Origin of the sequence: Limosilactobacillus galli, assembly GCF_947381495.1 — a bacterium.
GTDB classification, from domain to species: domain Bacteria; phylum Bacillota; class Bacilli; order Lactobacillales; family Lactobacillaceae; genus Limosilactobacillus; species Limosilactobacillus galli.
Window position 1 is genome coordinate 1 of record NZ_CANCWK010000005.1, and the last position, 55,906, is coordinate 55,906.

Sequence of the window (55,906 nt, forward strand, 5' to 3'; positions counted from 1 at the left end):
CAATTAGTATAAAAAATTGTAGGAAAACCGACAATTTCAAATCGGTGTTTTCCTACATTTTAGAACCGGTGTTAACAATATGGGTGAATACGAGGTAGCTGATAGTGATGATTAAAGAATATCGGAAAAAGACGACTATCAAGGCGGAGCAGTTCGACGGATCCGTGGAGATGGCGAAAAAGTATGACATTGAACGCGGTGACACTGGTGGTGGCTATGAGTATTACCTGCCAATTAATGAAGGAGACATGGCCTTTGATGAAGGCGATTGGATCGAAACTGGCATTGATGGAGAGCACTGGGCCATTGATAGTGACATCTTCCGGCGGACGTATGAGGAGGTTAAGGGCAATGATTAAATTACCGCCACTTAGCCCTGAGGTCAGTTTAACTGTCACATCGGAGCCTAATTGCTATAGCTTTAATAAGAATTTTCGCGCTTTATTACTCGGATATAGGCGTATTAAGCCAATTAAGCGAACCAGAAAACGTCAGATTGAGCGGGCCGAGTTAATGGACCACACAGGCTATGAATGGTCGCAATGGTGGCATAAGACAGTAAAAAAACCGAAGAGGTGGATGTAGTGCTAAGTTATGAAGACTCACATTGTAAGAGATGCGGCAAAGTGGATAGCCTTGCTTGGATGCAGCGGGGTTTGTGCAGTGATTGCTGGAAAAAAGAAAGACTAGAAGAGGTTCGTGCAAGCCTTAATGGGGATGAACCAGACACTTTTAGTGACGAATATATCGTATGCCCTTATTGTGGTGCTGTGCTTATTGATTCAGAAGATGTATTTGAATTTCCAGAGCTATATGACGATGGGGAACATCAAGAAATTTGCGAAGAGTGTGGTAAAAAGTTCAAGGTTGAAACGATGGTTAGTTATAGCTGGGAGACACATAAGATGGAGGAATAGCGATGGAACTCAAGAAATTAGAAAAGCCATATAAAGCTGAGACAAACCTCGAACGCTTTGCCAAAGCTCAAGATTTAATTACTTCAGCCATTTTTAGTGGCTGGAAAATTGATTTTGAAACTGAGCCTAACGAAGATTACGAGGCAAGCGATGATGAGGAATACCCATCATTAATCAAGACTTATGTTTGGGCACCTGAGCGCTGGGACGAGGACTACATTCAAGAGCTATATTTTCTAAATTGGTTTTACCCTCAGGCTGCAATCGAGTTAGCATCCGCTCTGAAAAAAGTTATCAAAAATTACAATTGCCCGTACTGCTCAATGCTAAATGGTACTGGTAAAACGTGGAGATATGGTCAGCTTGAGGATAAGGAATGCATTGCTTTTGACAAGGTAGAAAATAGCTACATTCTTACGGATTACGATGACTTCACTGCTTGCAATCAGACCGGGTTCATAAAAATATCTAGCTGTCCATTTTGTGGGAGGAGCCTTAACTAATGAAATTAAGTAAGAAGCAGAGAGAGTGCCCGTATTGTCATGTCATTCACGGTAAGCCAACTTTACCAATTTTTGATGGTAATCTTGTTAATGATAAAGACGGGAGAAAAACAGAAGTTACCATTATCAAAGATCCAGATTTATCGGCTTTTGTTGCTATCTTAGAAAATACCAATTACTCAACGGAATACGATAGAACAACGCCTAGAGCTAGTTTTTGCCCAATGTGTGGGCGCCCGTTGAACGAGGAGTCAGAGTGATGAAATACAAAGATGCAATTAAGGCTGCAAAGGATGGTGCATTGATCACTGACGGTGAGCATGTCTACAAAATCATTGGTCCTAAGACCTTTTCTGATAATCTGCCAGGTTTCATCATTCAGCGACAAACACGAGGCGTACCGTTTGATGAGATTGATGTTGATCCAATAACAGTCACAAATATAGGGAGGTTGAAGAAATGAAATCAAAGAAGAAATCTAATCGAACTAAACGCCGGCGCAAACTTAACCGGCGAAAGGAACACAAGAAGCTTAAAAATTCATTGGAGGGCATCAAATGAGTAACACCAAGAAACGTATTTTAGTTGTGACTTCTGTAATTGTTGTGATTTTAGCATTACTTGGGGGATGCTCCCACTGGTACTTTAATAAGACAGCAAGTGGAGGAAGAATTAGTAAGGATTTCAAGTCAGAAATGAATAATGGTATTCCTCGTGAGATTAAAGTTTATAACGCAGACGGTAAGGTCATCATGGAGGAAAAGGGCAAGTTTGACATCAAGCATTCAAGCCGCTCGTTGCAATATGTTGATCAGAATAATCGTAAGCACAATATCTATTTCGGGGATAATTCTACGGTAACAGTAGATGAACTGAAGTAAATAAAAAAGCCACACCGGTTGGTGCAGCTCCTAAATATCAAACAAAATAATTATATCACAATAAGGGAGCGTACTGAAGATGGCTTTATTTCAGGAATTAGACGTAGATGGAACCTATCATGCCGTGCAGTGGTTTTTCTATGATCGCTACCCGGTCATTAAGCGCAGGTCGGGAGCATGGGACGATTATAGTTCACCTTCACTGGACGGAATGCCCAAAGCTCCCTCTGCAGGTAATACGTCCGAGCAATCAATGATTCAGCATAGCGAATATGCCAGCGCTTATTATGCAGTGCATTACGCGGTCGGGGGATGCAGTCGAGATAGTCAAATCATCATCAAAGGTAAATACCTCGGTAACTTGTCCGATGCTGAAGTCCGTGAACGACTGCTTATCAATGGCAATGGTGCATTTCGACGCCGTGTGAAAAAGGCATGTTGTGAGTTTGCCGACTGCATTGATCCAGCGTGTGAAAAATTCCATGTCAAGCGGGGAAAGAATGATCTCATCCCCAAACTACGTCGGTATATTTCAACACATGCGTGAGATATACGATTTCGGGTCATTCTTGGGTCATTGATTGGTCATCGATGGGTCAATTTTGGGTTGAAAATGGGTCAAAATTGGGTTCATCATGGGTCATTCTTATGTAGCATAATGGTATTGTCGCAAAGATAGCGGCGAGCCATCAAAGTACATTTCCTTTGTGCTTAGGCAAGCCTTTAACTACCTGAATAATATGGACTTAAGAGGAGAGACGTCCTGCGTAGCTCATTACTCAGGATCTCGAATTAAGCGGCGGAAAGTCAGAAGACACTTGATTGTGCAAGCTGCCAAATGGGAGCAAAGCCCATTATTCCGCATTGAGACTATCAACCATTAACACCGGTTTTTACAGGTATCGAATGATTCTCATTTGGCATTATATGCCTCCCTTGTTGGATAAAAGCGTAAATGTTTCACAACTAACTGCCGCTCTGATAGTCTCAGGCGTCCATGCAATGAGCAGAAGAGTACGTAGCCTAACTCAACGGCTAGAGGGCTACACCATAGAGTACCAGCACCGTTACAGGCGTTCGCGGAAAAGTTCGACCGGGTGCGGAGGCTTGCGTGCTCTATATATGCTGATGTAGCTCAGCTGGTAGAGCAGTGGAGTGAAGTTCCACGTTGCGGCGGTTCGATCCCGTCCATCAGCATTGCTCGCTTGGTGGGCCTGAGCGAGTGGCCAACGTCCTACGGTTAGGGCATGGTTATGCTTTTCCCATGCATGAAGCTGGTTCGACTCCGGCTCTTGGCTTTCAAGGCAAATTATGAGAAAGAAGGAACACCTACTTTACGTTCCATGCCTTGAGCGTCCGCAACGACGGTAAACTACGATCATTTTATTTTTTACCTCAGCCTGGTTATTATGACCGGGCTTTTGTATTATATGGATGAGGTGAAAATAAGATGTTAGAAATGTTAAAAAACGCGAATTGGAATATTGTTATTTCTGTGTTGATTTTATTTGGCTTATGGGCCGTAAATGCTAACCTAAAGGAATTACCTAAAATGATTCGAGATATGTTAAAGCAGAATCGTGAGTATAAGAGTAATCACGACTTACAGATCGAATCATATTTTAGGCAGGCAAGTAATGAGGATTTACAAGCGATACTTAATAGATGGACTTCTTTCATTACCAACATGGAAAAGGCTGCTCAGGAAATGAGTTCTGAAGATGGTACTGATGAATATGTAAAGTTAGAACATAAAACAATAATGTATGGATCTCCACGAACAGTACATGCAGTGGCTGCAATGCAACATTTTGAATATTGCGAAGACAAAAACAAGCCCGATCCCTATAAATTGATGATGTATATGGCCACAATTGCTTGCAGCTTAAAACGTGATTTTACTGGATACGAAGTCAATCCAATATCTTTGCTGGAAATAAAGATAAGCGATTTCGATGAATATGCTGACAAGTTTGCTAAATATAACAAAGAAATTCAAAAGGAACTTGATCAAGCAGAAAAAGTTGGTTATGTAAAATGATATTTTCTATTTTATTAGGATTACTAATCTGTATAGTTATATTTATCATTGTTTATCTAATTGTACTGAATTATTTGAAAAATCATTAAAGGTCAGCTTAATGGCTGGCTTTTTTGTTTGGAGGAATGATCATGACACAAGTTCAGGTTAATACTTCTCAAGCAATAGTGAAGTTGTGTAAAGCATGGGTACAAGGAATGAGGAGACAAGAAAAGATAAATAGATTAGCTAAATTGAAGGCGGAACGTAATGAATTAGCTTGTAAGATTAAACGGTTGAAGGAGTTCATGAATACCGACACCTTTAAGCAGTTAGACAAGGATGACCAAATGATTATGAAGGAGCAAAAGGATGCTATGAAGATGTATAAGCGAGCACTTGATCTTCGATTGTATTGGGAGATTTACTAATGTTTCACACTAAAACATGGGGAACAGTCAGCGGCAATGCTGAATTGTATATGCTCAATCACGCTGAGCATACCCGTAAACGAAAGATGAAGAAAAAGCCGACAGGTCAACGCTTGCCGGCTTTTAATGTAAGTAAAAATAAGTAGATTTTACCTTGTTCTTTTAAGGTATAATGTTAGATGTAGTCAGGAAGGGAATTAGCTACTCCTGAAATGACTACAGCGTTCCGGAAGTGATTCCCTGAATCCGGAAAGGGGATGATACTGATGGAAACAAAAGTACTCCGGAAAGAGAGGACGCCTTGTTATCGCACTGACAATCTTCGTATTGTCGGTAGCCGCGATTAACTTCGCTAAGGCTTACGCGATAATAAAAAAAGCTAATCGCAAATAGCGACTAGCTGGCAAATCAATTTCCGGAACGCAAAGGGACGAGAGCCGATACCTCTTGTCCTTTTGCATATTCAGTATAACATATTAGTATTAGAAGATCGATGTTAGTGTTCGATGAGATTCAGGCGATAGCAATAGGCTACCGTCTTTTATTTTGCCGTCAATAAGCATCCCCTTAAAACTATTTGGGGTCGGCAGGCAACAGAAAACGGGAATCACCTCCCAGAAAATTGTGAGGAGGTGATTCCCGTTGAATAACTTAAACTTAACATTACTAATCTTATTACTCATTTTAATTGAGGTCAAGAAGTAAGCCGACCCCAAGGAGGCGCTTGCCTCTTGCGAGCCAAGCGCCTCCACTGCTACAGAGATCATTAACTAAAAGGAGAGAATGATATTGCGTACTCATGAATGCTATCAACGGGGATGTCATGTGCTTTGCAAACCTGATCATGATTGGTGCAGTAAGCATGAGCAGTTACAAAAACAAAAACAGCTTAAGCGCCTTGCCAAGTACCATCAGACAGATCAATACAAGCAATACCATAAGCAATGGCAACGGGAGTACAACCATAACGAACGTGATCCCATTGCTAACAAGTTCTATCACTCAATACAATGGACCAAGGTTCGTGATTACGTTAAGCGTCGTGATCTGATGATTGATGGATCGACTGGCCGTACTCTTAACGATCATGACTACATTGTTGATCATATTGTTCCTCGTCGTTACTGTCATGATCCATACGATGCCGATAACCTTTGGCTTCTTAGCAGACGTCAACACAACCGCAAGACGTTAATTGAGCAAGCTATCGAAGCTAAACCCAACGGTGTTAATAAGTTAAAGCATATCAGCAAAGAAACTTGGAAGCGTTGGTTAAATGAAAAGAAACCAAGCTGAAAATTAGCAAACATCCCCCGCCCCCTAGGAACCAAAATGAGCGCATCACATAGAACAATGCACTTGCTTGAAAATCCGAGATATTTCATCTTTTGGGGTAGGGGGGGTATCAAGCGGCAGAAAAGTTCACCATTCTGCTGCTGAGGTCAGGAATGGTCACGAGCAAGCACACTCTTAGGAAAGGAGGAATAATATGGCGCGGAAAAACAAGATTACTGATGATCCGACTGATGAAAAGTATCAACGTGAGCGGACCAAGAAACTGAAGGAAAGTACCGATACTTGGGAGTCCTTGCAGAAGGATCCGCCCTGGTATCTTTCAAGAATTGCCAAGAATGCTTACCGAGCGATTTTGCCCGCTCTGCTTAAATCTGAGATTGTTAAGCAGCCAGATTTAACGGTCGTTGCTTCCTTATGCGTTCAGGTTGATATTTTTCGCCAAGCCTACAGGGAGATTCGGAAGCACGGTATTCAGTCAGCAATCTACAAGCCAATTATTTCTCCCAACGGTGACATAATTGATCCACATTGCTTTGTTGGATATAAGAAAAACCCAGCGGTTACAACGTTGAGTGATTCCACGGCTAAGATTAAGCAATTGAGTGCAGAACTAGGATTAACGCCTCAATCGCGTGTTACCTTGCTCAACCTTGGGGATGACGACGATAGCGGCGACGTGATGGCTGACATTGCTAAGGTAATCAACGGGGATGATGAGTAACGTGAAAGAATATGATTTTAATGGCTCCGAAGATGTCGTTAAAGATCTTCTGAGTGCTTACCAAGCAGAAAAGAAGGCTGGCCACTATCAGAAAATCAAAGAAAAGTATCCGGATCCTGGGACCAGGTATTGCTTTGACGTCTTGGAGGGCAAGTTCCAAACATCAACCATGCTGAAGCTTGCTGCATTTCGACAACTTCAAGACTTGCGGCGAATTGATGAGGATAGTTCCTTCAAGTATGTTTACGACTTAAAACACGTCAAAATTATACTGAACTTTGCCAAAATTGTTCCTGATGTTGATACTGGCAAGCCGGTTCCGTTAATGCTGTGGCAAAAGGCCATCCTAGCCTTAATGTTTGGCTGGCGGGACAATCTGGATAACAAACGGTATGACCGAGTAATTGTCTCTGTTGCGCGGACCAATGGTAAAACATATCTTTCAGCAATTATTCTGACCTATTCTTTTATCATCGAGTCAGCCGGTAAGACTAACCAGGATATGGCGTATATCGCGCCGGTAACCAGTCAATCAAAGAAGGGGTTCTCATACCTCAAAACTACAATGGACCACCTCTCTACGATACCGGCATTCCATAAGCTTTTTAAGCAGCTGGATACTCATGTTCAGAATGACCAGATTATCAGCAAGATACCGCAGAATGTAATTCTTCGACTTAGCCATGAGTCAGGCCGTTTCGATAGCCGTCACTTTGTCATGGCAGTTCTGGACGAATCAGGTTCAGACGGTGCCAAGGGAAGTCCAGCGGCAATTGCTCAGATTGCTCGGAATGTCGGTCAGGTCTCTTCGGGGATGATGCAGACCGGTGGTTCGATGTTTCAAATCTCAACTGCTTATCCTAACCCGACTTCTTACTTCTACAAGGATGAGCGAATGCTTGAGCGTGTCATGAGGGATGATACTAGCCGCTCATTGGATAATTATCTCTGCATGGTTTGGGAGCAGGACTCAGTTAAAGAGACTGAGCAACCGGATACCTGGGAGAAGTCGAACCCTCTGATTACATTGAGCAAGGAGAAAAAGGAACAGATGATTCGTTCATTGATTAATGAGCGGAATACCCACATGGCAGCCGGTAATATTCAGGAATTTCAGAATAAGAATATGAATATCTGGCTTAAAACGAAGTCCAACACGTATCTGACCCTTAATGATATTGAGAAGTCGGTTGTTGAGCAGGCGCCATTTAACATTGATGGCCACGAGGTAACAATTGGCTTCGATAAGTCGCAATATGCCGATGATACGGCGGTAAGCTTCACCTTTCCTTATATGGAAAATGGAGTTGGTAAGTGGTATATCCTGCAGCATAGTTTTATCCCATTAGCGTTTGCCCAGGGCTCAATTGACCTGAAGGAGAAGCAGGATGGCATCAATTACCGTAACGCAGAGCGGCTAGGCTTCTGTGATATTACCCAGGATGCCTATGGATTTATCGATGATGGGGTTGTCTTTACTTACATTCTTGACTTTGTTGAACAGCATCATCTATCCGTTAAGGCGTTCTGCTTCGATGCTTGGCATGCTGATGAACCAGTTACCATGTGGATCGATCAGAAGACCGATTGGCTGACTATTCCAGTCCGCCAGGGGTCACTAACGTTGAACAAGCCAACACTGGCTTTCCGGCGTGCTATTGCTTCAGATCAGATTCGCTGGCTTGATGATCCTCTTCTGAAGTACAGTTTCAGCAATGCTGTGCTACTAAACGATAACAATGGGGTAAAGGTCGACAAGGATAGCCGCACGGCTAAAATTGATATTGTCGATGCGACAATTGATGCCTTCTTCCGTGCTCAGTATGACTTTGATGATGTCAATCTCGACAAGAATCAAAAAGATCCGTTCGCTAACATGACACCGCGCGAACGGAAAGAGTATTGGAATAATTTCACATTTTAGGAGTGATTCACGTGATGAAGAAAATTGGAACGATCTGCGCTGCAGTAATGGTATTTGTGATTGCGGCACTTGGGTATATTGCACTCGGTGTTGCGGTCTACGGCTGTTGGCTCCTGGCCAAGTGGTTTGGCCTAATTGTTGGCGGTGTGGTTGTTTACTATGTTTGCAACGATGCCTTGAAGGAAATGGCTGGTGATAAGTGATGATTAACCCATTGAGAATACTGCGACAGCGGACCTTACCGAATGGGGCAAGCCCGCTGTTGGTGTTTAACGGGAACAAAATAGTGACTAGTCAGGTCATTGATGCTGACAAGGCGTTTAAGAACAGTGACGTTTTCGCTATTGTATTTCGGATCAGCTCTGACATCGCAAGCTGTTCGTTTAACGGGCAACAGTATCAAACCCTGTTAAATAACCCGTTTAAGCTGATGAACCCATATGCGGGCTGGCAAGGGGTGATGATTCAGCTTCTACTTCATGGAAATGCCTATGTCATCATTCATCGTGACAATAACAATAAAGCCTCCTGGCTAGAACGAATACCAACCGATGATGTGGAATTAACGTTGCTTGATAATGCGGAAGATATTACGTACACGGTTCATTTTCAGGACGAGCGTGAAGATAAGACGTACCCGAGTGCGGATATCCTGCACTTCAAGCTGGTTGCGCCAGGAAGCGATGCAGAACAATATACCGGTGTTAGTCCGTTGATTTCATTGGCCCAGGAACTAGGGATCCAAAACAATTCCAAGAAGTTAACACTTGCTAGCCTGATCCATGCTCTTGCCCCGACAAACGTCTATGAGACTCCTAACGCCATCACCGATCCGGAAGATAAGGAGAAGATACGCCAAGCCTTCGAGAAGGCAAACACGGGTGCCAATGCTGGTCGCTTGATGGTAATGGATGCCGGGGCCAAGTTATCCACTTTGGATGTTTCGCCGAATGTGGCCAAACTGTTAGACGATACGACTTTTGCTCAGACGCAGATTGCTAAAGCATTTGGGATTCCAGATAGCTACCTCAACGGGCAGGGCGATCAGCAATCATCAATTGAAATGATCCGATCACTCTACCAGAACGCTTTGACGATGTATATCCGGCCGATTGAGTCAGAGCTGACGTATAAGTTGGGAGCACCAGTAAAGCTGGATGTAACCAGTGCAATTGATGTTGATCACCAGAATGAATTGAACAATATCAATAATCTGGCCAAGTCGGGGATGCTTACTCCTCGGCAGGCATTCGGCTTAATGCTGGCTAATGATATTTTGCCAGGGTTAACAGTTACCGATGAAGATATTGAGTTGCTTAACAAGCGATCCAGTACAGCGATGAAAGGAGGTGGAACAGAAGATGAAAACAACGGACGTCCGGACAATTCAGGCAATCAATCTAACAGTCAAACGTGATCTAGGTAATGGAACACGGCAGCTATCAGGTTATGCGGTGACATTTAATCAGCCATCTAACCCGTTGCCGTTTATTGAATATATTCGACCAGGTGCATTTAATAATGTTGATATGTCACAGGTTCGGTTACTATATGCACATGATTACAACAATATTCTTGCCCGCGTGGACTCAGGGACCTTATCACTAAAAGTTGATGATAAAGGTCTCTTTTTTGTTGCCAATATTCCGGACACAACCTTGGGTAATGATGTCTATGCAAATGTTCAGAATGGTAACATCAAGGGCTTATCTTTCAATGCGGTGATTGATCCAAATGGTGGAGACACCTGGGGCCAAGATGATCATGGCAATGTAATTCACACCATTACTCAATTCAAACAACTGAACGAAATTAGTTTGACCCCGATCCCGGCTTATACGGAGACGAGTGTTCAGGTTAAACGCGATTATAAGGAGGCTTTGAAAAGCATGAATAAAAATGATAGTACAGCACCAACTTCAGCTAGTTCTGCTACCTCTACAGCGACTAGTGCGGCCAGTTCCGCTTCTAGTTCTGCATCGGCAAGCAATGATGATATTTTAGCGGCACTGAAGCAGCTGACTGATGTGGTTAAAGCAGCGGCGCCAACTTCGAGCGCTAAGCGGGATGATGATCCAGACAGCGATACAACGCCAGATAGTGATGACGTTGATCGTTCCACCACGCCGGCTAATCCGGGGGATCCAACAAGCTCTGCGGCTAAGAGCGCCGCTGGAACTAGTAGTAACCCTGGTGATCCGAAGAGTAGTGCATCATCCAGTTCTAGTACAACTCGTGAAGCACAACCGGCTTCTGGTGACGATGTAACTCGGGATGCAGTGCCGGCCGCAAATGATAATCAAGAAAATGGAGATGAAAAACCAATGTCTATTAAGTTGAATGACAACAAGAACCAAGTTATCCGTGACTTCGGTGAATATCTGAAGACTGGGGTAGTAGCAGATAGTATTCGTCGTGATGACAATAATGTTAAGCTGAATGATGGTTCAGTGCTGATCCCTGACACGATTCTTACTCCTGAACATGAACAACACCAATTCCCACGTCTGGGCAATATGGTGCGGACAATCTCAGTAAAGACGACTACTGGGAAGCTACCAGTATTCCAAACTAGTGATGACACACTTAGCGCACACAACGAATTTGAACCAACTCAACGGCACAAGGTTCCAGAGATCACACCAATTAATTGGGACCTGAAGACTTACACTGCTAATTACGCTGTATCACAAGACCTGTTGAGTGATTCTACATACCCATGGATTTCAGAACTGCAAAGTCGCCTTCAAGAACTTGAAGATAACACTGACGATCAGCAAATTATTACTCAGCTGACTAATGGGGTAACGGCTACGAGTGCGACTGACTTGATTTCAGATATCAAGACGGCCTTGAACGTTAACCTTAAGCCACGCGATTCTCAAGCAGCTTCTATTGTGCTTAGTCAGACCGCCTTCAATGAATTGGACCAAATGACTGATAAGATGGGCCGGCCACTGGTACAGCCAGATGTTACTAAGGCAACCGGTTCAATGATTGCTGGTAAGTCGGTAGTGGTTGTGGATGATACCTTATTCCCAGCTGCTAAGAATGGGGATGCCAACATTATTGTTGCACCACTTCAAAAGGCAATCATTAACTTCAAGAACAATGAAATCACTGGTAAGCTGATCGATACTTACGACATTTGGTACCAACTGTTAGGTATTTACCTGCGTCAAGACGTTGTTCAGGCTCGCAAGGATTTGATCACACTCATTACTAGTACCAAGGCAACTGCAAAGGCTGCAGGTGAAGATACCACCGGTAAGTAGTTTAAGGGGGATGAGTAGTCTATGACTAACGAAGAATTTGCACAGCGCTTGATGGATGAACTGAATCTGGACGATGTTGACAGCACTAAGGCAACGCTGGTCAACCTCATTAAGCAGGCACAAGCGATTCTGATTAATGCTATCAATAAGAAAATTAGTCTTGATAAGTACATGGGGGATGACCTCTTCCTGGGAGCGTTGGACGCGTTGACTACTCAGCTTTTCTATGATCGAACCTTAGAGAATAACTTCTCGCTAGGTGTCCAGATGATGCTTGTCCAACTGCAAGCTAAGTATATTGATGCTGAGGAAGGTGAAGACAATGGCAATGCCCAAGACAGTTAAGTATTCGCCTTACTTGTTTAATGAGATTGCTGACTTTGGCGTTACGAAGACGACCACTAACCCGTATAGTGGGGTTAATGAGCCGACGTTTGTTAAGTCATTTAGTCTGCATGTCTTCCCTCAGAAGCGAACACTGGACATGCAGTATCGTGCACTTGGAACGTCCTACCAAAACGCAATCACCCTTGTGGTTCGTCATAATGCCAGGATCAATGATCAGCTCCATGTGAAGTACAAGGGTGAGGAGTATACAATCATCAATATTAGTTCCGATGATTCAGCTAACTACCTAACTTACGACTTCCTAACTTTACGGAACGTAAAGGAGTTGAATGCTAATGGCTGATTTTGATGAGCAGATCATGGACTTCTTACACCGAGTAAAGAAGCTGGTCCCTGATAAGGAAACGCAGCGAAAAATGACCAAAGAGGGAGCGGATGTCCTCCGTGACCGTTTGCAACAGGAGACCCGTCGCAAGCACTACAATGAGCAGCACTATGTTCCCAAGAAGTATCGTGGCCGAAACATTAAACACCTTGCCGATTCGATTGCCTCGGATGACAAGAACATCAATGGTGAGGTTGACGGTAGTTCACTGGTTGGCTTTCAGGGTGTTAAGGAGTCGGGGGTCAATCATGCGAGAATAGCACGTTTTATCAATGATGGTACTAAGAAAATGCGGGGCGATCACTTTGTAGAGCATGCTCGAGAAGACAATGCCGATAAGATCTTTGGTGCCATTGCTGATAAGTATCGAGAAAGTATCAAGGGTGATGACTAATGAAGCTTCCTGTACTGCAAGTTAAAGAGTTACTCGAGGGCGGGGGTTTCAAGTGGATTGATCATTTGGCCACCACCAATATTGAGCCTGAATTTATTGATGATACTAGTAAAACAGTTGTTTTAGTTACTGAATCAGACTTCCAACCAGGACACTATGCCAATGCAACGTTTAAGTTCATGCTGGTTGGTTGCGAGATTCAGATTTTTTATAAGAAGAATGTCGATTTTGATATTGCAAGCGCTGAGATTGAACTTCAGCGTTTTTTTATTACCAACGGTTGGCAGGTGGAGATTTCACGGGAGCATGATTATGATCCCGACACTGGGCAGCTGACTAAGACAATTTATGTTGAGAAACAAGAACCAATTTTAGAAAAGAGGAATTAATTTATGGCACAAGGTACTTCATTTAAGGGTATCCGCTGGGTGGCCTTCGGCATTATTGACCCTACTACTGGGTTGATTGTTGCCGATGAAAAGAATGGGTTATCCAAGGATGGTGTTGTGTTAGTTGATGGCGATGGTCAAGGTGCCACTACTGCTAACATCACTGGTTTGGAAGAAGCTGGTCAACAGCAATATGCTAACGATAAAGTTAAGCGAATTACACACGGGACACCAACTCCACAGGTTGCCTTAACCATGTTGGATATGCCGTTTGATATTGGTGCGAAGACCAAGGGATACGTTTCCGATGGCAAAGGGGGTTGGGTTTTAACTTCCGGTCGGAAGCCAAACGTGGCTCTGATGATCTGTTCTTCTGACTACTGGGGCAATGCTGTCTTGGATTGCTTCGCTAACGGTGAAATGATTGAACCATCTCACAACCACGCTACCAGCAACAAGAACGAGTCAGATTACAACTCAACTTACACTTATCAATCACTGTCCCCAATTAAGGACAATGTGTTCGTTGATCCGACAACCGGTACTCAACAGTCCTACAAGGAATATTCATCCGGTGATCCTAACTTTGATGCAGCCGCTATGCTTGCTGAAGTTTTTGGCGGCTTCACGGATACCGAGAATAAAATCATTAACCGGATCAAAGGCGCTGGTACTACTGGTACGGTAGTCAGCACAGGAGTTAATGGAAAGTAGGTTTAGCCGCTAAGCAAAAAGTCGCGTTAGAAATGCACAGTATGGCTTGCCACGCGGCTATTAAGGAGAGATAAGCAATGCATATTAATGGTAAGAAGATTGGCTTTAACAAGGGCTTTAATATCAAACCAACGGTTAAGACTTATACCAAGGCCAACAAGATGCTAATTGAAATTTTAAATATGTCAGCATCAGCCATTCGGTTAAATGCTGTTGACGTGGATGATCCACATTACACTGAATTCGTCATCAAGTCGGTTGAGGACGAAGATAAATTAATGGAAGACGGTATTAAATTCCTTGTTGATCTTTTCAAGCTTAATGAAAAGCAGGTTGAGCACTTGGAAGAATCGATCCCTGATTCTAACGTTTTAGCGAACTATCTGAGTTATGTTATTCGGCGTATCAAGGGCCAGTCTGATGAAGAAATTGCCTTAGAAGAAAAGAAAGCATCGATTGCGCAAAAGGAATCAGACCCAAAAAAATAGTTGGTGATTGCTTACAAGCAATTGATGATGTCAATAACGATATTGAAGACGTTGCCTACATGGAGAAACGGTTGCTTCAAGATGGCGGGGTTCTACCGTCACAGATTGAAAATGAAAATATCTATGATTTGTTCCGAATTACTAAGGCTCGGAATCGTGAAGATCGACCGTTATCTTCATATGCAGCTCATGCCAAGCTAAGAAGATTATCAAAGAAAGGAGGTAAATAAATGGCAGCGAGTGATATTCAGCAAACCATGTCAACCAAGATTAAGGTCGACCAACAGGAAGCTGCTAATCAGGTTGAGAACCTAACCAATAAATTCAAAGACTTAACGGCGCAGTGGAAGGCTGAACAGGCAACGGCCAAGGCAAGTGGTGATTCGGTTGGTGCTGCTAAGGCTCGGTATGAGGGACTTAGTAAAGCACTGGAAGTTCAACGGCAAAAGGTTGAGCAACTCAATCGCCAACGTGAGGACCAACAACGGCTGATCCGCTTATCCGCAACGGTAACCAAGGACCAGACTGATGAGCTGGCTCAGTTGGACAAAGAACTGACGAGTGCTACTAATAAACTGACAAGTCTATCTAATCAGCAGACGCGTGCTAAGCGATCATTTGAATATGCTAGTTCTGGGCTGAAAGAGCTTCGCAATGAGTATTACACCAATAACCGGGCAATCGATTCTCATGTCGAGAAGCTTAAAGCTGAGGGAAATACGGCAGAAGCTCAGAAGGTCAAACTGGCTGGTCTAAAACAGTCGCTGGCAAATCTGGCTAAACAGCAGAGCGCTACTAAGAAATTAGCAGACGAAGCTGCCAAGTCTGAAGGTAAAAATTCTAACCTTTATCGCCGTCGGATTACTGACTACAACAAGGTCAGTGCGGCGATGATGCGGACAAGAAAACAAGCGTCAGAATTATCTCATTCTTTGAATCCACCACGAACATCTGGCTGGGATTTCTTCAAACGTAAGATCCTAGATGTAGACGGGGCAGAAAAGCAAGCCGCTCAACACGCCCAACGTATTAAAGGTGTTTTTAGTGGAGCTTTTCTGGGTAATCTGACGGCTTCGGTTCTTCCCAGCTTACAGAATGAACTGCAACAGATAACCACGACTGGTATGAAAGTCGCTCAAGCTGGTATGGCTATGCAGGCTCGTTGGAAAAACATTGGAGTGAGCGCTACTGGTATCAAACAGTTAAGCAACCAAGTTGCCCAACTGAAAGCAAACACTAACTTAACTGCTCAATCTGTTAATGCTTTGCAGTCACGTTTTTACGGTATGACGCACAGCGTCAAGCAGACGCAAATCCTGACTAAAGGGGTAGCAAGTTTATCTGATCAGCTGAAGCTATCAGATAAGCAGGCGAATGCCTTTGCCGGCGGCCTAAGTCGGATTGAATCATCTGGCAAAGTAACCAGTAGTTCATTAGGGCGATTAGAGAAACAAGCACCTGGATTAACGGCGGCGATGGCCAAGGCTTCTGGCCTGAGTCAGCAAAAGTTCAAAGAGCTAGTTGCCTCTGGTAAAATGACAACCGATCAATTTAACGGTTATCTAAAAACGGCCGCCAAGAACTATAACAAGAACTCAGCGGCGTTTAGTAAGTCAGCGGCAGGTGCTCAGCATAAGCTACGAGCTGAATGGACAACTACTCAAGCGGCACTGGCTAAGCCACTGGTTAAGGTTGAAGCAACTGGCCTGAACCAGCTAAGCAAAGCGCTGGAAAATAAGGATACCCAACGGGGGTTGGTTATCTTAGCTTCTGGTTTTGCAAAATTAGCGGTCAATGCTGCTAAAGCGTTAGCTATCTTAGCCCGGCATCAAAAGGTGGTCGTTGGATTAGGTGCTGCTTTCCTTGGCTTGGTTGGTACGTTAAAAGCATTGCAAAGCGTGAAAACTGTTATTATCACCTTTGAGGATCTTTCTGAAGCAATTAAGAAGGTAGAGATTTCGCAAAAAGCGTTAAACCTAGTAATGAAGGCTAACGTCTTTATTTTGGTAGCTTCTGCAATTGCGGGTTTGGTGGTTGCACTGGTGCAGCTGTACAAGCACAACAAGAAGTTCCGAGCCTTTGTGAATGGAATTGGTCGTGGCCTAAAGAATATGGCTAAGGGCTTTGTTAATACTGGTAAGAGTATCCTCAAAGGTGCAGATAACCTCCATAAGAAGCTCTCTCGTGGTTGGAATAACTACTGGAAGGAACAAGGCCAGAAGCAACGGGCTTACCAGAAGCAGGAAGCTCGAAATCAGAGGCAACGCCAGAAGCAGGATCAACAAGCTTGGGATAGCATGAAGCGCAATGCTTCCAGAGGTTGGAAGAATATTGAGCAGAACGCCCGTTCAGGAGCTAACCGGGTAAGCCGTTGGTACACCAATATGAACCGGTCGACCTCACGAGTTGTTCAGAACATGGCTCGTAATCACCCACGTACTTTCCAAAGTATGTACAAGGTAATTGAAGATCGAACACGTACTTGGCATGATGTGACGACTGGGCATTGGTCCCGGTTAAAGGATGATACCGGTCGTCTAGCTAAGGATCAGTCGCGGGCTAATAAGGATATCTTTGAGGATATGTATAGCACCATCAATAAGAAGACTGGTGGTTGGCTCGGCAAGGTTGTGGACTCCTGGAAGGATCACATGTCCCAGATCGGGGATGCCATTTCAGCCGGTAAGCAAAAAGCCGGAAGAGCGATGGCCGACCTGGCCAATGGTGTATTGAAGCCATTCAAGACACTGATTGATGATATCCAGGGCGGTATTAATTGGGTCCTGGATAAGATCGGAGCTAGCAAGCTTGGCGGATCCTGGTCCGTTGCTATTCCAACGTTTGCTACCGGGACTGCCGGTAATCGTGATGGCTTGAAGAAGGCCACGATCGGCATGGTCAATGATGGTGCCGGACCAAACTGGCGTGAGTTGTATTCCTATAAAGGCCAGGTAGGTGCGTTCCCTAATAAGCGGAACTTCATTACGTTCCTGCCGAAGGGGATATCGATCTTAAACGGTGAGGATAGTCATAAGCTGATGTCAGCAATCGGCTTGCCTAAGTTTGCTGATGGGGTTGGTGACTTCTTTGCTAATCTAAAAGATGATGTGGATGATTGGACGGACCAAGCTGAGAAAATCATGGCTCATCCAGTTGAATTCATGGAGCACGTCTTTTCTAAGAAGCTCAGTGGTTTGAGTAGTGGGATTAAGTTCGCCCAATCGCTTATCACAAATGTTCCAATTTATATTGCTAAGCAGATGGCAAAGTGGGTGAAGGAACAATTTGAAACGCTTGATTCCGCAATGAACCCGAATGGAACGAGTGCTGCTCCTACGGGTGACCACAAACACTGGATGAAACAAGCCGGAATCCCGGCAAGCTGGTACGATTCAATTAACTACATTGTTAGTCATGAATCAGGATGGCGAGTTAATGCAACCAATCCAAGTTCAGGAGCTTACGGTCTTCCACAGTCTTTACCAGGATCAAAAATGGCAGCGGCTGGGCGTGATTGGCGGACTAATCCAATCACACAATTGAAATGGATGAAATCCTATGTTTCCCGATACGGTGGTGGACCAGGAGCGGCTGCGTTCTGGCGGTCACATCATTGGTATGCTGACGGCGGAAAAGTTGACCGGGAACAATTGATTCACGTTGCCGAACATAACAATCCAGAGATGATTATTCCACTGACTGCCTCCAAGCGTGGCCGTGCTTATCAGTTGCTTTCCGAAGTAATGGCCCAATTCAAGCATGAAGATGGGCCCGCTCAGCCAACACGAGATGACCAGTCCATCAGCCGAAAGGAATTCATGTCGTTAGAATCGAAATTAGATCAGTTGATTAGTGGGGTTCAACAGCTTGTTCAGGTTGGCCAGCAGCAGATCGATGCTACTATCAATTCTGGCAATAAGCTGGGGATGCGAGCTAATCGATCGACGGCCTATACGGTGATGGCTAGGGACCAGCGGCTGAATGATTATATGAGTTATCGGAGGTGATAAAACTTGAGTGTAAGTAACCCAGCACTATATCTGAAAATTGGTGACCAGGATGAATTTAACATTGAGGACAAGGTGCAGGGCCTGACCTTTCTGGGCGATGACTCGACACCGGCCCTTGCTAATACTTACCAAGATATTCCTGGTATTGATGGTAGTAAGCTTCAGTACACGACCTTTTCACGATATCAGGTAGCGGCTAACTTCTGCCTCTTCTTCACTGACTGGCAGGACTACAAGCTGGCCAAGCACCAGTTTTACCGACTTTTTACATCACGAGAACTCATTAGAATGCGGACGGATGTTGAATCGGCGATCGTTCGTTTTGTTTACCCCAACTTGCCGGAGATCAAGCCGGACCAGAATGGCTCTCACTATGCTACGTTCAGCATGAACTTCGACAACCCAACTGGTTTCCGTTACTCGCTTTATCGGAGTGATGCGACTTATAGTAACAATGACGATGGGGTGCAGTTCGGTATGAACCTCCACAACAATGAGGATCAGTACAATTATCATTTCACCACGAAGCAATTTAAGGTTTTCAACGCAAGCGACGTGCCAATTGATCCGTGGAAATATAAGTCTGATCTCAAAATTATTGTGAAGTTTAGCGGCCAATCACTGAAGATTACCAACACGACGACTAATACCGAATGGACCTACAAAAAGCCTTCGAGCGGACAGGAGACGATTGTTTTAGATGGAATCTTTACCACGCTTAATGGAAACCCGGCCAGTGCCAATTCCGATTATGGAACAATTCGCCTGGCCACTGAATGGAATAGCTTCACTGTCGACGGTGCGGACAGTTTTGATATTACTTTCAGCTTTCCGTTTGTTTACATCTGATGAATATTGATGAAAAGGTCACAGTTAGGGGTGTCGGACGCACCGAGACTGAGCCCCTGAACTGCATTGACCCGGACTCGTTCTATGTTGACTGGGAAGTCAATTCTGCTTGGAGTATCCAGTTCACGGCACGTGATGATGGATCATTTGCCTACTCAATGCTGGATGCTCAGGCGTCGCTGTTCTTCGATGGTCAAGAGTACATCATCAAACAGGCGGAACCTGATACCAGTGGACGAGTCAACACGATTGAAGTCGTGGCCACCCACGTTTACTTTGAATTATCACGGATTCGGAAGTACAAGACGTATATTGACCCAGCCGATGCTGACAAGCAGACGGATGTCAAAGTTTACGGAAGTACTCAGAATGATAACGATAATAGTGGGGATGATAGTGGCAACGATGATGATCCAAATGCTCAGAAGACGGAAACTACCACAACAGAAGGGAACACGACTACCAAAACAACTGTTACCAAGACCGATGAAACTAAAGAAGATTCTGATGAGAACCAAGTCGAATACCATATTGAAGATGTTTTGAAGCATTGGATAGATGGTAATCAGCTTGGTTTTTCTTATCAGGTCATTGGAGATTTTCCTACTGCTCGACTCGAAGAACTAGCTGACGGCAGCGGGACGGATATGCTGAGCAAGATTACGGAAGCTTGGCCAAACGCCGTGATTTATCCTGATAACCGGAATATCCGGGTATATGCGCAGGACCAGTTCTACAAGGACTATGGTAATCGACTTGATTATCCAAATAATACGACTGAAGTTAAGTGGACCTTCGATTCTACTAGCTTGACCAATGAAGTTATGTGCATTGGTGGGAAGTACTCCATCGAAACAGAAGTTGATACCTCAACTAGTGGGGATGACAGTCATGGCTCTGGCGGTGCTGGAGCAGATAAGGTTGTTAATGATGCCAAACAGTACCTCGGTATTCCGTACGTGTGGGGCGGTGCTGGTGGTGCTCGTGGTGGTGACCCTCATAGCGGTATGGACTGTTCTTCCTTTGTCAGCCAGGTCTACAAGGATATGGGAATCAATATTCCTGCTTACACGGTAGCGATGGAGCCATACGGCAAGCAGATTGACCGTTCACAAGTACAAACTGGCGATATGGGTTTTTATGGTTCTCATGGTGGTTCTTACCATATTTGCATGGCATTGAATAACAGCACGATGATTTATGAACCACGCCCAGGACAATCATGTATGACCCAATCGATTGATTCCTATCCGCCAACTTGGTGGGAGCGTAACGACCAGATGGCGTCTATTGTGGCCGGAGACAGCGATAGTGGTGGCGATACTACTTCGGAGAGTTCGTCCTCGACGTCTAGTGAGTACTACTACTTTGCACCCTTCATGTATCGCGATGAGGAGTCGATCAAGAAGTATGGTGAATACCCGGCTGAACCGTATGAAGATGATCGCTTCAGTGATAAGAATGCCATGACTGAAGCCGCTAAGACTAAGATTCGGCCTAATCCTGCTCTTTCCGTTGAGGTTACTACGTATAGCAACTTCAAGCCTATTGCCGGTGACATGATCCACATCATGGTTAAGGAACAGGCAATTTATACGAATGAAGCGATTGTTGGATTTAACTGGTATCCATATAGCATGGCTAACCCAACTTCCGTGACGCTGAATAGTAGTGAACAGAACATTCTGGACTACCAGCATTCACGACAAGTGGCGTTGAGTGACGCAATTGAAGCTGTTAAGAAGGAAAGCATTGGAGCTGCCAATCAAGTTAATCAGGTTGGCGGAGATAAGCAACTTTTTACGTGGCTGAAGGAATATGCGGGGTGATGCGATGGATATTTGGAATTGGATCGATTATCTAACGCGGGGCCTGAAGAAAGTTGCTAACGAGTCGCAGCAGAATTATCAGCAAGTTCACGCATACATTGATGGCCATGATAAGGAAACACTGAATCAAGTAAATGAGATTGTTTATGACTCAATTAAATTGAAATCTCCTAACGGCACGATTTACGAGATTACCGTTGGGGATGATGGAACGATTAATAAAAAGAAAGCCGGTGAGTAAATGGAGCTGGATATACAATTAAATGTTTCGGATCGGAATACCCGTGAAACGATTAGTAAGAATTTTCAGAGGATTCAGGATGAAGACACTAAAGATGATGGTGCCTTTCAAAAATTTCAAAACGATGCTAATAAGCGTATGGACCACCTCGATGAAGAAAAGGCCACTCACGATGACGTGAATGACCTGCGAGAAGAGATGTATCAAATTCGTGATGATTGGCATGATCGGGCTTCCCACATTGCTCGGGGGACTGATATTGAGACTACCAAAGCAGTGGTTGAACAAATTCTACAAGAGAAAGGACTGATTTAAGTGTCGCAAACACTAACTTATGTCATGGGCGGTGATCGCCGGGTCCACGTTGATAACATTCAGGACTTCAAGGTGGACTTCAGTGATGACAATCACAACTGGGTTCAGGCACGACAATTTGAGCGCGGTATGCGCCAGGTATTCGTCAATGTTGTCAACGAGGACGGCACTCCCTTTGATCTGACTGGTTGCAACGTCTGGTTTGAAGGGCTGCTACCTAAGACAGCTGATGGCGACTTCCGGGTCATTGATGATGATGGCTATGTGCCGCTGGACCCAAGCGCCGGGAAATTCCGTTATGATATGCCGGGCCACGCCTTCACGATTGCTGGATCATATCGGCAGGCATTCTTCCGGATCGTGAAGAACGGGAACTCGGTTACGACCCTGGAGTTCGACCTGGACGTCCTGGCCGATAAAGTAATCGACGGCTTGGTTCCAAAGACCTGGATTGGGCCATTTGATAAGATTGCCGATCAACTGGTTGAAAGCCTGCAGAAGCACACTGACGATGCCGACAAGATCCTGGCCGACTTCCATAAGAGGGTTGGTGATCTGATCGCTCAGCTTAATCAGCAGGGGTCGACTACTACCAGTATGCTGACTGAGTTGCAGAATCGGATTGCTGAACTGGAAGAGAAGATTAATCAAGATAACTTAGTTACTCAATCACAGTTAGATGCTTTTAAGCAAATGATTAATGATGAGCTTGCTAAGTTCAATGATGAGACAGTTTCAGAGATTTCAAAAGCTTCACGAAGGCTTGACCATCAGTTTGAGTATCTGAGCATGGGAATTAACATTGCTGATGGTATTGATGGTCAAACATATTTTAATAATGAATATTCGGCTTGTCAGAACAACTTAATGGACTTCACACTCATTGATCGGGTTGATGTACCAAGCACCACTGCAACGACCTTTACACCGACAAGTGATACCGCGATGAAGTCGGCAATTGATAAGCTTCATCAAAACGGTCGCAAAATTCTGATGCTAAAACCGCACCTTTTCATGGGCGGCCATGAAATTTATCGAGAGAACTATAAGCCAAGTGACATAGCTAGCTTCTACGCCAACTGGCAAGCATTTCTTGAACACGAAGCGCAGGTCTGCACTGATAATGACATCCCTGTACTATGCATTGAGACTGAAATGAACAGTGTCTTTGCTGATCAATACTATGACTATGCTAGAAGCATGATCTCTAATTTGAAAACAAAGTATCCAAAGCTTAAGCTGACGGCGGCTTGCAACAAGTTCTTTGTTGCTGGGTTCAAAAAGATCCTTAGTCTAGTAGATATCATCGGAATTAACGTATACCCATCGTATACATCAAGCATTCCTACTAATATCAGCCAGGTATCAGTGCCAGATGCAGCGGAGTTTATGTTTAATTCAGATCGTCTTGCACAGAAAATTGATAATGCAGTATTGGAATTTAATAAGCCAGTCATGATTACGGAGGTTGGAATCTATCCATTCCCTGAAGCATTGCTTCAACCGCTTCTTTCGATTAAGACACAAGACATTATTGATGGAAAATTGATTCCAAACTTTGATGTTACTGCATTGGCTATGAAAGCTGTTATTGAAGGAATGGCCTACGCAGATTCAGTAATAGGCGTCAGTTGGTTCGTTTCAGGTGTACCGATGTTCTTCAAAGATTACTATCGAGAGGACGCTGGAACGCGAAACGTTGCAGAGAATGCTTGGAACCAACTTAGCGAATCATATTATTGGGAAGGAAGGAACTAAGTGATGAAAAACACTAGTGTAATGAGTTTCAATCGGTTCAATCACGGGCCGAACTTTAATCCACATGAGCAATATGATTATATTAATCCTACTAAGCTATCTGACAGTGATGTACCTATTCATAGTCCTAACACCTGGGTTAAGCTTTGGGAATTTAATCTATCGCCGATTCAAAATGACGTAAAGAAAGCGCTCCGCACCTTTCACATTGAGTTTGATATGCTGGACATGCTAAAAGGCGCTAATACTTCCGCAATTCACTTCGACATTTCTGCAGCCTATCTAAACGGCAAGCCGGAGATTGCCTGTTCTAAAAGATATAACTCGATTGATCAGAATACGGTTGCTCCGCTGGATTATATCAATATTCATATTTTTTACAAACAAATAGATAATTACTATCAAATTAAGATCTATTTGCAAACGATTCCAGGAACATTTCCGATGTTGTATAATTCACGCTTCTGGAACATGACCGGATATGATCCAGAAGATAAACAATTCTATCCGAGTGTCGCTAGAACTTATGGTTCACAGCTTCAGATAACTCGATGGCTTATGCGAAATGCTGGTCACGACTGGGTTAGTGCTGAGCAGATGATGGCAGATACCGAGGGGTATACGCATGTAGTTGCCGAAATGGCAAACTTCCGAACCGGGCGTAATCTGCTTAAGGGGACACTAGATTTCAACGCGGATAATTGGCAAGTTCCCACAGCGGGGGCACTTGAAACTATTGATGGACACAAGCTTTTCAGATTTACAACGCCAAATCAAGTGCCGTTTAACCTCAATCAAGAGGTGGAGCTGGTAGCCGGGCACCACTATACGATTTCCTTCACTGCAAAAGCAGCCCAACGATCGGTTGTCAATTTTGAGTTTTACGGGATTGGTCAGGACTCTGGTAGCTTCTCACTAAAACCGGTGTCATTTTTTATGGACGAAAAAGTCCGACGCTATTCGATCGACTTCATTGGTACCGGAAAGAAAATCAAACGATTTATGATCAAGCCCGTTTTACATACCGGTGACCCGATCTCTAACGTTGGTGGCGGTGTCTGGCTCGGTCAGTATACCCTTAACGACGTTGCATACGATCGTGATTGGCGGCCTTTCAATGAGTAGGAGGTGGAAGCAATGGTAATTTATACTTATGATTCAGTGACTAAAGATCTTTTGAGCTATCACGTTGAGGAAGATGGGTATCAACTATTGCCTAATGAGACAACGCTCCCCTTACCAGACGGGATCAAGCACCCGAAGCTAGTTGATGGTAAATGGGTAGGAGATCCGCTGGCAGGTAACCTGAATCAAAGCTTAATCATGCAGCTAAGCCAAGAGGGGGCCAAGCAGGAAGCCCAGATCAAACAACTTCAGCAGATGTTCATGGTAGCTAATCAACAGCAAGTTATAGTAGACAAGAAAGGGGACGACCAGTAATGAGCCAAGTACAGATGTTACAAGTTTTTTGGAATGATTGGGGTAACCATGATCTTAACTTCTACAAAGTCTACGTCCAGTGCGGCGCAATTACTAAGGACGACTACAAGACAGTTACTGGTCAAGACTATGACCAAGTACAAGGAGCATAAATCATGACAGAAATTACTAAAAAGCCCGCCAAATCAACGTTTGACGGCCTGAAATATTATGGTTGGTAATTATTAACAACCTCTGCAAAAATACGCCCCGAGTTTAGCACTTTCAAAATGACAAACTCGGGGCTTTTCTCGTGGGTGGCTTAGAAGAAGGAGGGGTGGTATAGGTGGAATTGTGGAAAATTACTAGTACTTTTTCTGGAATAACATTGGTAGTGGGAATTATCTATGTGTTAGGATCTATATATATTCTAAAATAGTGTAGGTGTCACCTTTATGAATCTATTAGTAACTGCAGGTATGAGCGATAGTGACTTAATTTCACACTTATATGATGAGATTAATCGGCAGAATACATGGTATATGTGGACTGTCGGGATCTTGGTTACTTTAATCACTTTGATAATTGCATATTTCTCTATAATTCAATGGAGGATAAGTGATAAGCAAATAAGTAAAATGCAAGCAGCTATTAACGATGCAAATAAAAAAGCAAAAGAACTTACTGAAATGAACAATATTTTGGTGAAAAACAGTTTACTAAACTTAGCCGGAAGCCAGTTTTTAGGCGGACTGCCAGATTGGCGGTCAGACATTGAATTCTATAATTATATAAAAAGCCATGTATCTAAGAAAGATGAACACCTTATTAAATATGTAAAAAGTAAAATTGCTAATGACTTTGCTTTATCAGTTAATGAAGCTTGTAATCAAGGAATGTATTATCCTAATAAGTATGTTGAGTATAAAAAAGATAACCCTAAAGCTCAATATGAATATGTTGTATCCATAAAAGAAGAAGCAATTAATAGGTTAATTGATAGCTTAGACAATATGGAAGAGAAGCGAAGATTATTTAGCGATTTTCAAGAATTTTTAAAATTTTGGAATAGTATGAAATAAAAGCGACCTGTTAAGGGCGCTTTTTATTTTACCTCAAGGAGGTGAGAACGGGTGCACTTATATCTAGCTGCTATGCAGCCATATCATCAAGCGTATATCCAGCATTTTCAAAGCATGGAAGATAATCGGCTGATCTGGTTGTTCGTGTGGGCAATCATCATCGACATCTTGACTGGGCTTGCACGAAGCCTGGTCAGCCATCATACGACCTCAAGCAAGGGGATCAACGGTATGATCAAGCATGGTGTAGTCCTGCTAATCATTTTGACCCTTTACCCGATGCTGGATGTCAACGGCATGAAGAGCGCGGCGGACGCCATGACGACGTTCTACATCCTCTTTTATGTTGTTTCAATCATGGAGAATCTCGGGCAGATGGGGTTATCACTGCCTGATTGGATCAAGAAGTATATCTACAAGCTGAGCGATGAATACAAGGAGGAACATCATGAACGAAATCATTAACGCAATTCCGGAATACGTGATTACAGCCGTTATCTCGACGGCTTTTTATTTTGGCGTTAAAGAAGGGCAGCTATTGATCCGGAGCAAGATTCAGCACGCCAAAACTGCGACTGCTCGAGAACGGTGGATCTTGACCGGACAGCTGGCCGCCGATGCCGTCAACTCGCTGGTTGGCAAAGATATGGCAGGCCATGAGAAGTTTGCTCAAGCAACCCAGATTGTTCAGTCAGCACTGGATCGACAGGGGATTAAGAACGTTGATCTCAATGCCATTGAAACAGCTATCCAGGCCGCCTATGAGAAGTCACCGTTAACGCCTACCACAATTTCAGGAACTAAGCTGAACAGCTTGGAACAAGAAATGCCTAATTTTGGCCCAGGTACTGTAGAAGCAATTGACCCAATGAAAGGAGATAATCAATAATGCCATTACGTAACCCATTTATTGATCTTTCAAGTTATAACCCTGATACAAAAGAATTCTTCCTGGCTGCTAAAAATCAAGGTGCCCTTGGTGCTGTTGTTAAGCTGACGGAAGGATCAGAAGATGGTTCCGCCTACGTTAATCCGAAGGCCTCAGCTCAAATTCGGAATGCTCTAGCTGTTGGCCTACGAGTATCCTGTTACCACTTTGCCCGGTATACTTCGGTTGCTGACGCTCAGAACGAAGCTCGGTTCTTCGTTAAGATCGCTAAGCAGTTTGGTATGTATGACGATACTCTGATGATTGTCGATGCTGAGGTTCATTCAGCAGCAGATTATCAATCAGCCTCACTGGCATTCCTCCAAGAAGTCGAAGCCCTTGGCTACAAGAGTACTGGTATCTACTCCATGAAGTCATTCTTCACTGGCGGTGTTCTGAACTCTCATGGCTTTGGTCAGCGGAAGGTTTGGGTTGCTGGTTACGGTGTAACTTCACTTGGTATTGACAATGCAGCTGCTTGGCAGTACAGCGATCACGGTATCATGGGAATTGACACCAGCTATGATTTTGATGGTGCCTTTACGACTGGCTCAGCTTCTGGTTCTGTTCCGCAGATCACTGTGCCGGCACCGCAACCAGTTCAGCATGTTGGTTACCCAGCCACCGGGACTTACATTGTCCAGCCTGGTGATACCTTATCCGGAATTGCCAGTCGGTATGGCACGACTTACCAAAACCTAGCTGCCATCAACGGTATTGGTGATCCGAACCGTATTAATGTCGGCCAGGTCCTCAAGGTAACTGGACAACCAACGAGTGAGAACACTTACTTCGTTCAGGCAGGGGACACCTTAAGCGGGATTGCTGCTAAGTTTGGCACAACAGTTTCCAATCTGGTTAGTCGCAATGGTATTGCCAACCCTAATGTTATCTATCCTGGGCAGAAGATCTACCTGACGGGGCAGTCTAACGCCTACACGGTTAAGAGCGGTGATACGCTGTCTGGAATTGCCGCTGCTTTCCATACCACTTGGCAAGCGTTGGCAGGCAAGAACCATATTGCTAACCCGAATGTAATTTACGTAGGACAGACAATTCAAATTTAGGGAGGCGAAAACCTCCTCTCAAGTTAACAATCCCAAATAGCTGTTGCAGAGAATTAATAGCTATTTGGGATTTTTTGTGTTGTAATAATAAATAGTATAGTTAAAAGATATAATGAGGTGATTTATTTGCTGTTTATCGATGAGTCTGGATCGATAACGAGAAGTAGAAATCGGAATCGGCGGTATTTTGTAATTGCAATCGTAGAAAGTAATAACCCATCACATGTAAAGAGAACTTTCAGGAAAGCAAAAGTTAAATTTTTAAGCACGCATACAAGCAAAGACTATGCGAGCTTGGATTACCGCCAAGAAATAAAAGGTTCCGAAATGCCACCAAAGATGAAAGAGTATATATTTAATGAGCTAAAAAATAAAACCGATGTTAAGCTTCATTATATAGTTATAGATAATCATCATCTGAAAGATAGTTTCCTTGATAACGTAGAACTGTGCTTTAATTTTGTTTTATGCAATTATCTAAAGAATTTATTGCAATTAAATAGTCAAAAGGACCTTTCAATAAAATTAGACGAACGAAATTGCTCTGTAAAAAGTCTAAACAGTCTTGGTGGCTATTTAAAAATCGAGCTAATGCTCCACAGCAATCTCATCAATCAATTCGGTGGCTGCAAGTATGTTGATTCAACAAAATCGGATCTTGTACAGGTAGCAGATATGGTTGCAAATACTGTTTACAGATCTTGTAAGCATGACTCAAAAGACGGAGCAAACGCATTGATAATGGACCACTACTTTAATGATGGGAACATGTATTTTCCTAATCATGCCAATAACCTTAAATGTTATACTCACGATATCTACTGGCTGATTGACAACAATCGTAAAAGACATTAAAATTAAATTGTGGTTATAGTAATTCGACTGATACCGCGTAATGCTTTTGTGACAGACGACAAAAGGAAACAACGTAAGCTACTTTTGGAAGTAGTCGGCCAGTCGTAGTAACTCAAAGGGCTTCTGGCCCTTTTTATTTTTACTAAAAAGGCGGCACCTTCATTCGAGGGTGTCGTCTTTTTCGTGATACAATAAGGAGGAAATAAATCAACTCTGTCAATGGGCAACTATGAAAACAAAAGTTGCCTGTTTTCATAAAATGGGCAATACTATGGGCACAAAATGGGCAGTTTCTATGGAGAATCAAAGATTTACCCAGAATGTCCAAGAGTTGAGTAACGATGAGTCCACTAGAGACATGCTGGAAAACCCGAGTTTTCAAGGATCATGAAAATGGACCAGGCTTCCTCACCACCAACCACGTCCTGGATGATCTGCCGGACGAGAATCAGTTGAGCCTGTTCTAGGTGAATTACAAACGAACACGCAGACGAAGGATAATCCACCGGCTACGTGCTCGTTTTTGTTTGTCATTAATAGTGTTTTATGCTAAACTTAACTATGGTAAATAACTCGTGGGAGTGAGCAGGGATGCTCGCTCTTTTTATTGCAAACGATGGAGGTGACACATTTGAGTACTGTTATTGAAACGGTAACGGAGCTTGTTAAGCCGATTTTAGCTGAGCACAACTTTTACCTGTATGACATGGAATTTGTCAAGGAGGGGAAGAGCTGGTACCTGCGCGTTTACATTGACAAGGATGGCGGGATCACCCTGAATGATTGTGCCACGGTTAGCGACCAGTTAAGCGAGGCCTTGGACAATGTCGAACCAGACCCGATTCCGCAGGCCTACTTCCTGGAGGTTTCATCTCCTGGTGCGGAACGGCCGCTTCGCAATGAAGAAGATTATCAACGGGCGGTCAACGACTACATTCACGTCTCCCTGTACCAACAGATCGATGGTAAGAAGGTTTACGAGGGAACCCTGACTAAGCTGACGGATAAGGAACTAACCCTCGATTATCTAGATAAGACCCGGCACCGTCAGGTTGTGATTGACCGGAGCAAGGTTGCCCAGGCTCGGTTGGCAATTAAGTTTTAATTAAAGGAGTGTCTTAAGTGAGCAAATCAAGAGTCAATGAGGAAATGATTGACGCCCTTAACTACCTGGAAAAGGAAAAGGGCATCAAGCGGGAAGTCATCATCGAGGCTTTGGAACAAGCCCTGGAGACGGCCTACAAGCAGAACTACGGCGAAAAGAACGTTGAGGTTGAATTTAATTCACTGACCGGTAACATCAAGGTATACGCCGTCAAGACGATCACCGATGATGAGGAAGCCGTTGCCAACGACAGCAACGAATTCATGAGCCTGGCGGACGCCCGCAAGCTCCCTCATGGTCAGGGATACGATGTCGGTGACGAGATTCGCGAAGAAGTTACCCCACGCAACTTCGGTCGGATCGCTGCCCAGACGGCTAAGCAGGTTGTGATGCAGCGGCTGCGTGAAGAAGAGCGGAAGATCATCTACGATAAGTACAAGACCTACGAAAACGAAATCATCACCGGTGAAGTTTCACGGGAAGACAAGCGCTTCACCTACGTGGACCTTGGTGACGGTGTTGAAGGGGCCATGGGCTACCGTGACAAGATGCCAAATGAGCACTACCACGTTCACGACCGGATTCAAGTCTATGTTTCCAAGGTCAACGATGACCGGCGTGGGCCTCAGATCTACGTCAGCCGGACTGCTCCTGAACTGCTGAAGCGGCTGTTCGAACGGGAAGTCCCTGAAATCAAGGACGGTACGGTCCTGATTGAAAACATCGCGCGGGAAGCCGGCGACCGGGCCAAGGTTGCGGTTTACTCTAACGACCCGAACGTTGACCCAGTTGGTACCTGTGTCGGCCCACGGGGTTCACGGGTTCAAGCCATCGTCAACGAGTTGGATGGCGAAAACATGGATATCGTTGAATACGTTAAGGATCCAGCCAAGTTCATCGCCAACGCCCTGAACCCAGCCGATGTCTTAGATGTTATCTTCAATGAACCGGCAGAAGAGCCAGTTGAAGATACACCAGCCGATGGTGATGACGAGGCTGAGACTGAAGCAGCACCAAAGGAAGCTGAACGTTCTTGCACGGTGGTTGTTCCGGATAACCAGCTTTCCCTGGCTATCGGTAAGCGGGGTCAAAATGCCCGGTTAGCAGCTCGGTTGACCAAGTACAAGATCGATATCAAGTCCGAATCTGAAATGGAAAACCTCGAAAACCAGGCGGACGACACGAATGATGCCAGCAATGACGTAGCAACCGATCCGGCTGCCGACCAACCATCAACTGACGCAGAATAATCAAGCAACGGGGTGAAAATAATGAAAAAGAGAAAAGTACCGATGCGTAAGGATATTGTCACTGGTGAAATGATGCCCAAGCGGCAACTGATCCGGGTAGTCAAGAACAAGGAAGGCGAAGTTTCGCTGGATCCAACCGGCAAGAAGTCTGGTCGGGGGGCCTACATCGCGGTCGATGTTGAGATCGCTAAGCGGGCCAAGGCCGAGAAGACCTTTGAGAAGGCCTTCCATGTTACCCTGGATGACTCATTCTATGATGAATTGATCCAGTACACGGACCACCTGCAAGCCCGGCAGGAATTATTTGGAAAAGATGCCCAAAAATAATCAACAAATTCTAAACCTATTGGGGTTAGCGCGGCGTGCCGGTCAGCTGACCAGTGGGGAAGGAATCGTATTAAAAAATATTCAAACTAACAAGGCAAAGTGTGTGTTTTTAGCAAGTGATGCTGGGAAGGCGAGCGTCAAGAAGTTTACCGATAAGTGCAACTTCTACCACGTCCCGTGCAACCAGCAATTTACTAGAAAGCAGCTCAGTCAGGCAACGGGTCAGGCAAGAACCGTTTTTGGTGTGATGCAATCTGGATTTGCAAGAAAGTTTGAGGATTTAACGACAATGGAATAAGGAGCGTGAGCGTATGGCCAAGGAACGAATTTACGAACTAGCAAAAGAGCTTAAGATGCCAAGTAAGAGCTTGGTAACAGTGGCTAAGCAACAGGGAATGGCAATTAAGAGTCACATGTCCTCTGTGACCCCTGAACAGGCCAACCAACTGCGGAACGTCGTCAAGGGTAACGCTGCCAAGAAGAACCAAGCGGCTAGTCCTAAGAAGCACGAAAACCGGTCAAACAACAATAACCATCAGGAACACAAGAGCGGTGAAAATCATGGCAAGCATGCCGAACACCAGGATCACCGCAATAACGATCAACACCGTGGCAACCAAGACCACAAGGGCCACAATGATCATAACAATAACAACCAACGCCACAATGGCGGCGGTCGGTTCGGCGGCAGCTTGAATTCTAATGATAACCGGCGGGGCAACAACCGTTTCGGCAAGAAGAACAAGAAGCGTAACAAGCACAATAAGAACCGCCGAATGCGGGAGGTTGAACACAAGCAACCAACTCAGCGGAAAGACAAGCCATTACCGGATGTGCTTGAATACACCGAGGGGATGAACGCCCAGGATCTGGCCAAGCTCCTGCACCGTTCACCAGCGGAGATCATCAAGAAGCTCTTCATGCTTGGGGTAATGATCAACCAGAACCAGTCCCTGGATAAGGATACGATCGAATTGCTGGCTGCCGATTACGGTATTGAAGCCAAGGAAAAGGTTGAGGTCGATGTTTCTGATATCGATAAGATTTTCGAGGAAGAGCAGAACAATACTGACCACCTGATTTCCCGGCCACCAGTTGTTACCGTCATGGGTCACGTTGACCACGGTAAGACGACCCTGCTGGATAAGCTGCGTCACTCTCACGTTACTGCTCATGAAGCTGGTGGAATTACCCAGGAAATCGGTGCCTACCAGGTTCACTATAACGACCACCTGATTACCTTCCTGGATACGCCAGGACACGCGGCCTTTACTGAAATGCGGGCTCGTGGTGCCAACATCACCGATATCACGGTCCTCGTGGTTGCTGCTGATGATGGGGTTATGCCGCAGACCGTCGAAGCCATCCACCACGCCCAGGCCGCCAAGACCCCAATCATTGTTGCCGTTAACAAGATCGATAAGCCAGGTGCCAACCCCGACCGGGTTACCGAAGAACTGGCTAAGTACAACCTGATCCCAGAAGACTGGGGTGGGGACACGATCTTTGTTAAGATCTCCGCTAAGTTCGGGAAGAACCTGGACGAGCTGCTTGACATGATCCTCCTTCAGGCTGAAATGATGGAATTAAAGGCTAACCCTGATCAAAACGCCGCTGGTTCCGTTGTTGAAGCCCGGCTGGACCAAGGTAAGGGTTCCGTCGCTACGGTCCTGATCCAACAAGGGACCCTGCACGTCGGTGACCCGATCGTGGTTGGTAACACCTATGGCCGTGTCCGGACGATGACCAACGAAAATGGTCGGCGGATCAAGGCCGCTACGCCAGCAACGCCTGTCGAAATCACGGGGCTCAATGAAGTGCCTGAAGCCGGGGACCGGTTTGTTGTCTTTGACGATGAAAAGACAGCCCGGGCCGCCGGTGAAGCACGGGCAAAGCGGGCCCAAGACAAGGAACGGCAGAAGACTTCGCACGTTACCCTGGATAACCTCTTTGCTACGATGAAGAAGGGGCAGATGAAGACCCTGCCAATCATCATCAAGGCCGATGTTCAGGGATCTGTAGAGGCTCTGAGTCAGAGTCTGCAGAAGATCAAGGTGGATGGTGTCCGGGTTGACATCATCCACCAGGCCGTTGGTGCCATCAGTCAGAGTGATGTTACCCTGGCCGAAGCTTCGAACGCCGTTATCATCGGCTTCAACGTTCGTCCTACACCAGTTGCCAAGTCCCTGGCCGACTCCAACAACATTGACATCCGTCTTCACCGGGTCATCTACAAGGCCATCGAAGAAGTTGAAGATGCCATGAAGGGGATGCTAGAGCCAGTCTACGAAGAAGAGACAATCGGTGAAGTTGAAGTTCGTCAGATCTACAAGGCCTCCAAGGTCGGCACCATTGCCGGTGGGATGGTCACTTCCGGTAAGATCACCCGGGACTCCAAGGTTCGGCTGGTCCGTGACGGAGTGGTTGTCTACGAAGGTGAGCTTGGCAGTCTAAAGCGGTTCAAGGATGACGTCAAGGAAGTCAAGGCCGGCTTCGAATGTGGTCTGACGATTGCCAACTACAATGACATCAAGGAAAAGGATGTCATCGAAGCTTACCGGATGAAGGAAGTTCCAGTTAAGTAAAACTGAAGGAGAAAACTATGCCAAGTAAACAATTTCGGGTTGACCGGCTTGCCGGGGAAATCCAGCGCGAAGTTGATGACATCCTGCTGAAGCGGGTGCGTGATCCCCGGGTTCAAGGAATCACCATCACGGGTGTCGACGTCACTGGTGACTTGCAGCAGGCGACGATCTACTACAGCTTGCTTTCTGATCTGGCATCTGATGGTGAGAAGGCCCAGGCCGGTTTGGATAAGGCAACTGGCCTAATCCGGAGCGAGCTGGGGAGCCGGCTCAACATCTTTAAGACGCCCGCAATCAAATTCGAACGGGACAAGTCGATTGCGTACGGTAGCCGGATTGACCAGCTGATCAACCAGTTGCATCAACAAGAAAAGTAAGTAGGAGCGGGGCGGGACCCCGCTTTTATTTTGGAGGAAACAATATGGATGGAATTATCCCATTATACAAGGAGCGGGGGATGACCAGCTTTGACTGCGTCAGCCGCCTGCGCCGGATCCTGCACACCAAGAAGATCGGCCACTCCGGCACCCTGGACCCGTCCGTGGATGGGGTCCTGCCAATCTGCGTGGGGAGCGCCACGAAGGTTGTCCCTTACCTGATGAAGTCGGGGAAGAACTACCAGGGGGAGCTTTTGATCGGGGAGGCCACCACGACCGAGGACCTGGACGGCGAGGTGATTGCCGCCCAGCCGGTCACCAGTGAGATTCCCCCGGCGGCCATTGAGAAGGCGATGGCGTCGCTGACCGGTGACATCACCCAGATCCCGCCGATGTATTCAGCGGTCAAGGTGAACGGCAAGCGGCTTTACGAGTATGCCCGTGCTGGCGAGACGGTGGAGCGGCCGATTCGCCACGTCACCATTGACAAGTTTGAGCTCCTGAGCAGCAAGTATGACCCGACGATCAAACAGCAACGGGTCCGGTTCAACGTGGTCTGCAGCAAGGGCACCTATGTCCGGACCCTGGTAGTCGAGCTGGCCAAGCGGCTCGGCTATCCGGGAACGATGAGCTGGCTGACCCGCTTGGAGAGCGGCGGCTTCATGCTGGAACAGACGCTCAGCCTGACGGATGTTCAGGATGCCGTCACGGCGGGGACGATCAGCCACTACCTTTACCCGCTGGATTACGCGCTGCGGGACTACCCAGCGGTTGAGTTGTCCGATTCGCAGTGGGCCGCGGTCCAGCACGGGGCCTGGCTGAAGCCGGCAGAGGTGTCCACCACTGCGGATTCGGTCGTCTTGAAGTATAATAAGCAGGTAAAGGCCCTGTACCACCTTGATCAGCAGCACGGGGCCTATAAACCGACTAAAATGTTTTCAGTGAAATAGGGGGCAACCGTATTGCAGGTTATTAGAGTTCATCACCCGCTCGACCAAAAAATTGTGCCGGCGGGTCCAGTCGTCCTGGCAATGGGCTTCTTTGATGGGGTCCACCGGGGACATCAAGCGGTCATTCGCCGCGCCAAGCAGATCGCCGAAAAGCGCGGCCTCCCGCTGGCGGTGCTGACCTACAGCCATGCTCCCGGGGTGGCCTACCGGCAATACCCGGGCGGCTTCAAGTACCTCTCAACCACTGACCGCAAGCTGGACCTTTTGAAGCAGCTAGGTGTTGGTATCGTCTACCTCATCAGCTTCACCTCCAGCTTTGCTAGCCTGGCTCCGCAGGACTTTGTTGACCAGTACCTGGTGGCCTTTCACAGCCAGGTTGTAGTGGCGGGGTATGACCATACCTATGGCCCGGCCAATGTTGCCTCCATGGAGCTCCTGCCGGGTTATGCCAAGGGACGCTTTGACGTGGTCACGGTCCCCAAGTTTACGGCGGATGATTCGGCTGCCAAGGTTGGCTCGCGGACGATCCGCCAGCTGATCGACCAGGGGAAGGTAGAAGCGGCCAACCAGGAGCTCGGCTACTACTACCAAACCACCGGCCTGGTTGTCCACGGCCTGGCTCGGGGCCGTACCCTGGGCTTCCCGACGATCAACGTTGAAACACCCACCCCAGAGCGGTTGCCGGGAATCGGAGTCTACGCGGTCGACGTCATGATCGGTGACCACTGGTACGGCGGGATGGCCAGTGTTGGTCATAACATTACCTTTGGCGACCATAACCAGCTGACGGTCGAGATCTACCTGTTTGACTTTGACCGGATGGTTTATGGCGAAGAGGTGCAGGTGCGCTGGTACCAGTTCCTGCGCGGTGAGCAGAAGTTTGCCGGGGCCGACGAGCTGGTTGCCCAGATGAAGAGGGATGAACAAGCAGCCCGCGCCATCGTCCAGAATCCGCCAGTGCTGCCTGATCAGCGGGTTCATTAACAATATGAAAATGGGAGCGAGACAGAAGTTGTTTACGACATCGTTTTTCGACGCAAGCTAGCCTTAGGAAGCCCCCGCGAGCACAAATAGAGGTCCAGAGTTCGGCTTTTGCCGGGCTTTGGACCTCATTTGTGTACCGCGTTGTTTGATTTTAACCTAGCCAGAGCGTTTAACGTCTCCACCTCTCAGTCGGGATTGTTAATCAGTGCCTATGCTATTGGTGATGCGGTCACGGCCTTGATCGCAGGACCGCTATCGGATAGCCGGGACCGGAAGAAGATTATGATTGGAGGTCTCGCATTCTTTGCCATCGGGACCCTGGCCTGTGGACTCTCAACTAAGTTTGTTGAAATGCTGATCTTCGAGTTTGTCTCTGGAGTAGCCTCGGCCTTTGTTGCGCCCCAGGTTTATGCAACTGTTCCCACAGTCGTAGCTGGCAACAAGGTGGCGCAATTAATGGGCTTTTCCCTGGCTGGCCTTTCTTCCTCCCAGATTTTCGGGATACCAGTCGGCAGCTACTTGGCCACGATAAGCTGGCGAATTTCTTTCTTCTGTCTGGCAGCCTTGGCAGTGATCCTTATCCTTGTCCTGCAGTTCAACCTGCCGGAGACTAAGGTTGGCAAATCAGAAAACGGGCATTCCTTTTTCAGTAACCTCAGTCAAGCCTTGAAGAATTCAGCTGCCCGGGAGATGTTGGTCGTCTATTTCGTCTATACGTTAGGATCGTGCCACCATTTCGTTTATCTCGACCTGGTTTAATCATGACTTTGGCCTGAATCTCAGTCAGATTGGGACGGCGATGATCCTGATCGGTTGCGGGCAGTTACTTGGTTCCGTATTTGCCGGCCGGATGACGAATCAGTTTGGCTTCCGCAAGGCCGCCAGGATTGAGTTTGGCTGCCTGGTGGTCCTTTATATTGTGGTCCCGTTTGCACCTAACGTCATCATAGCAGACATTCTCTGCGCCGTAATCTACATTTTCAACGGTTTCATGGTTCCATTACTGATGACCTGCCTGCAGAATACCGTAAAGGATGCCCGGAGCACGATTGCTTCGTTGGCAAATTCAGCAATGTACCTGGCCGAGACCTTCGCTGGGGCGATCGGCTGCTACCTCTTTAATGCTTTTCCTGGCTTCTTCGGGATCGCCGTCTTTTCTGCTATTGTGATTATACTGGTACTGCTTTTAGGCAATCGAAGCATTCAAGACTAGGAAATCTGGAGAATGGATATGACTATTACACAATTACGCTACCTGGTAGAGTTAACCGAATCGGCCAATGCAACTCAAGCGGCCCAAAAGTTAAATGTTACGCGGCCAGCACTGACCAATGGAATCCGCCAATTAGAGGAGCAACTTAATACCAAATTGGTTGTCACCCATAATAATAAAATTACTCTGACTGCCAACGGGCAAAAAGTGGTTGCACAAGCGAAGAAAATTTTGAACGATGTTAACACACTATATGAATTGGTGATTACCATGACGGGCAGGTTGCTTTATCCTTTCAGAGCCCGTAGGAACTATTGCGGTCCATCCAGCAACAGACCCTTGATCTTGCCTTTACCGTGGTTCCTAATGACATTCCCCTCGATAGTCTGCCGGTCCAATTTGATCCAATCTTTGAGGATCATTTAGGCGCCTTTGCCATTCCGGAAAATCCGTTAGTTCCAAAGCACGTGATCAGCTACCAGAAACTCCAAAAGGAAAACATTATTGTTAGTCATGATGCTGATAATGAACGCTTTATTCACCAGATCATGGCTAAGCATGGGTCACTGCACATCGTTTTAACGACTCCGGGCACTATATTATGGACAATGAGACGATCCTGCTCGGTCGTCGTAGCCAGCTTGATTGGTCGCCATACAAAGACCAGATCAGGTTAGTGGAACTCTCAAATCAAACGCTCAATCAGGTTAAGTTTTCTTTTGGATGGCTGTACTTAAGAAACCATCATTTTTATAAGAGTGAACGCTCCCTGATCCGGGCGATGACGGCTGATTTTTACCAGGGGTAAAGAAAAATTTCACCCCTGTAATTAACCGTAAATTTTCAAAGAACCTCTTTGCGTGTACGATCAAGATGTTAGCAAGTAACGCAAGGAGGTTTTATTAATGAAACTATTGATTTTAGGTGCCGCTGGCAAAATCGGCCAATTGGTAACGTAGGATGTGATCTATGATCCAGACGTGACGCTGACGCTTTTCGCGCACAATGCCCAGGAACGGTTGCGTGAATATGGTAAGCACGATAACGTCCAGCTGGTTAACGGTGACTTTCTGGATAAGGATGTCCGTGACAAGACGATGAACGGCCAGGACATGGTAGTTTTGGCCTACATGCCTAAGAAGGATCCAGAGGCGCAGACGATTGTGGACGCAATGGAAAAGGCCAGCGTTAAGCCCTGCGTGATCACCGGTGCATTTGGTATCTTTGATGAGCTGGAGGAACCAATGCGTTCCAAGCAGGAAAAGTTGGCGCACGGTTACGATGGTCCTCCTTATAAGCAATTGAAGAAGGATGGCAAGCTCTTTGATGAGAGTTCAGTCGATTATACCTATCTCCGGATGCCATGGCTGAACGATGATGACACCGAGAAGCTCGAGGTTGTGCCTAAGGGAACAATGATGCACGGTGCCGACGTTTCACGGAAGGCTGTCGCCAAGCTGATCGCTGAAATTGTTGCGGACCCATCGAAGTTTGCCAACTCCAACATCGGTTTACAGGGGATGCAAGACTAAGAATAAATACTCCAAGATACTAAAATAAACCCCGTGATTGGTTAAGATCCCAACCATGGGGTTTTAGCATTGTTAAGCTAGCCCGGCAACCAGCTTTTTGATCTCGTCACGCACCTGGCGAAAGACGGTCATCTTTTGCTCATGCGTCCCTGTAGCCTTGGCCGGGTCTGGCAAGGGCCAGTGGATGCTCTGCGCCTGAGGAGGGATTACTGGGCAACGGTCGCGTGCATCACCGCACAGGGTCACAATCAGGTCGGCAGAATTGAAGTAGTCTGGGTCGATTAACGTGGACTTTTGCTGGCTGATGTCAATTCCGTCCTCGGCCATCGCCTCGACGGCATAGGAGTTCAAGCCATGGGTTTCGACACCGGCACTGCGGCACTCGTACTGCCTCTTGAGCAAGACATTGGCATAGCCTTCTGCCATTTGACTGCGACAGGAATTACCCGTGCATAGGAAGTATATCTTTTTCATAATTAGTAGAATCTCCTCTTAATCCAGAGCGCGACATCAACCAATAGGATCATCACTGGTACTTCGACCATTGGACCGATGACCGCCGCAAAGGCTTCACCAGAGTTCAGCCCGAAGATCCCGACGGTTACCGCCACGGCGAGTTCGAAGTTGTTGCTGGCGGCGGTGAAGGACTGCGTTGCAGAGATCGAGTAGTTGGTTCCGGTCTTCTTTGCAATCCAGAAGGTGATGAAGAACATCAGGACGAAGTAGAGCAGGAGTGGGATGGCGATCTGCACTGCGTCAAGCGGCAATTGGACGACCCGGGCGCCCTTGACAGAGAACATGACAACGATGGTGAAGAGTAGGGCCCAAGTGGTAATGCGGCTGATCTTGGGAACGTACTTGTCCTCGAACCAGTCCCGGCCCTTGGTGTTGATGATCAGGTAACGCGAGCCGATCCCAAGGATGAACGGAATTCCAAGATAGATGAAGACGGTTTTGGCAATCTCGCTCATTGTGATGTTGACGGTCTGGGTCTGAATGCCGAAGAGTTTCGGCAGGACGCTGATAAAGAGGTAGCCGTAGACTGAGTAGAAGATGATCTGGAAAAGGGAGTTCAAGGCGACTAGTCCCGCCGCGTAGTCATTGTTCCCGTGGGCTAGCTCGTTCCACACGATGACCATCGCAATGCAACGGGCCAGGCCAATCATGATGAGGCCGATCATGTAGTTTGGATAGTTCCGCAGGAAAATGATTGCCAGGGCGAACATCAGAAGAGGACCGACAACCCAGTTCTGGATCAGGGAGAAGGTCAGCTCTTTCTTGTCCCGAAAGACGTCGCCCATTTTCTCGTAATTAACCTTGGTCAACGGTGGATACAGCATGAGGATCAGCCCAATCGCGATCGGGATAGAGGTCGTACCCACCGACCAACTGTTGATCAGCTTAGGCAATGACGGGAAGACGAAACCACTCAAGATTCCTAGCGCCATGGCCAGAAATACCCAGAGAGTCATATAACGATCCATGATTGATAAGTTCTTTGATGTATGCATAGTAACCCCTCCTAATATATAGATAATCGTCTATGTAAGGATCAAAAATAAAAGGATTAGCATTTCTTATTCGCGTGCTTGCAAATGCAATCTTCGGTATCGGATAGGGTCTTCGTCAGTCCGTTGATAATCAGTGCGGCCTTTTCCTGATTCAACGAGTAGTGGTGCCACTTGCCCTTCTTGGTTACAGTGACCAATCCATTATTTTCCAGCACCTTCATATGGTGGGAGAGGGTAGGCTGGGTGAAATCAAAGTGATCGAGAATATCACAAGCGCACATCTCACCACAGGAAAGTATTTCGAGGATCTTGAGTCGATTCGGTTCCGCGACAACCTTTAGCAGGTCTGCTAATTCTTGATAATCCATTTACTTTCCTCCCTTACATAGATATTCATCTATATAATAGATCATTTTAGTACAAATGTATACCGGAATTAGAAATGAAAAGTTCGATTTGGAGGTATAAAAAAGGCATCCTTTCAGATGTCCCGTTGATATGGATAACGCCCTAATCCTCAAATTGATTAGTCTATCAGAAGTTCTTCCGACTGAAAGCCCAGTAGGCCAGCAGGAGGAAGACTACCGTGTAGCAAAGGGTTCCCGTCAATAGCTGGGCATTGGAGAGCATGGACGTGACGTGGTAGGTCGCGTAGTTATAGTACTGGGTCGTAAGGTTGAGCATGTTAAATGGGTTCCAGCGAACAATGCTGCTGGGACCGACGTGGGCCAGCAATAAACTGGAGGATAGGTCGCTGCCCATGAAGATGATCAGGGCGTTGATGGCGATGACTACAGTGTTGGAGTTGATCAGGCACGAGGTCAGGCAAATCAGACTGATAATCAGCGTTGACGTGATCAGATCGACTCCGGTGTTCATAAACATATTGACGACCAATGGCTGGTGGTACTTGTAGATTGCGGCCCAGAAAACGGGGGCGTTGATGATTGGAACGATGTTTAGCAACACCGTCAGGATCATTGCGGCGATGTGCAGGACAAAATCGTAGAGAAACAGGGTGATGAACTTGGCGAAGAAGACCGCCGAACGGCTACTTGACCGGTATATCAAGGGGATGATCGTCCCGTACTGAAACTCCATTGAAAAGATGGTGGAACCGACGATGACCAGGATAAGCATGATGATGGTGCTTGAATCGTAACAGGTCATCACCAAGAGGTTGCTGTAGGTCCGGCCCATCGCCAGGCCGATGATGATCATAAAAAAGAGCATGAGGGTGATAATGATCCAAGGCAGCTTGCGGTGATTTAGTTTATACAGCTCGTGCTTTAGTTGTGTGTACATGATTGCTGATCCTCCTTTCTAGAAATTCCGTTTTTTGAAGGCCCATAAGCCGATCAGGAGAAAGAGCAGGGTGTAGATCAGGTTGCCGGCGACCAGTTCACCATTAGTCAGTGAACTGACCTGGTGAATGCTTGGGTTGGCAAGCTGGACGATGATGTTGATTATGTTAAATGAGTTCCACGCCAAGACGTTGGCCAAGCTGGGCAGGGCCTCCATCACAAACGCGGAAATTAGTGCGCCCAAGAAGCCGACGAACAGGCCGATAACGATCACGGCCACACTGGATTTGATCATTGAGATCAGCATCAGTGAGAGAGTAATGCTAAACATCAGGTAGAGGGCCACCCCAGCTAGATTAATTACTAGGTCGGTGATTAGGGGGTGTTAGTGGTAGATAAGTCCCCAGCTAAACTTACCGTTGACAAATATGAGCTTGATAATAAGCGCAAATACGAAGCTTGCCAGGAGGAGCAGAAGACTATAAAGAATGAGAGTTATCAGCTTTGCCAGGAAGACCGATTGCCGATTGGGGCTCTTGTAAAGTAGGGTAGCCATTGTATTGTTACGGAACTCCATCGCAACGAGGTTGGCGCTTAATGCGATCATGATAATGATGACCCATTGGCCGGACCCAAAGCCCTGGGAAACCAGGTCCTTATTGATGTAAGCAATTGGAATGGCGGAATAAATCATTAAGCCAAACAAAATGATGAAGGCGAGCCATGAAGAACGCTGGTGGGCCATTTTATATAACTCATGAGAGAATGTTATTTTCATCATTCAGCCCCCCGTTTCTTTTCTAAGGCGTTGACGATTGCCTGCTCAAAGGTTTTGCGGATCGGCGATAGCTCGGTGAGCAGGATCTGATGCTGGTACAGCAGTTGCTGGATTGGGGCAGTATCTTGGGTCCTAATGATCAAAGATTTATCTCGGTATTCAAATGGCAAATTGTTGGCATGCAGCAGATCTTGGACTTGCTTGTCGTCCGCGGTTGTCTTCAGCCGGTAATGGCTGATCTTGGTATTTTGAAACTTGTCAATTGGCACGTCCATGACAATCTCTCGGTGATTGAGGATAATTACCGAGGTCATCACCTTTTGCAATTCACTCAAGACGTGGCTGGAGATGAGAAAAGCCGTTCCATGCACAGCATATTCATGAATGATTTTGCGGATTGAGATGGTGGCTTCAACATCCAGGCCATTCATTGGTTCATCGAGGATAACCAATTTTGGATTGTTCAATAGGGCCAGGGCAATGCCGAGCTTCTGCTTCATCCCGATCGAATAGGATTTGGCGGGCCGGTCAATGTAGGCGGTCATCCCCAACCGCTTGATTAACCGATTAAGATCATCCTTGTCCCGTGAGTAGAGCGCCAGGTTCTCCTTCCCTGACAAAAATGGGTAGATTGCAGGATTCTCGATCAGGGCGCCCACGTTAACCAGGGACTTGTGATTACTAGCGGTAATCTGCTGACCATCGAAGGTAATGCTGCCGGTGAACTTGGTGAGGCCGAGTAGGGTCTTCATGATGGTGGTCTTGCCGGCACCATTCGGCCCAATCAGGCCAACGATTTCTCCGGGAGAAATGGTAAATGAGGCATTCTTTATGGCAAGTTTACGGCCGTAGTATATATTGATATTTTTAACATTAAGCATCGTGGGTCCCCTCCATTTAATAGACTCTTTCAGCTCAATTATACATGAAACCGTTTTTTGTTTAGTAATCTCACGTGATCAGATTGGAACGCAAAAAATAACCCATAGCGGGGAGTTTGAAGATTAAGGCAAATTCCCCGTTATGAGTTAAATTCATCTTACTATATAAAAATGTGAAGATCTTGCGTGCTTAAAACTTTTTTCTTAATTCGACTTCAGTACCACAAATGATAAGCGTAAGTAAGATTACCCCACTGGCCATAGTGAGGACGATACTATTATTCCCGGTCTGCGGTAAGGTTGACTGGCCACCCTTACTTGTTTGCACCTGAGTGTGAACGTGCTTAAGTGAGTTTTGATGAAGCAACGGCTTTTCCTGTGTCGTTGCTAGCTTTTGCGGAGTAGTTGTTGCCTTAGCAGACGTGGAAGTTTGGTCGTTAGTCATTCTTGATACACCTGTTGCTACCGTTTGTGAACCGGCAGAAGCAGGAGTACCAGTTGCTGGCGTTTGTGCCGTAGGGGCTTCGCTATGACTACTAGTCCTGGTCCCATTATTAATGGTGTCCTTTTGTTGCTGACTGTTGTTCTTTTGATCCTTTTGCTGCTGGCGGTATTGGTTTAAGAAAATAAACTGGTGATTGTCCTCGAATAGCTTCCCTAAGGCTAGCAGTAGGAAGTCATCACCTTTTCCACCTTCTAGTTGAACACCAAGTGGCAGACCAGCTGCGCTCACGTAAATTGGCAGACTCAAGGCCGGATCACCAGAAAGGTTTGCTAATTGCGTAAATGGTGTTTTGCTGAGACCATGGAGCCATGAGTCGTAGATTAATTGCATCTGCTGATTAAATGGCAGGTCCTTAATCTTCATCATCTTGGCAACATATTCTGGCAGGTAAGCCGGATCACTGTTCAATGGTGCTGTTGTGGCAGTCGTTGGCGTCAGGTAGATAGGATACTGCTGGTGAAAGGCTGTCATCTGTTGGTTGACCAAATTCAACTCGTTTCTGAACTGCTGACTAACGCTGCGAGGTGCCTTGCGACTGGCCTCATATAAGGCATAGGTCATCGGACTGACGTTACCATTGGTTACATCGTCTGCGGTTAAGTTTCGGTGCAGCTTTTGCTGGGCTAGGTAATTGGCGACTGAACCGTCATCTAACGCGCCTAAATAGTAAGTCTGCATCATCTTAACCCCATCAACGGGACTGTTTTGTTCTACAACATTAAAGCCCTGGGCGCGCAGGAAAGCCACTGCCTTGAGGACCGCGTTTTTAGCATCCTGGCTGACCGGAGTTCCCACTGGTGAAACGAGCGAGTAGGCAATCTTTACCTGCTTTAGGTTCGTAGGCATAGGCTGGAGCAACTGTTGAGCATGACGTGGATTCATTAACCCCTGAAGAAGGGTTGCCGTATCGGTAATATCCCGCGTATCCGCAAAGTTGACAACAGAAGGAGTCATTGAATCACCAGTAATCAGTCCCTGAGTTGGCTTAAGACCAATTACACCCGTCCAGGAAGCGGGGATTCTTAATGAACCACCGGCATCGTTTCCAGTGGCAATTGGGACGATGCCCGCGGCAACACTCGCCACGGCACCACCGGATGAACCACCAGTATTGTGATCAAGGTTCCACGGATTATGTGCAACACCGTTCAGGTTTGAATTAGTGATATTAATTAGACCTAATTCAGGGTAATTTGTCTGACCTACAATAACAAAGCCCATGTCCTGAAGCTTTTTAATAAAACTGTTCGTGAAGTGATACGTATTTCCCTTAAGGTAAGGCAAGCCATTAGTGTTAGGGTAACCCTTGTAGGATTGGCCTAAGCCTTTGATCAGAATCGGCACGCCATAAAATGGCTTATTATCCGCTGGTGTTTTCTGCAAGTCATTAACCTGCTTCTGAGCATTTTGCGGATCAGTGTAAATAACATTATTTAACTGACCATTAGTTTGGTCAATATGCTGGTAGACATGGTTAACTAAGGCCTGGTTATTGATGCTACCGTTCTTGATGCCCGCAGCAATTTTATGTGCCGACTGGTTGTCAGTCTGCTGAACATTCTCGTTAGTTGTGGGTGTCTGCTGAGGAGCCTGCGCCTGTTGACCTGTTTGGTCGGACGAAGTGCTCTGTTGTGAGCTGCTAGAATCAGTTGCTTGTCGATTCTGTACCTGGGTCTGCTGGACCGGCTGATTACCGGTATCGATATCGGCCATAACCGGAGCGGCCAGGCTGAGGTTACCAAGCAAGAGGACCAGCGCTGCTAGGCCTCTTGCTAATTTTGCTTTATTCCTTGCCATACAAAAACCTCCCAAATATCTAATACGGCCTAAGTATAGTACATATAAAATCGCTTTCAAATAAAAAGACTTTGTAATTTTACTTAATTAGGTTTGAAAGGGCTACGAGACCATAGTCTAACCTTGGCTGTCATCATTCAGCACCCCTTTATGCTTTTTGCAGATTATTTCACGGCAGCTTGTACCAGATCGATTGGAGCAAGTATGTTTGAATTTTATCAAGATCCTTTAGGCAAAAACGGTAAAGCAGGTTAGCCTACTCAAAACCAAGGACCAAGTTATTCACAATCTCATTAAACTTACCGGTACTTAGGGCTGTAACAAATTCAACGCTATTGTTGACTTGCTCACAATGTAAGCGCTTTACATTGATGACTGAAACTCCTACAATAAGATTGTGATTTCTAATCACGGAAAAAAGATTAAGGAGGGAACCCTGTATGAGTTTCTATAGTGATGAAGTAGTCGAGAAGATCGACTCCGCAACTCCCAGATTAAAGATCCTGACGCGAACGAACCTTGCCGCAACCCCACAGGCCAATATTATTATTTCGCACGGCCTGGCGGAGTACTCCGGCCGTTTTGACCCGCTTGCCAGTTACCTGGTCAAACATGATAACAACGTTTTTCGTTACGACCAGCTCGGTCATGGCGGTTCTGATGGTGTACGAGGGTTCCTTGCCTCACCAGATGACTTGTCGGACAATCTCAAGATAATGGTCGACCGGGTCAAGACCAAGTACCCGAACCTGCCGACCTTTATCCTCGGGCACAGTATGGGTGGGGAGACGGTCCTCCTGTACGGGGCCAAGTACCCGCATACCGTTGATGGCCTAGTGGTTACTGATCCGGTTTCGCTGCTTGAGGACCAGGAGATTGGGATGGCTAAGGCACTGCCGGTTTCCGGTGACGAAAAGGATGTCATTCCCAATTCGATTGGCGAAGGCCTGGTCACTGATCAGCGGGTGGTTGAGAAGTACAAGCATAACCCGCAGGTTCTCCACCAGCTGACGGTGGGAATTGAAAATGTCCTCTACCAGGGTGCCGTTTACCTTCGTGACCATATCGACCAGATTGTTGATCCCATCCTTTACCTGCAGGGCCAGGCAGATGGCCTCCTTTCCTACCGTGATGCACTGAAAGCTTATGCCGAAATCTCTTCGCCGGATAAGGAGCTCCACGTTTACTCGTTTCTCATGCACGAGATTCTGAATGAGCCCAGTCGCAAATGGGAGATCTACGGCGAAATTAATCGCTGGGTAAGTAAACGGATCTATTGAAAATTTGTGTAATTTAATTAAAAATGCCACCCGCTTCTATCTAATAGCCGGGTGGCATTCCTGTTTAATATAAATTTTTCGGGTGTGGCAATCCCTTGATTTCGTGACGGACGTGATTTAACATGTCGTCCACCATTTCGACCACGTGGGGATCGTCGAGAATATAGAAGACCTTGGTGCCTTCCTTATGGTTTCGCACCAGCTGGTAGCGTCGCAGGATCCTCAACTGTTTCGAAATAACGGGTTGGGCAATTCCCAGCGCTTGGACAATCTCGTTGACCGAAGCATCATTGTCCTGGTAGCGAAGGAAGTACAGGATCTTGATCCGGGTACTGTTGCTCAACACCTTGTAGATTTTAGTAGCTTCATTGATTAGGTCATCACTTATTTCCAACGAAGAGTTCACTCCTATATCAGATTAATTAGGTGACTGATCAGACCGCTGTCCCAGAATACGTAAAGACCGACCCCGATGTAGACAACTTTCATCAGGATTTCACTGTACTTGGTCATGAAGTGACTGACGACTGGAATCTCACCGACCAGTTTTAATAAGCATACTATAATTATCGTAAAAATGCCGACAAAGAGCAATACTTCTAGGAAGTGGGCGAAACTAACCCCGGTTAGGATCGGCAAAAAGATGGAGAGGTTACAGCCGGCACATACGGAGAGGTACGTGACCAGGACTGTGATGATCGGATTGTGACGGTCCTCGTTGCTGGGATCTTCGTCATTGTCGTGCAGGGCCATCCAGATTGGCAAAATCCCCAGGACTCCCAGTAGCCACTCGGGAAGAAACATTGCCAGAATTTGTCCGGCAAAGTAACTGGCCGCCACGAGGATGAGGACCCCCAGCAGGTAGCCGAGGATAACGTCACGCAGCTTAAACCTTCTTAGTAATAGCAATAGGATGAAGAAAAAGTCCAGGTTAACGGCGATGAAGGTTGCAATAATAACCCACCAGTTCATATGAATGCCTCCAATATATCTAATTCGATATATACTATATATCGAATTTGGTATATGTAAACTGGAAATCACAACTGATTTATTTTGAAGATAGTGGACTTTAGCCACTATCTTTGATGATGTATATGCACGAGGGAGGTCCAACAATGCTATCGACACAACAGATAAACATGATCAGACGGTTTAACCGCCAGTACACCCAGGCACTTGGGATCCTAAACAAGCACACCTTCGACATGGATATGACCTATCCGGAGGGACGGGTGCTGATTGAAATCGCCGAGAATGCGCCGGTGACCCCGATGATGCTTTCTAAGTGTCTCGGCCTGGACAAAAGTTATACCAGTCGGATCATTAAACAGCTGGAGAAAAAGGGAATCCTCTCTAAGAAGCGGTCAAAGCAGGACATGCGATCCGTGGAACTCCAGCTAACGGCACACGGCCAGGAGATCTTCGAGCAGGTAAACGACCGTTCAAATCAGCAGGTGGCCGGGCTACTAGCAAGCCTTTCTGTCGGCCAGCAGGAAAAGATCTTTAATGACGTGATGGAAATAAACACACTGCTTTTTGGAGGAAACGATGAAAATGACATGGAAGGTTAAGCGATTTGCGGAGCTGACAACTGCAGAACTGTACCAGATTTATTACCTGCGAACGGCAACCTTCGTGGTGGGCCAGGACCGGGTCTACCAAGAGGTCGATACTCGGGATCCCCAGGCCATCCACATCTTTGACCAGGATGACGACGGGGATGTGGTGGCCTATGCACGGGTTTACCCGATTGATGACGGGGCTAAGGTTTCCTTTGGCCGGGTGGTCACCAGCAGCAAGATCCGAGGCCGGGGTGTTGGCCGCCAGTTACTCAGCAGGGTCATGGAGACGATCAGGGATAATTTTCCCGGCAAGCCGATCGAGATTGAGTTCCAGAAGCAGGTGGAGGGCTTCTATCAGAAGTTCGGCTTTACCAGCAAGGGCGGTACTTTCACCTTCGAGTCTACGCCGCACGTGGTGATGGTTCACGAAGGACTAAGGCCGATGTGACCGATGAGCAGGCCGTCCTTGATGCAATTCCGGATACGATCGATTACATCGTGGATTTCGTGGGGGCACCGAGCAATGACCCCCAGGAGTTTATCAAACTGAACCAGCAGCCCGCTCACGTGACGCGGGCCGTGGCGGAAAAGCGGCATGCGAAGGCGACGGGCTTCATCGGTGGAATCCTGGGCCCAAAGAAGTTTACCACGGTGAAAAAGGAACTCATCGCATACCTTCAGGAGAGTTCGGTTCCGTTGGCCTACGTTGAACCGACCCTAGTGTATGGTGCCGGACGCAAAGATAAGATGACGCGTAACGTGCCCTTGCTGAAGTTCCTAGGGATCTTCTCACGGAAATTTAAGCCGGTGTTGGTCGGGGATGTTGTTGAGACATTGCAGCAACGGCTAGTCAGTTTGACATAGTGATGATATGAAAATACGCCTACTCAGAGTTTTCTGCTGGGTAGGCGTAATTTGATTTAGTAATAATATTAGTGGCGACTTGCCCGGTGGCCGCCGCCCTGGTGGATCTTGTGGACCCGACGCTTGAACTTGGGCCCATCATCCGTGATCAGACGGAAGTGGCGCATCTTACCGTTAAAGGGGTGGCCAGTCAGCCTGAGGTTGGTCCAGGACCGCATGATGTCGGTCATCTGGTCGATCTCCTTGAGCCGGTCCGGGTTGCCCTCTTTTTGCGCAGCCTCCTTGATGTCTGATTGCAGCCGGTAAACCAGGTTATTGTGGTAGGCGAGCAGCTCGTTCGTCAGCGGGGCATTGCGGTATTTGTTGAAGAGCCGCTGGATGACCTCCATGGCCTCCTTCGCGTTATGGGGCTGAATATAGCGGTGATCATCGTTACTCATTGCTAGAAAATCTCCTTACAAATTATTTTGACAATTATTTTGACATTTCTTGACTTTTAAGGCCCTGATTGGTATATTATACAGTGTGTTTAGCACTTGACCCTAAAGAGTGCTAAAAGGGGAAGTGATAAAAATGCTAACACAGCGTCAAAACAAGATCCTGCAAGCGATTGTACGTCAATACACGTCGACTGGTCAACCGGTGGGGTCACGGCATCTGGCGGAGGACTTGCCATTTAAGGTGAGTTCTGCGACGGTGCGTAACGAGATGGCCGTCCTGGAAAAGGCGGGCTTGATCTTGAAGGAGCATTCTTCATCCGGCCGGCTTCCTTCCAAGAAGGGCTACCGTTACTACGTTGACCACCTCCTGGACCCAAAGGCGGTGACGGACAATGACCTGGTTGTTATTCAAAACTCGCTAGGTACGAGTTTCCAAAAGATTGATGAGATCATCTCGCACTCGGCTGATATTTTATCAAATCTTACCTCGTACACGGCGTTTACCCTTAAGCCTGAGCAGGCGGATGTCCGGCTCAGCGGTTTTCGCCTCGTACCGCTTGGCAACCATAAAGTTATTGCCATTCTGGTAACGGATAGCGGGGATGTTGAGAGTCAGGCATTTACGCTGCCGCGCAACCTCGACTTGGATGCCTTGCAGGCCGTGATCCGGATGATCAATGACCAGCTGGTTGGGCTACCATTGGCCGATGTTATGAGACGGCTGAATGACGATATTCCGTTACGGATCATGCACTACATGCACAGTGCGGATGGCTTCCTGGATCTCTTTGACAACGTCGTATCAAAGGCTGCTCGCGAGCAGTTCTTTATCGGCGGCCGATTAAACCTGTTGGATTTCTCGAATACCCGGGACCCGCAGGCGTTGCAGACCATGTATCGTCTGTTGGATCATGATGATGAGCTTTCACACCTGCTCGATACCGGTAAAGCCGGTGACGGGGTCAACGTTCGCATCGGATCCGAGATTTCAAAAGACAAGGTGCTCGATAACTACAGTTTGATTACGGCAACCTATGATGTTGACCAGTATGGCAAGGGAATCATTGCCGTGCTGGGGCCGACCAGGATGCCGTACTCCCGGACGATTGGGCTAGTAAATGCCTTTCGTCAGGAACTGGCCAAGCGTCTCTTGGACTTTTATCGGCATTACTATGATTCATAGGAGGCGAGTTAATTGGCAGAAAAGAAGAATGAAAAGCAGGCTCAGCAGTCTGAAGACCAGGCAAAGAAAACTGCTCAGCAGGCACCTAAAAAAGATGATAAAGATAAAAAAGAATCAGCAACCAGTCAGGTTGATGAATTAAAAGCCCAAATCAAGGACCTTAAGCAGCAACTGGATGAGAAGGATGACAAGTACCTTCGTGCCGAGGCCGAAATTCAAAACATGACGACCCGTTTCAAGAAGGAACAGGCCCAACTTCTGAAGTACGATGGTCAAGACCTGGCCAAGTCCGTCTTACCAGTCCTGGACAACCTCAAGCGCGCATTGACGATTGAGGTCACCGACGAGAATGGCAAGCAATTGAAGAAGGGCATTCAGATGGTTCATGACCACCTGATCAACGCCTTGACTGACCACGGTATTACCGAGATCGAAGCCGAGGGCAAGCCATTTGATCCAACCCTTCACCAGGCGGTCCAAACCGTTCCGGTCAAGGATGGACAGCAGGCCGACACGGTTGTCCAGGTTCTGCAAGCTGGTTACCAGCTTAAGGATCGTGTTTTACGGCCAGCAATGGTTGTTGTGGCACAATAACTAAGATTTAATTTTATAAAAAAGAGGGAATAAAACTATGGCAAGCAATAAGATTATTGGTATTGACTTAGGTACTACTAACTCCGCCGTTGCCGTTATGGAAGGTAACGAACCAAAGATTATCACTAACCCAGAAGGGAGCCGGACAACGCCATCCGTTGTTTCATTCAAGAACGGCGAAACCCAAGTTGGTGAAGTTGCTAAGCGACAAGCAATCACGAACCCTAACACGATTTCTTCTATCAAGAGTCACATGGGTGAGGCCGGCTACACGGTTGAAGTGGACGGCAAGAAGTACACTCCACAAGAAATCTCCGCAATGATCCTGCAATACCTGAAGAAGTACGCCGAAGACTACATCGGTGACACGGTTGACAAGGCCGTTATCACGGTACCTGCATACTTCAACGACGCTCAACGGCAAGCCACTAAGGATGCCGGTAAGATTGCGGGCTTGGATGTTAAACGGATCATCAACGAACCGACTGCTTCTTCCCTGGCTTACGGCCTGGACAAGAAGGACAAGGATGAAAAGATCCTGGTTTACGACCTCGGTGGTGGGACCTTCGATGTTTCCATCCTGGAATTAGGTGACGGTGTCTTCCAAGTTCTCTCCACGAACGGTGATACGCACCTGGGTGGTGACGACTTCGACCAAAAGATCATGGATTGGCTGATCGAAGGCTTCAAGGAAGAAAACGGCGTTGACCTTTCTAAGGATAAGATGGCTTTGCAACGGTTGAAGGATGCCGCTGAAAAGGCTAAGAAGGACCTTTCTGGTGTTCAAGAAGCTCAAATCAGTCTGCCATTCATTTCCGCTGGTGAAAACGGCCCACTGCACTTGGAAAAGACCTTGACTCGTGCCCAATTCAACCAACTGACTAATGACCTGGTTGAACGGACGAAGCAACCAGTTCTGAACGCCCTGAAGGATGCCGACCTGTCATTCGACGACATCGACGAAGTTATCCTTAACGGTGGTTCAACTCGTATCCCAGCCGTTCAAGAAATGGTTAAGGAATTAACTGGTAAGGAACCTAACCACTCCATTAACCCTGATGAAGCCGTTGCCCTTGGTGCTGCTATCCAAGGTGGGGTTCTGACCGGTGATGTTAAGGATGTTGTTCTGCTCGATGTTACGCCACTGTCACTTGGTATTGAAACCATGGGTGGGGTCTTCACCAAACTGATCGACCGGAACACAACCATCCCAACTTCCAAGAGTCAAATCTTCTCTACGGCTGCTGATAACCAATCTGCCGTTGACATCCACGTTCTGCAGGGTGAACGGCCAATGGCAGCTGATAACAAGACCTTAGGGAACTTCCAGCTGACGGACATTCCTGCTGCTCCTCGTGGTGTTCCTCAGATCAAGGTTACCTTCGATATTGATAAGAACGGGATCGTTAACGTTTCTGCTAAGGACATGGGTACTGGCAAGGAACAAAAGATCGTTATCAAGTCCAACTCCGGTCTGTCCGATGAAGAAATCGAACGGATGAAGAAGGATGCCGAAGAACACGCCGAAGCCGACAAGAAGAAGAAGGAAGAGGTTGACCTGAAGAACGAAGTCGACCAAGAACTCTTCCAAGTCGACAAGACCTTGAAGGAAGTCAAGGGCAAGGTTCCTGAAGAAGACATTAAGAAGGCTGAGAGTGCCCGTGATGACCTGAAGAAGGCCAAGGAAAGCGGCAACCTCGATGACATGAAGGCCAAGAAGGATGCTTTGAACAAGGTTATCCAAGACCTCAGTGTCAAGCTCTACAAGCAGGCTCAAGGTGCCCAAGGTGGCGCTCAGGGCGGTGCTAACCCGAACAATGGTGGTGCCAACAACGGTAGCAACAACCAGAATGGTAACAATGGTGACACCGTTGATGGTGACTTCAAGGATGTAACGCCTGACGACAAGAAGTAATCTCAACTGTTGACAAAAGTAATGTAGAAGCCAAAGGCCATCGTTTGAGGACTTTGGCTTTTACTTTCATTTGCCAGTTGTGGTATAACTAAACCAAATCAACTTGTGAGGGATATATATGGCAGAAAAAGATTACTATGACATTTTAGGTGTCTCGAAAGACGCGTCTGAAGCGGATATCAAGCACGCATACCGGCGTTTGGCGGCGAAGTACCACCCGGATGTCAACCACGCTCCCGGCGCTGAAGAGAAGTTCAAGAAGATCAACGAAGCCTATGATGTCTTGAGTGACCAACAGAAGCGGGCCCAATACGATCAGTACGGTTCGGCTGGTCCGCAGGCCGGTGCTGGTGGCTTCGGCGGCTTTGGCGGTGGCCAGGGCGGCTTCAACCAGGGCTTCGGTGCTGGCGGCTTTGATGACATCTTTAGCCAGTTCTTCGGCGGTGGCGGCCGGACGCGGCAGGATCCGACGGCACCACGGCCGGGTCGTGACCTGCAATACGCAATGACCTTGAAGTTCATGGATGCGGTTTTCGGTAAGACCACCACTATCAAGTACGACCGTGACGAACAGTGCAAAACCTGTCACGGAACTGGTGCTAAGCCGGGCAAGTCCGCAACCACCTGTCAACGTTGTGGCGGGCGAGGCTTCATTGTTTCCGTTCAACGGACGCCGCTGGGCAACATGCAATCCCAGACGACCTGCCCAGAATGTCACGGGACTGGTAAGGTGATCAAGCCGGAAGACCGTTGTGAAACCTGCCACGGTACTGGTCACGTTCAAGAAAAGCACGAACTGGAAGTTAAGGTTCCAGCCGGGGTTGACGATGGTCAGCAGATGCGGCTCCAGGGCCAGGGTGACGCCGGTGCCAACGGTGGCCCAGCCGGGGACCTCTACATCGTCTTCCGGGTAACGCCGAGTCGGGATTTCCGTCGTGACGGTTCCACAATCTATGTTGACCGCGACATCTCCTTCGCCCAAGCTGCTTTAGGTGATGAGGTCAAGGTCAAGACCGTTCACGGTGACGTTAACCTGAAGATCCCTGCCGGCACCCAGTCCGAAACCAACTTCCGCCTGCGCGGCAAGGGGGTTCCGCACCTCAATGGCAACGGCAACGGTGACGAGCACGTAACGGTTCACGTGCGGACACCAAAGAGCCTGAATAAGCGGCAGCGTGAGGCGATGATGGCCTTCGCCGCAGCCAGTGGTGAGAACGTTAAGGGAGTCAAGAAGTCCGTCTTAGATAAGCTCAAGGACGCCTTTGAAGACCGTTAAAAGATAAATTAAGGACGACTGTTGCAGCAGCCGTCCTTTTGTCTTTTCATCCCTGCGGGGAGTTTGTTATACTAGAAATAGTATTTTCGTAGAAAGAGTGACGTAGAAAATGACAATGAGTCTAGATGAAATGAAGGCGCGCCAGAAGCGCATTCGTAACTTTTCAATTGTGGCCCATATTGACCATGGGAAGTCCACACTGGCTGACCGGATCCTGGAGATGACCGACTCGATCAGCAAGCGTGAGATGAAGAACCAGATTCTGGATGACATGCCCTTGGAGCGTGAACGGGGAATTACCATCAAGCTGAATGCCGTGGCCCTGACTTACCATGCCAAGGACGGCCAGGACTACATCTTCCACCTGATCGACACCCCAGGGCATGTGGACTTCTCCTACGAGGTGTCACGTTCCCTGGCGGCCTGTGAGGGTGCCCTCCTGGTTGTCGACGCGACCCAAGGGGTTGAGGCCCAGACGCTGGCCAATGTTTACCTGGCCCTGGATAACGACCTGGAGATTCTGCCGGTGATCAACAAGATCGACCTACCGTCCGCTGATCCGGAGGGGACCAAGAAGCAGATCGAGGACGAAATCGGCCTGGACACCAGTGAGGCCGTGGACGTCAGCGCCAAGACGGGCCTGGGGGTCGA

General features: G+C 46.8%; 71 protein-coding genes, 1 tRNA gene and 2 pseudogenes (1 of these 74 cut by a window edge). 63 read left to right on the forward strand and 11 right to left on the reverse strand.

Features of this window, described 5'->3' with window-relative positions:
* Positions 1–107 precede the first annotated feature (107 nt).
* From QOS10_RS01925 to QOS10_RS02175, 54 genes and pseudogenes are all read left to right on the forward strand, one after another.
* A complete protein-coding gene (locus tag QOS10_RS01925) occupies positions 108–359 on the forward strand; it encodes a hypothetical protein (protein WP_283593350.1) in 252 nt (83 codons plus the stop codon).
* Positions 360–584: 225 nt separating this feature from the next.
* A complete protein-coding gene (locus QOS10_RS01930; protein ID WP_283593351.1) occupies positions 585–917 on the forward strand; it encodes a hypothetical protein in 333 nt (110 codons plus the stop codon).
* 2 nt (positions 918–919) lie between these two features.
* Entirely contained in the window at positions 920–1,420 is a 501-nt protein-coding gene (locus tag QOS10_RS01935; RefSeq protein ID WP_283593352.1) for a hypothetical protein, read from the forward strand.
* The gene (locus QOS10_RS01940; protein ID WP_283593353.1) at positions 1,420–1,680 is read left to right on the forward strand and encodes a hypothetical protein; all 261 of its coding nucleotides are present in this window, start codon (positions 1,420–1,422) and stop codon (positions 1,678–1,680) included. The genes QOS10_RS01935 and QOS10_RS01940 overlap by 1 nt, the downstream gene beginning before the upstream one ends.
* Entirely contained in the window at positions 1,680–1,883 is a 204-nt protein-coding gene (locus tag QOS10_RS01945) for a hypothetical protein (protein WP_283593354.1), read from the forward strand. Before QOS10_RS01940 ends, QOS10_RS01945 begins: the two co-directional genes overlap by 1 nt.
* Positions 1,884–1,977: 94 nt before the next feature.
* Complete coding sequence (locus QOS10_RS01950) at positions 1,978–2,301, forward strand: hypothetical protein (RefSeq protein ID WP_283593208.1); 324 nt, start codon at positions 1,978–1,980, stop codon at positions 2,299–2,301.
* A gap of 79 nt (positions 2,302–2,380) precedes the next feature.
* Positions 2,381–2,848 (forward strand): hypothetical protein, encoded by a 468-nt coding sequence (locus QOS10_RS01955; RefSeq protein WP_283593355.1) that lies wholly within the window; start codon positions 2,381–2,383, stop codon positions 2,846–2,848.
* A 577-nt stretch (positions 2,849–3,425) separates the two neighbouring features.
* Positions 3,426–3,498: transfer RNA gene (locus tag QOS10_RS01960), tRNA-Phe, on the forward strand.
* Positions 3,499–3,751: 253 nt separating this feature from the next.
* Positions 3,752–4,342, forward strand: coding sequence for a hypothetical protein (locus tag QOS10_RS01965; RefSeq protein WP_283593356.1), 591 nt, complete (start codon positions 3,752–3,754; stop codon positions 4,340–4,342).
* 131 nt (positions 4,343–4,473) lie between these two features.
* A complete protein-coding gene (locus tag QOS10_RS01970; RefSeq protein ID WP_283593357.1) occupies positions 4,474–4,752 on the forward strand; it encodes a crAss001_48 related protein in 279 nt (92 codons plus the stop codon).
* Positions 4,752–4,898, forward strand: coding sequence for a hypothetical protein (locus QOS10_RS01975; RefSeq protein WP_283593359.1), 147 nt, complete (start codon positions 4,752–4,754; stop codon positions 4,896–4,898). The genes QOS10_RS01970 and QOS10_RS01975 overlap by 1 nt, the downstream gene beginning before the upstream one ends.
* A 643-nt stretch (positions 4,899–5,541) precedes the next feature.
* Complete coding sequence (locus tag QOS10_RS01980) at positions 5,542–6,048, forward strand: HNH endonuclease (RefSeq protein ID WP_283593361.1); 507 nt, start codon at positions 5,542–5,544, stop codon at positions 6,046–6,048.
* Between the two features lie 193 nt (positions 6,049–6,241).
* A complete protein-coding gene (locus QOS10_RS01985; RefSeq protein ID WP_283593362.1) occupies positions 6,242–6,769 on the forward strand; it encodes a phage terminase small subunit P27 family in 528 nt (175 codons plus the stop codon).
* Positions 6,762–8,693 carry a terminase TerL endonuclease subunit gene (locus QOS10_RS01990; RefSeq protein ID WP_408621458.1) on the forward strand — a complete coding sequence of 644 codons (1,932 nt, stop codon included), beginning with the start codon at positions 6,762–6,764 and terminating at the stop codon, positions 8,691–8,693. Before QOS10_RS01985 ends, QOS10_RS01990 begins: the two co-directional genes overlap by 8 nt.
* Before the next feature lie 14 nt (positions 8,694–8,707).
* Positions 8,708–8,896: a hypothetical protein gene (locus QOS10_RS01995; RefSeq protein ID WP_283593365.1), complete on the forward strand. Its 189-nt coding sequence runs from the start codon at positions 8,708–8,710 to the stop codon at positions 8,894–8,896.
* Positions 8,896–10,110, forward strand: coding sequence for a phage portal protein (locus QOS10_RS02000; RefSeq protein WP_283593367.1), 1,215 nt, complete (start codon positions 8,896–8,898; stop codon positions 10,108–10,110). Before QOS10_RS01995 ends, QOS10_RS02000 begins: the two co-directional genes overlap by 1 nt.
* Positions 10,055–11,968, forward strand: coding sequence for a phage major capsid protein (locus QOS10_RS02005; RefSeq protein ID WP_283593368.1), 1,914 nt, complete (start codon positions 10,055–10,057; stop codon positions 11,966–11,968). The genes QOS10_RS02000 and QOS10_RS02005 overlap by 56 nt, the downstream gene beginning before the upstream one ends.
* 21 nt (positions 11,969–11,989) lie before the next feature.
* Positions 11,990–12,313 carry a hypothetical protein gene (locus QOS10_RS02010; protein ID WP_283593370.1) on the forward strand — a complete coding sequence of 108 codons (324 nt, stop codon included), beginning with the start codon at positions 11,990–11,992 and terminating at the stop codon, positions 12,311–12,313.
* The gene (locus QOS10_RS02015; RefSeq protein WP_283593372.1) at positions 12,291–12,659 is read left to right on the forward strand and encodes a phage head closure protein; all 369 of its coding nucleotides are present in this window, start codon (positions 12,291–12,293) and stop codon (positions 12,657–12,659) included. The genes QOS10_RS02010 and QOS10_RS02015 overlap by 23 nt, the downstream gene beginning before the upstream one ends.
* Entirely contained in the window at positions 12,652–13,095 is a 444-nt protein-coding gene (locus QOS10_RS02020; RefSeq protein ID WP_283593373.1) for an HK97-gp10 family putative phage morphogenesis protein, read from the forward strand. The genes QOS10_RS02015 and QOS10_RS02020 overlap by 8 nt, the downstream gene beginning before the upstream one ends.
* Positions 13,095–13,484: a DUF806 family protein gene (locus QOS10_RS02025; RefSeq protein ID WP_283593374.1), complete on the forward strand. Its 390-nt coding sequence runs from the start codon at positions 13,095–13,097 to the stop codon at positions 13,482–13,484. Before QOS10_RS02020 ends, QOS10_RS02025 begins: the two co-directional genes overlap by 1 nt.
* A 3-nt stretch (positions 13,485–13,487) precedes the next feature.
* A complete protein-coding gene (locus QOS10_RS02030) occupies positions 13,488–14,198 on the forward strand; it encodes a phage tail protein (protein ID WP_283593375.1) in 711 nt (236 codons plus the stop codon).
* A gap of 77 nt (positions 14,199–14,275) precedes the next feature.
* Positions 14,276–14,686 (forward strand): phage tail tube assembly chaperone, encoded by a 411-nt coding sequence (locus QOS10_RS02035; RefSeq protein WP_283593377.1) that lies wholly within the window; start codon positions 14,276–14,278, stop codon positions 14,684–14,686.
* A 59-nt stretch (positions 14,687–14,745) separates the two neighbouring features.
* The gene (locus tag QOS10_RS02040) at positions 14,746–14,916 is read left to right on the forward strand and encodes a hypothetical protein (protein ID WP_191990331.1); all 171 of its coding nucleotides are present in this window, start codon (positions 14,746–14,748) and stop codon (positions 14,914–14,916) included.
* On the forward strand, positions 14,917–18,693 hold the full coding sequence (locus tag QOS10_RS02045) for an aggregation-promoting factor C-terminal-like domain-containing protein (protein WP_283593378.1): 3,777 nt from the start codon (positions 14,917–14,919) through the stop codon (positions 18,691–18,693).
* Between the two features lie 6 nt (positions 18,694–18,699).
* Positions 18,700–19,545 (forward strand): phage tail domain-containing protein, encoded by an 846-nt coding sequence (locus tag QOS10_RS02050; RefSeq protein WP_283593379.1) that lies wholly within the window; start codon positions 18,700–18,702, stop codon positions 19,543–19,545.
* Complete coding sequence (locus tag QOS10_RS02055) at positions 19,545–21,374, forward strand: phage tail protein (RefSeq protein WP_283593380.1); 1,830 nt, start codon at positions 19,545–19,547, stop codon at positions 21,372–21,374. The genes QOS10_RS02050 and QOS10_RS02055 overlap by 1 nt, the downstream gene beginning before the upstream one ends.
* 4 nt (positions 21,375–21,378) lie before the next feature.
* Positions 21,379–21,615 (forward strand): hypothetical protein, encoded by a 237-nt coding sequence (locus tag QOS10_RS02060; protein ID WP_283593381.1) that lies wholly within the window; start codon positions 21,379–21,381, stop codon positions 21,613–21,615.
* Positions 21,616–21,930 carry a hypothetical protein gene (locus tag QOS10_RS02065; RefSeq protein WP_283593382.1) on the forward strand — a complete coding sequence of 105 codons (315 nt, stop codon included), beginning with the start codon at positions 21,616–21,618 and terminating at the stop codon, positions 21,928–21,930. It abuts the gene before it with no gap.
* Positions 21,931–23,688, forward strand: a complete 1,758-nt coding sequence (locus QOS10_RS02070; protein ID WP_283593383.1) for a BppU family phage baseplate upper protein — start codon at positions 21,931–21,933, stop codon at positions 23,686–23,688.
* A gap of 3 nt (positions 23,689–23,691) precedes the next feature.
* Positions 23,692–24,813 (forward strand): hypothetical protein, encoded by a 1,122-nt coding sequence (locus QOS10_RS02075; RefSeq protein WP_283593384.1) that lies wholly within the window; start codon positions 23,692–23,694, stop codon positions 24,811–24,813.
* Between the two features lie 36 nt (positions 24,814–24,849).
* Positions 24,850–25,128, forward strand: coding sequence for a hypothetical protein (locus QOS10_RS02080; protein ID WP_283593385.1), 279 nt, complete (start codon positions 24,850–24,852; stop codon positions 25,126–25,128).
* A gap of 14 nt (positions 25,129–25,142) precedes the next feature.
* Complete coding sequence (locus QOS10_RS02085) at positions 25,143–25,280, forward strand: XkdX family protein (RefSeq protein ID WP_283593386.1); 138 nt, start codon at positions 25,143–25,145, stop codon at positions 25,278–25,280.
* A 282-nt stretch (positions 25,281–25,562) separates the two neighbouring features.
* Positions 25,563–26,189, forward strand: a complete 627-nt coding sequence (locus QOS10_RS02090) for a hypothetical protein (protein WP_283593387.1) — start codon at positions 25,563–25,565, stop codon at positions 26,187–26,189.
* 51 nt (positions 26,190–26,240) lie between these two features.
* On the forward strand, positions 26,241–26,654 hold the full coding sequence (locus QOS10_RS02095; RefSeq protein ID WP_283593388.1) for a phage holin family protein: 414 nt from the start codon (positions 26,241–26,243) through the stop codon (positions 26,652–26,654).
* A complete protein-coding gene (locus tag QOS10_RS02100; RefSeq protein ID WP_283593389.1) occupies positions 26,638–27,078 on the forward strand; it encodes a phage holin, LLH family in 441 nt (146 codons plus the stop codon). Before QOS10_RS02095 ends, QOS10_RS02100 begins: the two co-directional genes overlap by 17 nt.
* Positions 27,078–28,184, forward strand: a complete 1,107-nt coding sequence (locus QOS10_RS02105; protein ID WP_283593390.1) for a LysM peptidoglycan-binding domain-containing protein — start codon at positions 27,078–27,080, stop codon at positions 28,182–28,184. Before QOS10_RS02100 ends, QOS10_RS02105 begins: the two co-directional genes overlap by 1 nt.
* Before the next feature lie 126 nt (positions 28,185–28,310).
* Positions 28,311–29,039, forward strand: coding sequence for a DUF3800 domain-containing protein (locus tag QOS10_RS02110; RefSeq protein WP_283593391.1), 729 nt, complete (start codon positions 28,311–28,313; stop codon positions 29,037–29,039).
* A gap of 341 nt (positions 29,040–29,380) precedes the next feature.
* On the forward strand, positions 29,381–29,506 hold the full coding sequence (locus tag QOS10_RS02115) for a hypothetical protein (RefSeq protein WP_283593392.1): 126 nt from the start codon (positions 29,381–29,383) through the stop codon (positions 29,504–29,506).
* Between the two features lie 164 nt (positions 29,507–29,670).
* Positions 29,671–30,144 (forward strand): ribosome maturation factor RimP, encoded by a 474-nt coding sequence (rimP, locus tag QOS10_RS02120; RefSeq protein ID WP_283593393.1) that lies wholly within the window; start codon positions 29,671–29,673, stop codon positions 30,142–30,144.
* Positions 30,145–30,161: 17 nt separating this feature from the next.
* The gene (gene nusA / locus QOS10_RS02125) at positions 30,162–31,394 is read left to right on the forward strand and encodes a transcription termination factor NusA (RefSeq protein ID WP_283593394.1); all 1,233 of its coding nucleotides are present in this window, start codon (positions 30,162–30,164) and stop codon (positions 31,392–31,394) included.
* Positions 31,395–31,415: 21 nt separating this feature from the next.
* The gene (gene rnpM, locus QOS10_RS02130; protein WP_283593395.1) at positions 31,416–31,721 is read left to right on the forward strand and encodes an RNase P modulator RnpM; all 306 of its coding nucleotides are present in this window, start codon (positions 31,416–31,418) and stop codon (positions 31,719–31,721) included.
* Entirely contained in the window at positions 31,708–32,019 is a 312-nt protein-coding gene (locus QOS10_RS02135; protein ID WP_283593443.1) for a L7Ae/L30e/S12e/Gadd45 family ribosomal protein, read from the forward strand. Before rnpM ends, QOS10_RS02135 begins: the two co-directional genes overlap by 14 nt.
* Positions 32,020–32,032: 13 nt before the next feature.
* A pseudogene (locus QOS10_RS10320) lies at positions 32,033–32,189 on the forward strand (translation initiation factor IF-2 N-terminal domain-containing protein); the annotation flags it as partial.
* A 176-nt stretch (positions 32,190–32,365) separates the two neighbouring features.
* Positions 32,366–34,306: pseudogene (gene infB / locus QOS10_RS02140) on the forward strand (translation initiation factor IF-2); the annotation flags it as partial.
* A 17-nt stretch (positions 34,307–34,323) separates the two neighbouring features.
* On the forward strand, positions 34,324–34,683 hold the full coding sequence (rbfA, locus tag QOS10_RS02145; protein WP_283593397.1) for a 30S ribosome-binding factor RbfA: 360 nt from the start codon (positions 34,324–34,326) through the stop codon (positions 34,681–34,683).
* A 44-nt stretch (positions 34,684–34,727) separates the two neighbouring features.
* The gene (gene truB, locus QOS10_RS02150) at positions 34,728–35,633 is read left to right on the forward strand and encodes a tRNA pseudouridine(55) synthase TruB (RefSeq protein ID WP_283593398.1); all 906 of its coding nucleotides are present in this window, start codon (positions 34,728–34,730) and stop codon (positions 35,631–35,633) included.
* 12 nt (positions 35,634–35,645) lie between these two features.
* Positions 35,646–36,617, forward strand: coding sequence for a riboflavin biosynthesis protein RibF (gene ribF / locus QOS10_RS02155; RefSeq protein WP_283593399.1), 972 nt, complete (start codon positions 35,646–35,648; stop codon positions 36,615–36,617).
* A 141-nt stretch (positions 36,618–36,758) separates the two neighbouring features.
* The gene (locus QOS10_RS02160; RefSeq protein ID WP_283593400.1) at positions 36,759–37,376 is read left to right on the forward strand and encodes an MFS transporter; all 618 of its coding nucleotides are present in this window, start codon (positions 36,759–36,761) and stop codon (positions 37,374–37,376) included.
* Between the two features lie 28 nt (positions 37,377–37,404).
* On the forward strand, positions 37,405–37,830 hold the full coding sequence (locus QOS10_RS02165) for an MFS transporter (RefSeq protein WP_283593444.1): 426 nt from the start codon (positions 37,405–37,407) through the stop codon (positions 37,828–37,830).
* An 18-nt stretch (positions 37,831–37,848) separates the two neighbouring features.
* Positions 37,849–38,256: a LysR family transcriptional regulator gene (locus QOS10_RS10325; RefSeq protein WP_408621484.1), complete on the forward strand. Its 408-nt coding sequence runs from the start codon at positions 37,849–37,851 to the stop codon at positions 38,254–38,256.
* Positions 38,145–38,507, forward strand: a complete 363-nt coding sequence (locus QOS10_RS02170; protein ID WP_283593401.1) for a type 2 periplasmic-binding domain-containing protein — start codon at positions 38,145–38,147, stop codon at positions 38,505–38,507. The genes QOS10_RS10325 and QOS10_RS02170 overlap by 112 nt, the downstream gene beginning before the upstream one ends.
* A complete protein-coding gene (locus QOS10_RS10330; RefSeq protein ID WP_408621470.1) occupies positions 38,432–38,638 on the forward strand; it encodes a hypothetical protein in 207 nt (68 codons plus the stop codon). The genes QOS10_RS02170 and QOS10_RS10330 overlap by 76 nt, the downstream gene beginning before the upstream one ends.
* 154 nt (positions 38,639–38,792) lie before the next feature.
* Positions 38,793–39,362, forward strand: a complete 570-nt coding sequence (locus QOS10_RS02175) for an NAD(P)H-binding protein (protein ID WP_283593402.1) — start codon at positions 38,793–38,795, stop codon at positions 39,360–39,362.
* A gap of 72 nt (positions 39,363–39,434) precedes the next feature.
* Here QOS10_RS02175 and arsC read toward each other — a convergent pair whose 3' ends face one another.
* The 8 genes from arsC to QOS10_RS02215 form a co-directional block, all read right to left on the reverse strand.
* On the reverse strand, positions 39,435–39,836 hold the full coding sequence (gene arsC / locus QOS10_RS02180) for an arsenate reductase (thioredoxin) (RefSeq protein WP_283593403.1): 402 nt from the start codon (positions 39,834–39,836) through the stop codon (positions 39,435–39,437).
* A gap of 2 nt (positions 39,837–39,838) precedes the next feature.
* On the reverse strand, positions 39,839–40,873 hold the full coding sequence (arsB, locus tag QOS10_RS02185) for an ACR3 family arsenite efflux transporter (protein ID WP_283593404.1): 1,035 nt from the start codon (positions 40,871–40,873) through the stop codon (positions 39,839–39,841).
* 56 nt (positions 40,874–40,929) lie between these two features.
* Entirely contained in the window at positions 40,930–41,241 is a 312-nt protein-coding gene (locus QOS10_RS02190; RefSeq protein ID WP_283593405.1) for an ArsR/SmtB family transcription factor, read from the reverse strand.
* A 166-nt stretch (positions 41,242–41,407) separates the two neighbouring features.
* Complete coding sequence (locus tag QOS10_RS02195) at positions 41,408–42,178, reverse strand: ABC transporter permease (protein ID WP_283593407.1); 771 nt, start codon at positions 42,176–42,178, stop codon at positions 41,408–41,410.
* 18 nt (positions 42,179–42,196) lie between these two features.
* Positions 42,197–42,508 (reverse strand): hypothetical protein, encoded by a 312-nt coding sequence (locus tag QOS10_RS02200; RefSeq protein ID WP_283593408.1) that lies wholly within the window; start codon positions 42,506–42,508, stop codon positions 42,197–42,199.
* A 54-nt stretch (positions 42,509–42,562) separates the two neighbouring features.
* Positions 42,563–42,955, reverse strand: a complete 393-nt coding sequence (locus QOS10_RS02205) for an ABC transporter permease (protein ID WP_283593409.1) — start codon at positions 42,953–42,955, stop codon at positions 42,563–42,565.
* Complete coding sequence (locus tag QOS10_RS02210) at positions 42,955–43,836, reverse strand: ABC transporter ATP-binding protein (RefSeq protein ID WP_283593410.1); 882 nt, start codon at positions 43,834–43,836, stop codon at positions 42,955–42,957. The genes QOS10_RS02205 and QOS10_RS02210 overlap by 1 nt, the downstream gene beginning before the upstream one ends.
* Positions 43,837–44,026: 190 nt before the next feature.
* Positions 44,027–46,138: an amidase family protein gene (locus QOS10_RS02215; RefSeq protein ID WP_283593411.1), complete on the reverse strand. Its 2,112-nt coding sequence runs from the start codon at positions 46,136–46,138 to the stop codon at positions 44,027–44,029.
* Between the two features lie 440 nt (positions 46,139–46,578).
* Between QOS10_RS02215 and QOS10_RS02220 the strand changes: the two genes are divergently transcribed.
* Complete coding sequence (locus QOS10_RS02220; RefSeq protein WP_283593412.1) at positions 46,579–47,418, forward strand: alpha/beta hydrolase; 840 nt, start codon at positions 46,579–46,581, stop codon at positions 47,416–47,418.
* A gap of 64 nt (positions 47,419–47,482) precedes the next feature.
* On the opposite strand, the gene QOS10_RS02225 is transcribed toward QOS10_RS02220, so the two are convergent.
* Positions 47,483–47,812 carry an ArsR/SmtB family transcription factor gene (locus QOS10_RS02225; RefSeq protein WP_283593413.1) on the reverse strand — a complete coding sequence of 110 codons (330 nt, stop codon included), beginning with the start codon at positions 47,810–47,812 and terminating at the stop codon, positions 47,483–47,485.
* A gap of 14 nt (positions 47,813–47,826) precedes the next feature.
* Entirely contained in the window at positions 47,827–48,390 is a 564-nt protein-coding gene (locus QOS10_RS02230; RefSeq protein ID WP_283593415.1) for a cadmium resistance transporter, read from the reverse strand.
* Positions 48,391–48,536: 146 nt separating this feature from the next.
* Here QOS10_RS02230 and QOS10_RS02235 point away from each other — a divergent pair, with 146 nt between their 5' ends.
* The 3 genes from QOS10_RS02235 to QOS10_RS02245 are packed head-to-tail and all read left to right on the forward strand — an operon-like array spanning position 48,537 to position 49,847.
* A complete protein-coding gene (locus tag QOS10_RS02235; protein ID WP_283593416.1) occupies positions 48,537–48,992 on the forward strand; it encodes a MarR family winged helix-turn-helix transcriptional regulator in 456 nt (151 codons plus the stop codon).
* Positions 48,976–49,431 carry a GNAT family N-acetyltransferase gene (locus QOS10_RS02240; protein ID WP_283593445.1) on the forward strand — a complete coding sequence of 152 codons (456 nt, stop codon included), beginning with the start codon at positions 48,976–48,978 and terminating at the stop codon, positions 49,429–49,431. Before QOS10_RS02235 ends, QOS10_RS02240 begins: the two co-directional genes overlap by 17 nt.
* Positions 49,428–49,847 (forward strand): NAD(P)-dependent oxidoreductase, encoded by a 420-nt coding sequence (locus QOS10_RS02245; protein ID WP_283593418.1) that lies wholly within the window; start codon positions 49,428–49,430, stop codon positions 49,845–49,847. The genes QOS10_RS02240 and QOS10_RS02245 overlap by 4 nt, the downstream gene beginning before the upstream one ends.
* Before the next feature lie 68 nt (positions 49,848–49,915).
* Here QOS10_RS02245 and QOS10_RS02250 read toward each other — a convergent pair whose 3' ends face one another.
* Positions 49,916–50,287 (reverse strand): hypothetical protein, encoded by a 372-nt coding sequence (locus QOS10_RS02250; protein ID WP_283593419.1) that lies wholly within the window; start codon positions 50,285–50,287, stop codon positions 49,916–49,918.
* Between the two features lie 133 nt (positions 50,288–50,420).
* Between QOS10_RS02250 and hrcA the strand changes: the two genes are divergently transcribed.
* From hrcA to lepA, 5 genes are all read left to right on the forward strand, one after another.
* Positions 50,421–51,470: a heat-inducible transcriptional repressor HrcA gene (hrcA, locus tag QOS10_RS02255; RefSeq protein WP_283593420.1), complete on the forward strand. Its 1,050-nt coding sequence runs from the start codon at positions 50,421–50,423 to the stop codon at positions 51,468–51,470.
* 12 nt (positions 51,471–51,482) lie between these two features.
* Positions 51,483–52,064, forward strand: coding sequence for a nucleotide exchange factor GrpE (gene grpE, locus QOS10_RS02260; protein ID WP_283593421.1), 582 nt, complete (start codon positions 51,483–51,485; stop codon positions 52,062–52,064).
* Between the two features lie 37 nt (positions 52,065–52,101).
* The gene (gene dnaK, locus QOS10_RS02265) at positions 52,102–53,979 is read left to right on the forward strand and encodes a molecular chaperone DnaK (protein ID WP_283593422.1); all 1,878 of its coding nucleotides are present in this window, start codon (positions 52,102–52,104) and stop codon (positions 53,977–53,979) included.
* 118 nt (positions 53,980–54,097) lie between these two features.
* The gene (gene dnaJ / locus QOS10_RS02270; RefSeq protein ID WP_283593423.1) at positions 54,098–55,255 is read left to right on the forward strand and encodes a molecular chaperone DnaJ; all 1,158 of its coding nucleotides are present in this window, start codon (positions 54,098–54,100) and stop codon (positions 55,253–55,255) included.
* A gap of 115 nt (positions 55,256–55,370) precedes the next feature.
* A protein-coding gene (gene lepA, locus QOS10_RS02275) for a translation elongation factor 4 (RefSeq protein WP_283593446.1) crosses the window boundary here: on the forward strand, positions 55,371–55,906 show its beginning. It continues 1,300 nt past the right edge of the window; the window shows 536 of its 1,836 coding nt (coding positions 1–536); it begins with the start codon at positions 55,371–55,373; the stop codon falls past the right edge of the window.

Excerpts from the sequence above, each read along its gene's own strand:
- QOS10_RS02190 (WP_283593405.1), bottom strand. The coding sequence starts at position 41,241 with ATGGATTATCAAGAATTAGCAGACCTGCTAAAGGTTGTCGCGGAACCG.
- QOS10_RS10330 (WP_408621470.1), top strand. The coding sequence starts at position 38,432 with ATGGACAATGAGACGATCCTGCTCGGTCGTCGTAGCCAGCTTGATTGG.
- QOS10_RS01985 (WP_283593362.1), top strand. The coding sequence starts at position 6,242 with ATGGCGCGGAAAAACAAGATTACTGATGATCCGACTGATGAAAAGTAT.
- QOS10_RS02020 (WP_283593373.1), top strand. The coding sequence starts at position 12,652 with ATGGCTGATTTTGATGAGCAGATCATGGACTTCTTACACCGAGTAAAG.
- QOS10_RS02135 (WP_283593443.1), top strand. The coding sequence starts at position 31,708 with ATGCCCAAAAATAATCAACAAATTCTAAACCTATTGGGGTTAGCGCGG.
- QOS10_RS01990 (WP_408621458.1), top strand. The coding sequence starts at position 6,762 with ATGAGTAACGTGAAAGAATATGATTTTAATGGCTCCGAAGATGTCGTT.
- QOS10_RS02015 (WP_283593372.1), top strand. The coding sequence starts at position 12,291 with ATGGCAATGCCCAAGACAGTTAAGTATTCGCCTTACTTGTTTAATGAG.
- QOS10_RS02085 (WP_283593386.1), top strand. The coding sequence starts at position 25,143 with ATGTTACAAGTTTTTTGGAATGATTGGGGTAACCATGATCTTAACTTC.
- QOS10_RS02090 (WP_283593387.1), top strand. The coding sequence starts at position 25,563 with ATGAATCTATTAGTAACTGCAGGTATGAGCGATAGTGACTTAATTTCA.
- QOS10_RS02115 (WP_283593392.1), top strand. The coding sequence starts at position 29,381 with ATGAGTCCACTAGAGACATGCTGGAAAACCCGAGTTTTCAAGGATCAT.
- QOS10_RS01995 (WP_283593365.1), top strand. The coding sequence starts at position 8,708 with ATGAAGAAAATTGGAACGATCTGCGCTGCAGTAATGGTATTTGTGATT.
- QOS10_RS02230 (WP_283593415.1), bottom strand. The coding sequence starts at position 48,390 with ATGAACTGGTGGGTTATTATTGCAACCTTCATCGCCGTTAACCTGGAC.
- QOS10_RS01925 (WP_283593350.1), top strand. The coding sequence starts at position 108 with ATGATTAAAGAATATCGGAAAAAGACGACTATCAAGGCGGAGCAGTTC.
- QOS10_RS02010 (WP_283593370.1), top strand. The coding sequence starts at position 11,990 with ATGACTAACGAAGAATTTGCACAGCGCTTGATGGATGAACTGAATCTG.
- QOS10_RS02195 (WP_283593407.1), bottom strand. The coding sequence starts at position 42,178 with ATGTACACACAACTAAAGCACGAGCTGTATAAACTAAATCACCGCAAG.
- truB (WP_283593398.1), top strand. The coding sequence starts at position 34,728 with ATGGATGGAATTATCCCATTATACAAGGAGCGGGGGATGACCAGCTTT.
- QOS10_RS10325 (WP_408621484.1), top strand. The coding sequence starts at position 37,849 with ATGACTATTACACAATTACGCTACCTGGTAGAGTTAACCGAATCGGCC.
- QOS10_RS01945 (WP_283593354.1), top strand. The coding sequence starts at position 1,680 with ATGAAATACAAAGATGCAATTAAGGCTGCAAAGGATGGTGCATTGATC.
- rbfA (WP_283593397.1), top strand. The coding sequence starts at position 34,324 with ATGCCAAGTAAACAATTTCGGGTTGACCGGCTTGCCGGGGAAATCCAG.
- QOS10_RS02030 (WP_283593375.1), top strand. The coding sequence starts at position 13,488 with ATGGCACAAGGTACTTCATTTAAGGGTATCCGCTGGGTGGCCTTCGGC.
- QOS10_RS02105 (WP_283593390.1), top strand. The coding sequence starts at position 27,078 with ATGCCATTACGTAACCCATTTATTGATCTTTCAAGTTATAACCCTGAT.
- arsB (WP_283593404.1), bottom strand. The coding sequence starts at position 40,873 with ATGCATACATCAAAGAACTTATCAATCATGGATCGTTATATGACTCTC.
- dnaJ (WP_283593423.1), top strand. The coding sequence starts at position 54,098 with ATGGCAGAAAAAGATTACTATGACATTTTAGGTGTCTCGAAAGACGCG.
- QOS10_RS02250 (WP_283593419.1), bottom strand. The coding sequence starts at position 50,287 with ATGAGTAACGATGATCACCGCTATATTCAGCCCCATAACGCGAAGGAG.
- arsC (WP_283593403.1), bottom strand. The coding sequence starts at position 39,836 with ATGAAAAAGATATACTTCCTATGCACGGGTAATTCCTGTCGCAGTCAA.
- dnaK (WP_283593422.1), top strand. The coding sequence starts at position 52,102 with ATGGCAAGCAATAAGATTATTGGTATTGACTTAGGTACTACTAACTCC.
- QOS10_RS02055 (WP_283593380.1), top strand. The coding sequence starts at position 19,545 with ATGAATATTGATGAAAAGGTCACAGTTAGGGGTGTCGGACGCACCGAG.
- QOS10_RS02210 (WP_283593410.1), bottom strand. The coding sequence starts at position 43,836 with ATGCTTAATGTTAAAAATATCAATATATACTACGGCCGTAAACTTGCC.
- QOS10_RS02045 (WP_283593378.1), top strand. The coding sequence starts at position 14,917 with ATGGCAGCGAGTGATATTCAGCAAACCATGTCAACCAAGATTAAGGTC.
- rnpM (WP_283593395.1), top strand. The coding sequence starts at position 31,416 with ATGAAAAAGAGAAAAGTACCGATGCGTAAGGATATTGTCACTGGTGAA.
- QOS10_RS01975 (WP_283593359.1), top strand. The coding sequence starts at position 4,752 with ATGTTTCACACTAAAACATGGGGAACAGTCAGCGGCAATGCTGAATTG.
- QOS10_RS02220 (WP_283593412.1), top strand. The coding sequence starts at position 46,579 with ATGAGTTTCTATAGTGATGAAGTAGTCGAGAAGATCGACTCCGCAACT.
- QOS10_RS02065 (WP_283593382.1), top strand. The coding sequence starts at position 21,616 with ATGGAGCTGGATATACAATTAAATGTTTCGGATCGGAATACCCGTGAA.
- QOS10_RS02100 (WP_283593389.1), top strand. The coding sequence starts at position 26,638 with ATGAACGAAATCATTAACGCAATTCCGGAATACGTGATTACAGCCGTT.
- QOS10_RS01940 (WP_283593353.1), top strand. The coding sequence starts at position 1,420 with ATGAAATTAAGTAAGAAGCAGAGAGAGTGCCCGTATTGTCATGTCATT.
- QOS10_RS02240 (WP_283593445.1), top strand. The coding sequence starts at position 48,976 with ATGACATGGAAGGTTAAGCGATTTGCGGAGCTGACAACTGCAGAACTG.
- QOS10_RS02060 (WP_283593381.1), top strand. The coding sequence starts at position 21,379 with ATGGATATTTGGAATTGGATCGATTATCTAACGCGGGGCCTGAAGAAA.
- QOS10_RS02035 (WP_283593377.1), top strand. The coding sequence starts at position 14,276 with ATGCATATTAATGGTAAGAAGATTGGCTTTAACAAGGGCTTTAATATC.
- QOS10_RS01950 (WP_283593208.1), top strand. The coding sequence starts at position 1,978 with ATGAGTAACACCAAGAAACGTATTTTAGTTGTGACTTCTGTAATTGTT.
- QOS10_RS01965 (WP_283593356.1), top strand. The coding sequence starts at position 3,752 with ATGTTAGAAATGTTAAAAAACGCGAATTGGAATATTGTTATTTCTGTG.
- QOS10_RS01935 (WP_283593352.1), top strand. The coding sequence starts at position 920 with ATGGAACTCAAGAAATTAGAAAAGCCATATAAAGCTGAGACAAACCTC.
- QOS10_RS02205 (WP_283593409.1), bottom strand. The coding sequence starts at position 42,955 with ATGAAAATAACATTCTCTCATGAGTTATATAAAATGGCCCACCAGCGT.
- QOS10_RS02215 (WP_283593411.1), bottom strand. The coding sequence starts at position 46,138 with ATGGCAAGGAATAAAGCAAAATTAGCAAGAGGCCTAGCAGCGCTGGTC.
- QOS10_RS02005 (WP_283593368.1), top strand. The coding sequence starts at position 10,055 with ATGAAAACAACGGACGTCCGGACAATTCAGGCAATCAATCTAACAGTC.
- QOS10_RS02235 (WP_283593416.1), top strand. The coding sequence starts at position 48,537 with ATGCTATCGACACAACAGATAAACATGATCAGACGGTTTAACCGCCAG.
- hrcA (WP_283593420.1), top strand. The coding sequence starts at position 50,421 with ATGCTAACACAGCGTCAAAACAAGATCCTGCAAGCGATTGTACGTCAA.
- QOS10_RS01970 (WP_283593357.1), top strand. The coding sequence starts at position 4,474 with ATGACACAAGTTCAGGTTAATACTTCTCAAGCAATAGTGAAGTTGTGT.
- QOS10_RS02075 (WP_283593384.1), top strand. The coding sequence starts at position 23,692 with ATGAAAAACACTAGTGTAATGAGTTTCAATCGGTTCAATCACGGGCCG.
- QOS10_RS02200 (WP_283593408.1), bottom strand. The coding sequence starts at position 42,508 with ATGTTTAGCATTACTCTCTCACTGATGCTGATCTCAATGATCAAATCC.
- QOS10_RS01955 (WP_283593355.1), top strand. The coding sequence starts at position 2,381 with ATGGCTTTATTTCAGGAATTAGACGTAGATGGAACCTATCATGCCGTG.
- QOS10_RS02025 (WP_283593374.1), top strand. The coding sequence starts at position 13,095 with ATGAAGCTTCCTGTACTGCAAGTTAAAGAGTTACTCGAGGGCGGGGGT.
- QOS10_RS02000 (WP_283593367.1), top strand. The coding sequence starts at position 8,896 with ATGATTAACCCATTGAGAATACTGCGACAGCGGACCTTACCGAATGGG.
- QOS10_RS02040 (WP_191990331.1), top strand. The coding sequence starts at position 14,746 with ATGGAGAAACGGTTGCTTCAAGATGGCGGGGTTCTACCGTCACAGATT.